Raw genomic sequence first — 52,261 nt, 5'->3', positions numbered from 1 at the left:
TGGTGTGCCCCTCTGGCACGGTGTCCTTTCCTTCCTTGCCTTGGCCCACCCGCCCACCCGACTCGGTCGGTCGAGAGGCGAGACTCACCCCGGGGGGTGGGCCCCGACCCCCGTGGGGGGGGGGGGGGCCCCTCCCCCCCCCCCCCGCCCCGCCCCGCCGCTCCCTGTGTCGCCGTAACGTCGCCGCTCAGCGGTCGGCGAAGTCGCCCGCCAGTGCGGAGGCGATGCGCAGCTGCGCGTCGGCCTCCTCCTGGCGCCCCTGCCGTTCGAGGGTGCGTCCCAGCATCAGCCGGGCGTACCGCTCGACGGGATCGCGCTCGACGACGATCCGCAGCTCGTCCTCCGCGCGCCGCAGTTGGGCCGAGTGGTAGTAGGCGCGCGCCAGCAGCAGCCGCGGTCCGGTCTGCTCGGGCACCTCCCCGACCAGCCCGCTCAGGACGCGTGCCGCGGCGGCGTAGTCCTTGGCGTCGAAGAACATCCGCGCGCGCTCCCAGCGCTCCGCCGGCGTTCCGTGGTCGTAGTACGTCGTGTCCACTCGAGACCTCCTTCGGTGTTCCGCAACCACGCCACCTGGTTGAACATTCCACCATCGCTGGGAGTGGCGTATCCGACCCGTCACGGTGACGGCCGGAGTACGGTCTGACGCGGAGGCCCGTCCGGCGCTAGTTTGGGCGGCATGAGCAATCTTGATCGCGAGGCGGTTCCCAGCCTGTGCGGCGGCCGCGGCTTCGTGGTGGCGGAGCCCGTGCGGGAACTCCTCAGCCCTCGCCAAGTCAAGCTCGGCGAGTCCACCGAGGTCCGCCGACTCCTGCCCAACCTGGGCCGGCGCATGGTCGGCGCCTGGTGTTTCGTCGATCACTACGGCCCCGACGACATCGCCGACGAGCCCGGCATGCAGGTGCCGCCGCATCCGCACATGGGCCTGCAGACGGTGAGCTGGCTGCACGAGGGCGAGGTACTGCACCGCGACTCCACCGGCGGCCTGCAGACCATCCGCCCGCGCCAGCTGGGCCTGATGACCTCGGGCCGCGCGATCAGCCACTCCGAGGAGAGCCCGCGCTCGCACGCCCGCTTCCTGCACGGCGCGCAGCTGTGGGTCGCCCTTCCGGACGCCCACCGCCACACCGACCCGCGCTTCGAGTTCCACGCCGACCTGCCCGTCGTCACCGCCCCCGGCCTGACGGCCACCCTGCTCCTCGGCACCCTCGACGGCACCACCTCGCCGGGAACGACGTACACCCCCATCGTCGGCGCCGACCTGACCCTCACCGGCGGCACGGACGTACGTCTCCCGCTGGAACGGGACTTCGAGTACGCCGTCCTGTCCATGACCGGCGAGGCCCACGTCGACGGCGTGCCGCTGGTGCCGGGCTCGATGCTCTACCTCGGCTGCGGCCGCGACGAACTGCCCCTGCGCGCCGACTCGGACGCGGGCCTGATGCTCCTGGGCGGCGAGCCGTTCGAGGAGGAGCTGATCATGTTCTGGAACTGGATCGGCCGGTCGCAGGACGAGATCGTGCAGGCGCGGCAGGACTGGACGGAAGGGACGCGCTTCGGAGAGGTCAAGGGCTACGACGGGGATCCGCTGCCGGCCCCCGCATTGCCGGCGACACCGCTGAAGCCGCGGGGAAGGCATCGTTGACCTGCGACGATGGCTGATCGTCCGATGACGGGTGGGCCGATGCGAGAGGCTTCGCCCCTCCTCGGCCCACCCACTCCGTGATAGCAGTTTGGTCGGCCTGGAGAAGGCCCAGGGCAACCCGAACTTCGCCACCCTGGTCCGCCTCGCGGACGCGCTCGGCAGCTCGGTGTCCGCGCTGAACGAGGGCGGGGGTGCGGCGACAGTGGAGAATGAGGTCATGGCGACGTGCAAGAAGTGCGGTGCGCGAAAGCGAAGTTGGCCCCGTTCCTGTTCCCGGTGCCGTTCCGAGTCGGACCGGACGGACGCTGCCGAGACCGCCGCTGAAATCGCTGTGGAGGCGGGACTGCTCGGTTGGATCTGGCGAGGAGTCATGGGAGTCGTGCGGCTGGTGCTGCGTGCGTTCAACTGACCCGACCCGGCGGACGGACTACCGACCTCGGATCCCATCGAGGAGGTAGGCGGTCCGGCGGTCGTAGTCGTCCCGGTCGGGGCGGGTTCCGTACTTGAGGGCGAGCGCGTTGTCGTGCACCAGCGCGTGGAGGTCGTCCGCGGTGAACTCGGGGCGCAGCGCACCGCAGGCTCGGCCGGCCGCGATGAGTTCGTCGTTGACCTCGCCTGCGGCCCGGCAGATCGCCATGAGGCTCTGTGCGTCGGGGTAGGTCTGCAGCAGGGTGTCGTTGGCGGCCGGCTGACGGTACTGGAGGTCGCGGATCGCGGTGATGTAGTACGCGAGCCGTTCGCCGGCGTCGCCGATGGCGCGGGTGCGGCCGATGATGGCGTGCAGTTCGACTGCGACGACCTCTTCGATGACGGCGTCGATGAGTCCGATCCGGCCGCCGAACCGGTTGAAGATCGTGGCCTTGCTCACCCCTGCCGCCTTGGCGACCTCTTCCAGCGGCACGGTCAGGCCCCTGCCCTGGAAGGCGTCGATCGCGGCACGGCGGATCTGGTCGGCATTGCGCTTGGCGTCGGCGCGTAGCCGTGGTTTCGAGGGCGCCCCACCGCTCATGCCCACACCGTCCCTTGCTGTGGCAGTCGTAACTTGACCAGTCCGGTCAGCTTACCTAAAGTCGTGGCCACAGACGAATCTGACCACCCTGGTCAGTTTATGATCGGAAGGGGACGACCATGATCGTTGTCACCGGTGCCACCGGCGGGCTCGGCGGCGCCACCGTCGAGCACCTCCTCAAGCGCATACCCGCCGACCGGATCGGCGTCAGCGTCCGCGACGTCGGCAAAGCGCGCCACTTCGCCGACCGCGGCGTACGCGTGCGGCAGGGCTCGTACGAGGATCCAGCCACGCTGCGCCATTCGTTCCAGGGTGCCGAGCAGGTGCTGCTGGTGTCCGGCAACGACCCGGCGGCCGACATCGTCGGCCTGCACCGCAACGCGATCGAGGCCGCCGTCGCAGCCGGTGTCCAGCGGATCCTCTACACCAGCCAGCAGGCCGCCGTCCCCGGAAACCCGTACCCGCCGTCGCGGAACCACATCGCCACCGAGGCGATCCTCGCCGGCTCCGGAGTCTCCTGGACGGCACTGCGCAACGGCGCCTACGGCCCTCTCGACCAGGTGCTCGGCCCGTGGCTGCGGACCGGCAGGATCACCCAACCGGCAGACGGTCCCGTCCCGTACACCGACCGTGCCGACATAGCCGAGGCCACCGCGGTCATCCTCTCAGGTGACCGTCCCTTCGACGGCCCCGTCACCCTCACCGCACCCGCCGCCGTCACCTTCGACGATCTCGCCGGCATCGCCTCCGGCCTCGCCGGCCGCACCGTCGAGCGCATCGTCGTGGAAGACGAGCAGTGGGTCGCCGACCAGACCGCGAGCGGCGTACCGGAGGAGATGGCCCTGCTCATGCTCACCTGGTACCAGGCCGCCCGCGCGGGCTTCTTCGCCGAAGCCGACCCGCTCCTGTCCGAACTTCTCGGACGCGAACCCCGCAGCGCAGCGGAGCGGCTCGCGCAGCCAGGAGCTGCCGACGGCCCGGTCTGAGATGTGCCACGCTGAAACGGTGAGTGAGACGGCCCGCGGCATACGGCTGATGACCATGAACGTGCTGGCTCCGTCGTATGCCGACGGCTCGAGTCGGCGAGTGGTCCTGGCCGAGGAACTTCAGCGCCTGGGCCCGGACGTGCTCGCGCTTCAGGAGGTGACGCGCGAGGACGCGGAAGTCCTCGAGAGCAGTGGCTGGCATGTGCTTCCACACCCACGGTGGTCCGCCGAGGGCGTGGGCGCCGTACTGGCGGCCCGCCGCCCCTTCGGGCGCACGGTGTCGGACACGCTGGAGGTGACCGAGCGGACGGTGCACACCGAGGCGGAGTCCTCGCCGCCGAGCTTCCGCTCCCGGAACCCATGGGCACCGTCCTGCTGGTGCACCACAAACCGAGCTGGCCCCATGGCTGGGAGCACGAGCGGGAACTGCAGGCACTGGCCGTGGCTCGCCTCGCGGAGCGGACCACAGCCGAAGGTGCGTCGCAGCACACCGTGCTGCTGGGGGACTTCGATGCGACTCCGCAGGCAAGCAGCCTGCGATTCCTCCAAGGGCTGCAGTCGTTGGAAGGCGTGGGCGTCTGCTGTCAAGACGCCTGGTCGGCCGTGCATCCCTGCGAGCAAGGCCCGACTTTCAGCTCCGGCAACCCCCTCGTCCGGCAAGGTGACATGCCCGAAGCGGCGGACCGCCGCATCGACTACATCATGCTCCGCTGCGGCGCCCGATCACCCGCCAGGTCGGTGGAGCGGCACGGGACAGTAGTAGTGCCTTGGTCAACTACCGGCCGAGGACGGCTGCTTTCCCGACTCCACGCTACTGGACGGACTGGGCGGGGCGTCGGGCACCGCGACGGGACGGAGTACCGTCAAAGACTCTTCTCGGCGAGCCGTCATCGCGAAGGGGAACCTGTCGATTTCCAAGCAGAGATCGACATCGTCCGGGTGGTATCCGCTCCGCAGCCCACCGGCAAGATCGGCCGCGGCACGAGAAGTCCTCGCGCGGTGGAGATACGGGGCCGCCCCGACGTCGCCCCCGGCCATGGAGCGGCCAATGTACTCGGCGCAGGCCAGGTCCTCGTCGGCCCGGCCCCCCTCACCGGTGACAACGAACGTCACCGGGCCGGAATCCCTGGTCCGCAGGAAACGCGCGGTCGGGCCGGCCACCACGAAACTCGCGCACAGGATCAGCGGCGCGTCCGCGACGGCCAGCGCGCCCACGGTTCCCGCCGTCGTCTTCTGCACCAGCGTACGGCCGGTGAAATCGCGTGCCCTGAGCAAGCCAGGTGAGTTCACCGCGTCGAAGCCCGCTGCGGGAGCTCCGTCCTTCAAAGCCAGCCAGCCCGGGTGGCTCTCCTTCAAGGCGAGTGCCTCACTTTCCGTCGAGGCCAGGACGATCCTCTCGACGCCACGTGAGAAGGCCCAGGCAGCCACGGTGAAGGCGCGCATGACGTCGATGACGACAGCGACACGGGGAACGCCGGTCAACTCCGGGATGCCGACGAAGTGATGGTCCATCGCGCCATTCTGACGCCCTTGGACCATCCGAAGGGCACGATTGTTCCGGGTCCAACGGTCGACGCCCGCTCCCACGGCTCCCACGGCACACGGGCCGGTTTCCCACACCGACCCCGGGAAGCGAGCGTCCGCGGGATCATGAGGCATGCGTCCGGATGCTTGGCACCTCACCGAAGACCTCGACGACTTTCTCACCCGGGCAGGAGACTTCCTCCGCTCGCGCCCCGTCCTGCACAACACCCCGCTCACCGTGATGGAGAAGTGGCGGACCCGCCCGGGCGCGTTCGACCCCGGTACCGTCCTCTTCGGTCGGCTGGAGTCGGAGGGCGAGACCCAGGCGATCTTCTTCCGCCCGCCCACCCGCCGGCTGACCCTCACCCCGCTCACCCCCGAACGGGCCGACGCCCTCGCCGCCCGTCTGCACGGCCTCGGCCACACGCTCTCCGGCGTCACCGCGGACCACGACACCGCCACCGCGTTCGCCGATGCCTGGCAGCGGCACACCGGCGCGACGCCGACACTCCGCGTCCGAATGCACCTGTACCGCCTCGGCACGCTCACCCCGCCCGAGCCGCACCCGGAGGGCCGCGGCCGGATGCTGGGCGACCAGGATCACGAAGACCTGATGCGCTGGTGCCGCGAACTCGCCGCGGACCTCGGGGAGAACGTCACCATCGACGCCGGCTCCTGGGCCGGCACGCGCTTCGCCGAGAAGCGCTACACCTTCTGGGAGACCCCGGACGGCACCCCCGTCTCCATAGCGGGCGTGAACCCGTTGGTCGCCGGGATGGTCCGGGTGGACCCCGTCTACACCCCGGCCCACCTCCGCGGGCGCGGCTACGCGGCCGCCGTGACGGCCGAGGTGAGCCGGGCCGCGCTCACCTCGGGCGCCACGGAGGTCGTGCTGTACACGAACGCGGCCAACCCCACCAGTAACGCCCTCTACCAGCGCCTCGGGTACCGCCGGGTCACCGACTGGGCCCCGTACGACTTCGCGTACGCCGGGAGGCGGTGAATCGACTCCGGTCCAGGGCGGACATCAGCCCTGGGTCTGACTCACCGGCCACACCGTTTCGCGATAATGGCCAGGTGAACATGGACGTCGCGCCACGGCTCGGGTGGTGGCAGCAGACCTGGCGGCTGGCGGCGGCCGCGGCAGTGGGCGTACCGGCCTGGCTCTCCACCGGTGTGCTGCTGGCGCGGGAACAGGCGGCCGGACCGGGCCCCTGGTTCTTCATCGGTGATCCGCTGGTGGCACTCGGCTGCCTGACGGCGCTCTGGTGGCGGCGGCGGTTCCCGCTCGCCGTCGCCCTGACGGTGGCGATCGCCTCGACCGTGTCGGCACTCGCCACCGGCGCCGCGCTCGTGGCGCTGGGATCGATCTCCGCCCGTCGTCGCCCGGTGGAGATCGGGGTCGTCGTGCTCGCCTACGTGACCGCCTCGCAGTTCGCCGTCGGCTTCTACCCGGTCCAGAGTCCGCCCGGCTCGTGGTGGCTCCAACTCGCCTTCCCGGCACTGACCGCGGGCATCGCGGTGGCCGTGGGCATGGCCGTCGGCGCTCGGCGTGTGGAAGTGCGGTCCTTGCGAGACCGGGCGGAGAGCGCGGAACGGGAACAGGCCGCACGGGCGGCGCAGGCACGGGCACTGGAACGCAACCGGATCGCCCGCGAGATGCACGACGTGCTCGCGCACCGGATCTCCCTGGTCGCCATGCAGGCCGGAGTGCTTGATCACCGCGGCGACCTCGGAGCCGAGGAAAGCCGCGTGCTGGTCCGCGGCATCGCGGAGGGCTCGCACCAAGCCCTGGAGGAACTACGGGATGTCCTGGGCGTGCTCCGTGCCGACCCGGGACACCCGGAAGCGCCGCAGCCCTCCCTGGAGGCGATCCCCGGCCTGGTGGCCGACGCCCGCACATCCGGACTGGACGTGACGCTCAGCACCACCGTGACGGGAACACCGTCGGACGCCGTCGGACGAACCTGCTACCGGGTCGTCCAGGAGGGACTGACCAACGCCGCCAAACACGCTCCAGGCGCACACGTACACATCACCCTCGAAGGATCGGCGGGCGGCGGACTCGACGTCAGCGTCCGCAACTCCCCGGCCACCACCAGGTCCGCGCAACCACCGGCATCGGGGTTCGGCCTTCTCGGCCTCACCGAACGAGTCGACCTCGCCGGCGGAGAAATCGGCCACCACCCCACACCCGACAACGGTTACCTCCTCACCGCACAACTACCCTGGCCGAACCCCACCCACGAAAAGAGAGCATGAGTGGACAGCGAGCGGGAGCCGGTGCGTGTCGTCATCGTCGACGACGAACAGCTGGTGCGAATGGCCCTGCGGCTCGTCGTCGACGGCGAACCGGACCTGACCGTCGTCGCGGAGGCGGCCGACGGGGACGCCGCGATCACCGTGGTGGACGAGCAGCGGCCGGACGTCGTGCTGATGGATGTCCGGATGCCCGGCCGCGACGGTCTCAGCACGACGCGGGAACTCGTCACCCGACCGGCGCCGCCCCGGGTGCTCATGCTGACCACGTTCGACTCCGACGACCTGGTGCTCGGCGCACTGCGCGCCGGAGCACTCGGGTTCGTCCTCAAGGACACCGCACCGCAGCAGATCCTCGACGCGGTGCGGGCCGTCGCGGACGGCAACCCCGTGCTCTCCCCGGCGGCCACGGCACGGGTGATCGCCGCGGCCACCGGTCCGCAGTCCTCGCACGCCCGCAACTCGTCCCGCGAAGCCGCACGGCAACAGCTGGCCATACTGACCGAACGGGAACGCGAAACCGCTCGGGCCATCGCGGACGGACTGGGCAACCCGGAGATCGCCCAGCGGCTGCGCATCAGCGTCGCGACCGTCAAGGCACACACGGGCAACCTGTTCGCCAAGCTGGCGGTCGAGAACCGGGTACAGATCGCGCTCCTGGTCCGCGACGCGGAGGAATGACCGGCCCGGCGCAGAGGGGGCGACTTACCCGTCCGGCCGGCGGCTCACCATCTCGGTGATCCAGGTGGGCGCGAACGGAGACGTGCAGCCCGGGGAAGTCGGGTAGTCCTTGAGCACCTCCAGGCGCTCACCGATGCCGATCGCACGGGTGCGGTGCTCGGCATGCTCGATACCGATCTGAGCCAGGCAGTGGTTCATCGCCCACTGCAGACGCTCCGGGGCGTCCTTCAGCTCCGCCTCGATGGTGTCGAGGAGCCCCGCGAGGTCGAGGCCGTCGGGCTTCTTCGCCACGCGTTCGGTGGTCAGCGCCCAGCCGGCGCTCGCGACCACTGGATCCGGGTCGGCGGACCAGGCCAGGCGCAGCTCTTCGGAGTGCGGGTTCTTCTTCACCACGTAGTTCACGAGCCAGTCGTGCGCCTTGGGTGTACGCGCCTCGCGCAGCATGACGTCCAACTCGTCGCGCTCGAACGCCTTCGGGCGGCAGATCAGGATCGCCAGCAGTCTCGCCGCGGTGTCGCCCGTCTCCCAGAGCCGGCACGCGAGGTCCTGCTGCGTTTTGAGCCGCTTGGCGAGCGCGCGCAGCTTGCCGAGGTGCACACCGTGATCGTCACCGTGTCTCTCGTTCACCTCGCGCGTCTTCGGATCCTCGAGGTCGGCCAGCTCGGCCATCACCTCGGCCACCGTCGTCTCGACCACCTCGGCCTCCCACCGATCCGGATGCGAGGTTCAGCCCAACGTCGCCGACCGGAGGAGGCTTCGGGCGGACCCGACCCGGTCAGCGGCCGTGGAGCCGGAGCCACTGCGGCCGGTGGGTGGACGGGCGACGGTGCCCTGCCGTCTCGCCCGCCGTGTCGCCGCCGCCGTCGCCTTCCACGCGGCCGGCCAGTTCGTCGCGCTCCGCGGCGGTCCGCCGGGCGGTGTCGCGGTCCCTGCGGCGCTTCTTGCTGCGGTGGCGCGCCAGCACCGTTCCGGCCAGCAGCATCCACATGCCCAGACCGAAGATCAGGGTCAGCGCGATACCGCCGAGGAACGCCCCGAGCGTGCTGATCGTGAATGGATCGCTCCCCAGCAGGGACACCGTGTAGTCCGGACCGCCGGACAGATTGTCCGCGATCAGCAGCCCCGCGAAGGCGGCGGCGCCCGCCATGAGCAGGAGACCCAGCACCAGCATGGTTCTCACCTCGTCGCACGTGGGTGTACCCCAAACGGGTTGCCAGGAGGAACGAGACAAAACGCGCCCATGTGAGGCGACCGTCCTCCGCGGCCGGTGATCTCGGCGGAGACGCCGGGCCCGGACGAGCTGGAGGGTACGGCCACGTCCCCGCCGTCCCCGAGGGCGCCGTAGCGCGGGACAGGTGAACGGCGTGCTGACCGGGGCCGCACACCGGCGCCCAAGTTCCGGACGAGCGCCGGTGGTTCGGCTCGACGGGCGTCAGGCGCCGAGGTCGTACAGGACGAACTCCTCCCAGGAGCCGGTGATGTCGGTGGAGCGGGCGCGCAGCGCGTACTGGAGCGATCCGGTGTAGCTGTTCTCCATGGTGACGAACAGGCCGTTCAGCGTGGACTGGAGCGCCCAGCGTTGCAGGTCCTGGTTGTAATACACGAAGAACCGCTCCCAGCCGCCCACGCTCGTGGAGCGGGCACGCAGCACGTTCTGCGCGCTGCCGGTGAAGTTCTTCTCCACCGCCACGTAGCGGTTGTTCGCCAGGGACTTCAGGGCGTACGTCTCGGTGGCCTCGTCCCACTCGAAGGCGAAGCTCTCCCAGGAGCCGCCGATCTCGGCCGAACGAGCCCGCAGAGCACCGGTGTTCGGGGCGGTGTAGTTCACCTCGGTGGCCACGAACCGGCCGTTGCGGGCCGACTGCATGGCCAGCGGCTCCGGCTCCGCGTCCGCGGCGAGGGTGCCGTCCCCGGCGGCGAGCGGGGCCTTCCGGGCGCCCGCCTCCTCGGTGATCCGCGCCAGATCGCTCGCGTCCACCGCCTCCCATCCGGCGGGCACGGCGGCCGGCCGGTCGGTCCCCGGGGCGGCTACGGCCGCGGGAGCGGCCAGGGCGGAGGTCGCCAGCAGGGCGCTCAGGGACAGCAGTGCGGAGGTCATGCGTCTCACGGGAATTCCTCAGCTTTCGTCGAACGAATTCCGGGGGTGGCGAGACAATGGCCCGCGAAGAATTCTGGTCGACCTCTCGAGATAATCGAGGCAGGAACAGCATCTGCCGTTCCCTCGATTTTTCCCCGAACCCCCGACAACTGCGGTCGGTGCCCCTCCCCGGGCACGTCGGCAGCGGCCGCGCCAACTCGGCGAAGCGGTTTCAGCATAGTGATGTGACGTGCGTTTCTGCAGTGATCCGGCGTTTATTCGGCGAAATTTGAACGGAAACACATTGCATTACGGATTCCGTGGTTTGCCGTTAATGCCGATGATGCTTCTCGTTACCGTAGCGGCCTCTTGGCGGGCGTTGTGCCGTCACCGGCCCCGGCGCGTGAGTCCGTCGACGACGAATCCGACCCCGATGCCGAGCATCCAGGTGTCCTTCGCCAGGGCCGTGCCCTCCTGGGTCGGGCGCAGGCTTCCCTCCTCGCGCATGCCGGGCGTGCGCAGGTACAGACCCACCAGCCCGGCGGAGAACGCGGTCAGGCCGATGCCTGCCACTGCCGTCGGTACGACCGGCAGGAGCAGCGCGGCGCCGAGCGCCGTCTCACCGGCGGAGAGCAGCCGGGCGAAGGTCGCGGGCCGCATCCTGCCGAGGAACGGGTAGCTGTTCTTCGCCATTCCGTGCAGCATGGCGGCGGTCTGCTCATCGGCCCCGCGCTTCGACAGCCCGGAGTTGAGGATGAAGGCCCCGGTTGCCAGCCGTGGGGCGACATGCCTGAGTTCGATGGGCAGACGCATGAGAACTCCTAGCGGCGTTTCCTTCGGACGCGTGTCAGCCTAGGGCGCACGACGGCGCCCGGCAGGGCGGGAGACCGACGGCTGCGCCGTTCGGGGCACGGCGACGTCTCTCGAGTACGCCCGGGTCAGTACACGGGGTTACTCCCGTCGCCGGACGCCTGCACGGCCGTCGCCCGGCAGCGTGGGTGGGGTGAAACTCAGCCGCCCCGCCCGCCGGGCCTCCCTCGTCGTCCATGTCGTCGCCTCCGCCGGCTGGCTCGGGCTCTCGCTCGGGCTGCTGGCGCTCGGCGCCACCGCCGCCACCACCGCTTCCGCCGTGACCGTGGAGGCCAGCGTCCGTGGCATGAAGCTCTTCGCCGACTGGCTCCTGCTCCCCCTCGCGTTCCTCACCCTGTCGAGCGGTGTGCTGCTGGCCCTGGGCACTCCGTGGGGGCTGGCCCGGCACCGGTGGGTGTACACGAAGTTCTGGCTGACGCTGGCCACGACGACCGCCACGGTCTTCGCGCTGCGCCCCGGCGTGAACTCGGCCGTTGCCGCGGTCGCCGCGGGCGAGTCGCTGCCCGACGCGGGCGAGGTGCTGTTCGGGCCGGTCGTCTCCCTCTCCGCCTACGTCTTCATGACGGTGATCTCGCTCCTCAAGCCCTGGGGACCGACGCGGCGTGGCCGACGGCTGCGAGCGCAGGCCGGGTCCGGCGGGCGCGGCCACCGGGCCCGCACCGCCGGAGTGTGAACGGGCCGGCCGCAGCCGGTGTCCGCCCCGGCTCTTCCCGCTCCGTACAAGGGTGAAATCCTTTTCAGCCGCAGGGTAGGGTGGGCGGGTGAGTATCACGCACGGTGACACGCTCGGTGAGAGGACGCGGACGCAGGTGGTGACGATCCAGGACGTGGCACGAGCCGCCGGAGTGTCCCCGGCGACCGTCTCACGGGTCTTCAACGGCGGCAACGTCACACCGGCACGCGTCCTCTCCGTCCGAAAGGCTGCGGCGGAACTCGGCTTCGCGCCCAACAGGGTGGCGCGGTCGCTGCGCAAACAGCGTTCGAGCGTGATCGCCCTGATCATCCCGGACATCGAGAACCCGTTCTTCACCTCGCTCGCCCGCGGGGTCGAGGACGCCGCGCAGCGCACCAGCCTCTCGGTGGTGCTGTGCAACTCCGACGAGGACACCGACAAGGAGCGCCGCTACCTCGAGGTCGCCCTTGGCGAGCAGATGGCAGGCGTGATCGTGGCGGCGGCCTCCCAGGACGAGACGGACCTCGGACCGCTGATCGCCCGTGGCGTGCCCGTGGTCGCCGTCGACCGACGGCCCCGGGACGCGGAGGTGGACGCGGTCGGGCTCGACGACCGCCACGGCGGCGAGGTGGCCACCCGGCACCTGCTGCGGGCCGGTTACCGCAGGATCGCCTGCATCACCGGGCCCCGGGGCGCCTCGACTTCGGAGGAACGCCTGGCCGGCCACCGGGCGGCGCTGAACGCCGCACGAGGCGCCGAGGCCGCGGACGACACGTACGTACGGCACGCCGACTTCCGGGTCGAGGGCGGCCGCGCGGCGATGCGTGACCTGCTGTCCCTGCCCGAGCCGCCCGACGCGGTGTTCGTCGCCAACAACCTCATGACCATCGGTGTTCTCGACGCGCTGGGCGAGGCCGGCCGCACCCCGCCGGACGTCGGTGTCCTCTCCTTCGGCGACGTCCCCTGGGCGTCGCTGGTGCGACCGTCGTTGTCGGCCGTGGAGCTGCCCTCGTACGAACTGGGGCGTGCCGCGGCGGACCTGCTGCTCCAGCGCATGGAGGGCGGTGCCTCGCCGCTGCAGACCGTGGTGCTGCGCACGAAGCTCCAGGTCCGCGAGAGCACCGGCGGGCCGGTCGGGGGCTGACCGCCGGCCCCCTCGACCGGTGCGGTGGCGCCCGTGCGGTGGGGCGCACGGACTCATTTGATGCCGGACGTCTTGACAGACTCCACGATCTGCCGCTGGAAGGCGAAGAACAGGATCAGCATGGGCAGCGCGGCCACCGTCGCCGCCGCCAGGATGTAGTTCCAGTTCGAGGTGTACTGCGTCTGGAACGAGGCGATGCCGAGCTGGACCACCGTCAGGTCCTGGTCGTTCGTGGCGACGAGCGGCCAGACGAAGGCGTTCCAGTTGGCGAGGAAGAAGAAGATCGCCAGCGCCGAGAGGATCGGCCGGGACATCGGCAGCACGATGTTCCAGTAGACCCGCCAGTGGCCGCAGCCGTCGATGACCGCCGCCTCCTCCAGCTCCTTCGGCAGGCCGAGATAGAACTGGCGCAGCAGGAAGATGCCGAAGGCGTTGAAGATCGCCGGGATGATCAGGCCGGCGTAGCTGTCGAGCAGGTTCAGCTCGCGGGCGACCAGGAACAGCGGGATCAGCACGACGGGCGCGGTGACCAGGAGGGTCGCGAAGATCGCCCCGAAGAGCTTGTCGCGGCCCGGGAAACGCAGCCGGGCCAGGGCGTAGGCGGCCATCGAGTGGAAGAACAGCGCCGCGATGGTGATCATCGCGGAGATGAAGAAGCTGTTCCACAGGTAGCGCGCGAACGGCACCTCCGTGAAGACGTACACGAAGTTGTCGAAGGTGAAGTCGGTGGGGATCAGCTTGCCGTCGGTGACGGTCTCACGCGTCTTGAAGGACGACGTGACCATCCACAGGACGGGCGCGACGCTGATCACCGACAGGACGACGGCCAGAATGGTCAGCCCGGCGCGGGAGGAGGGCGGCCGGCGACGGCCTGCCCGGGTGTCTGCCTGGGTCGCCATGGCGTCACTGGCCATCGTCGAACCTCCCGCCTCTCGTGAACTTGAAGATCACCACGGAGACGGCGACCATGATCAGTACCAGGAACGAGCCCATGGCCGACGCGTAGCCGTACTCCCCGAATCCGAAGGCCTGCTGGTAGATGTAGAAGATCGCCAGCGAAGTGCCGTTGGCGGGGCCGCCGTTGGTGAGGACGAAGATCAGGTCCAGACCGCCGGTGATGGCGGCGACCGTGGACATCATCAGGACGAAGAAGCTCGTCGGGCGCAGCAGTGGCCAGGTGATGCTGCGGAAGGCGGTCCACGGACCCGCGCCGTCGAGCCGCGCGGCCTCGTAGTACTCCTTCGGGATCTCCTGCAGACCGGACAAGAAGATGATCATGTAGTAGCCCATCATCACCCACACCATGACGGCGATGACGCAGCCCAGCGCCAGTGACGGACTGCCGAGCCATGACTCGCCGTCGAAGCCGGCCGCCCGCATGGCCCGGTTGACCGCGCCGGTCTGCTCGTCGAGCAGGAACTTCCACAGCACGCCGACCACCACGAGGCTGATGACGTACGGCAGGAAGAGCGCCGTGCGGTAGACGCCCATGCCGGGCAGCGTCTGCTTGACCAGCAGGCCCAGACCGAGACTCACGCAGAACAGCACGGGGACGAGGACCACGACGTACAGGCCCGTGATCTTCATGGAGTCCCAGAAGAGCGGGTCGTTCATCATCCGCTCGTAGTTGCCGAGCCCGATCCACTCGTAGCTGCCGAAGCCGCTGACCTGGAAGAAGCTCAGGGCGATGGAGAGCACCATCGGAACGGCGACGAAGACCAGCAGCCCCAGTACGTCGGGGGCGAGGAAAAGCGCGGCGGCCAGCCACTCGCGGTGCTTGCGACTGAACCCCGGGCCTCCGGACGGGGCCTGCGCCGAGGCCGTGGTGGCCCGGCGCTCCTTCGCGGCGACGCTGCTCATACCAGGCTCGCCCCCTTGTAGCTCTTGGTGTAGGCGGTGATGGACCGGGCGGCCCGCTCCGTCTCGCCGTCCACGCCGCGGCCGGCGAGCATGGTGCCCTGGATGGCGTCGGAGATCGCCTTGTAGATCACGGGGGGATAGCGCGGTTCGGCGCGGCCGCCCGGGAAGACCTCGTCCTTGAACCTGCGCATCACCTCGGAGTCGTAGCCGCCCTTGGCGGCGCCGCGCTCCAGGGCGCTTGCGCGTGGTGCCACGTCGGACTTGGCGCCGACGCACCAGTCGACCATCCGGTCGATGGAGTCGTCCTTCATGGACCCCAGCGCCCAGACGCAGAACTCGGCCGCGGCCTCGGGGTCGCGGCCCTGGGCGTTGGCGCAGAAGGACCAGCCGCCCAGCGCGGTGACGTACTCGCCGCCCGGGGGTACCGGGAGCTTGAAGACGCCGTACGGGTAGTCGGGCGCGAACGCCTTGAAGCTGGAGACGTTCCAGATGCCCTGCTGCCACATGCCGACGTTGCCGCCCTTGAAGCCGCCGATCACGTCGCCCGCGGCGGGCATGGTGCGCGGAGCGATGCCGTGGCGCACCGCGTCCTGCCACAGCCCGAGGGCCTGACGGGTGGCCTTGGAGCCGAAGGCCACGTCGCCCCGCTCGTCGAGGACGTCGCCGCCGCCCTGCCACATCCACGGGTACCAGGTGAAGTTCTGGTAGTAGCCCGGGTTGGTCTCGAAGACGAGACCGGCCGTGGTGCGGCCGCGCAGTTTGTCGCCGACGTCGAGCATCTGGTCCCAGGTGGCGGGGATGTCGGCCTCGGAGAGGCCGGCCTTCTCCCAGAGGCCCTGGGAGTAGAACATGGCCAGCGGCTCGATCTCCATGGGAAGGGCGTAGACCCTGCCGTCGACCATGCGGCTGTCCAGAGTGGAACCGAAGTCGTCGACGGCCGCCTGCTCCATGTGCGGCGTGAGGTCCTCCAGGACGCCGCCGTTGTAGTAGCGCAGGAAGTCGCCGGGGGAGAGCAGGAAGATGTCCGGGCCCTCACCGGTGGCGAAGGCGGACGGCAGCTTGAACCCGTTGAGGTACGTGGGTTGCGGCAGGTGGACGAGGTCGATCCGCGCCTTGTGGGTGGCGTTCCACTTCGCCACCATGTCGGTGAACCACTTGGACTGCGCGTTGATGGCCGGGTCGGGCGAGCGCTGGGGTCCGTAGAAGTTCCAGAACTGGAGGTTGCCCCCCTTCGCCCGCGCCGAGCCGCAACCGGTGAGCAGGGCCGGGGCCGCGACGGCCGCGCCGGTGCCCGCCGTGGCGGTGAGGAAGCGGCGGCGCGAGGTGCCGGACGGGGAGAGGGCCGTGTGCCCGGCTTCGTTGCCGTGCTGGAGCATGCGTGCGCTCCTGTCGGAGTGGGATGGGCCTGGGACGTACGGATCCTGGGGGCGGGCCCGGGGCGAAGAGGCTTCAGGAGGGCCTCCGCACCCGGCGGACGGATCCTGGGAAGCGGCGTGCTGGACGAGGCGGGGTCCCTCGGGTCGACCGGCCGGGTGCCGGTCAGTCGACCTCGAGCGCGAGCAGGTCCGGGGTGGTCGGACGGGACGCGGAGCTCGGGGCGTCCAGATAGAAGAGCGACGTACTGGCGATGTCGTCGCCGGTGTGGCGGTAGCGGTGCGGCAGGCCGTTGCCCTGGCCCGGCCCGATGCCGAGGCTCTGCACGGTGACACGGAGGTCCTCGGCGAAACGGATGGGGTCCAGGACGTGCCAGCGGTACATCCCGAACCGCTGCTGGCTGCGGTACAGCCCGTCCGGGCGCAGGATCTGGTTCAGACCGAGGTACGGAGTGGTGTAGGCGGTGTACCCCTGCCCGGGGACGTCGAAGTTCCAGGCGCCGCCGAAGTAGTCCTCGGTGCCGGTGCCGCAGATCGTCGGGTACTCGTCGTCGCCGTCGAGGTAGAACTTCAACTCTCCCTCGCCCCACCAGCCGGGGCTGTTGACGCCCCAAGCCAGGTACGTGCCCACGTAGTTGCCGGCGCCGGTGACGCCGTCGAGCAGGGTGTGCACCTCGCCGACCGGTACGGGGTTGCTGCGGCGCCACTGGGCGTGGAACCAGGAGGCGTCCTCGCCGACCTCGTCCAGCTCGTAGTCCACCTGGTAGTAGAGGGTGACCTTCTCGGCGGTCAGGTTCTCCAGGGTGATGCGCGCCTTGCGGCGGAACGGCATCGGCCAGTACGCGTTGAAGCCGCCGTTGGGGTTCGCCGCGACGGGCACGGAGGAGACCTGGCTGAAGGTGTTCCAGCCGTTGCAGAAGAAGTCGCCGAGCGGGACCTCGACCGCCGGGGTCTCCTCGCCCTCCCAGTACATCCGCAGCAGGGTGCCACGCCAGGCTTGGTGCGGGTCGGTGGTGCACCACAGGTGGCGGACGGTGCCGGGGCCCTCGATGTCGGCGAGCACCGCCGTCTCTCCGGCGGGGATGTCGATGCTGGGGGAGATCTTCCAGCCCGGTCCCAGCCGGCTCGCCGCCACCGCTCCGGTGCCCTCCGTGGCGCGGCCGCCGCCGGACTTGGCGCCGGTGAAGTTCTCGGCGCTGATGGAACGGCTCACGGCTCGTGTCCTGCGGGAGATGCCGTCGAGTCCAAAGGTCGTCATCGTGTTGTGCCCTCATGGGTGGAGTACGCGGAACGGCTCTGAAATCCATTTCACCGAAAAGTAGAGCGGCCTCCAAGGGGTGTCAAGAGGTGAGACGGGCGCACGCTTCGACGGCTTGCGCCCCCTGTTTGACGGGGGCTTCTTTGCGTAATCGCCGGTTTGTGTGTGCTCTCTTGACGCTGAAATCGATTTCTGCAAGCGTGCTCGCCATGCCTCGCAACGCAGTCATCGGTGTGGACATCGGCACCTCGAGCAGCAAGGGCGTTCTCGTAGGTCTCGACGGCACCCTGATCCGCTCGGCCGTACGGGAGCACACCCCCTCCAGGCCGGGCCCCGGCCGCTTCGAGATGGACGCCGCCGTGTGGTGGCGGGAGTTCACCGGACTCGCCCGGGAACTGACCGCCGCCGGTGACGTCACCGTGGCCGCCGTCGGGGTCAGCGGCATGGGGCCCTGCGTCCTGCTGACCGACGAGCACGACACGCCGCTGCGCCCCGCCATCCTCTACGGGGTGGACACCCGTTCGGTCCGCCAGATCGAGCGGATCGAGAAGCGGCTCGGCGCCGAGGCGGTCATCCGCCGCGGCGGATCCGCCCTGACCACCCAGGCCGCGGGGCCCAAGATCGCCTGGATCGCCGACGAGGAACCCGAGCTCTACGCCCGGGCCCGCCGCCTGTACATGCCGAGTTCGTGGCTGGTCCGAAGGCTCACCGGTGCCTACGTCCTGGACCACCACTCGGCCAGCCAGTGCACTCCGCTCTACGACACGCACGCCTGCCGGTGGTACGCCCCCTGGGCCGCCGAGGTCGCCCCCGGCATCGAGCTGCCGCCGCTGCGCTGGTCCGGCGAGGCGGCCGGCACCCTCACCGCCGAGGCCGCCCGGCAGACCGGCCTGCCCGCGGGCATCCCCGTCGCCACCGGCACCATCGACGCCTGGGCGGAGGCCCTGAGCGTGGGCGCCCAGCGCAACGGCGACCTGATGCTGATGTACGGCACCACCATGTTCCTCGTCCACACCGTGCCCGAGCCCCTCATCAGCCCGTCCCTGTGGGGCACGGTCGGCGCGCTGCCCGGCACCCGCAACCTGGCCGGCGGCATGGCCACCTCCGGCGCGGTCACCAACTGGCTGAAGGACCTGTTCGCCGCCGGAGACCACGCCGAACTCACCCGCCTGGCCGCCGAGTCGGGCCCCGGTGCCAACGGCCTGCTGATACTGCCGTACTTCTCCGGGGAACGCACCCCGGTGATGGACCCGGACGCCCGTGGCGTGATCGCCGGACTGACCCTGTCGCACACCCGCGGCGACCTCTACCGGGCGGCCCTGGAGGCCACCGGTTTCGGCGTCCGCCACAACATCGAGGTCATCGAGGCGGCCGGCGGCGACATCCGCCGCGTGGTCGCCGTCGGCGGCGGCACCCAGGGCCCGCTGTGGACGCAGATCGTCTCCGACATCACCGGGCGCCCGCAGGAGTTGCGCTCCATCACCATCGGCGCGAGTTACGGCGGCGCGCTGCTGGCCGCGCAACTCGTCCAGGACGCCTCCGTCGACGACTGGAACCCGGTGCGCGCGACGGTGACGCCGAGCACCGGGCACACCGGGCGCTACGACGACCTCTACGCCCTGTACCGGCAGCTCTACCCGGCCACCTCGGCCGTCGTGCACGACCTGGCGGCCTTGCAGGACCGCTGACCGACGCCCACTGCCCGACGCCCACTGCCCGACGCCCACTGCCCGACGCCCGCTGCCCGGACGCCCGTCACCGACCCGCCTGCCGCCACCGGCCGGGCCCTCACGCCGGCCGGGCCCACGCGCGCCGGACGGACGGTCCGGCCGCGAGGGACACGAGTGACCGCCCGTCCCGCTCGACCCGCCGGCCCACCGCGGGCGGGACGCACAACAGGACGCACAACAGGACGCACAACCAACGGAGACCGCATGACCGCGTACACCCTGCCCGAGCCCCACCGGCCGCCCGCCGCCGAGCCGGCCACCGTCTACACCGTGACCAGCGGCGATCTCCGCCCCGCCGCCAACACCACCTGCTGGCCCACCCAGAAGAAGCTGGAGAGCGACCTCGCGGCCGCCGTCACCGGCCTCGGCTGGAAGGTGCGCCGCGGGCACCCGGTCGACGAGGTCAAGGGCCACGGATTCATCGACAGCCAGCGCGCCGGCATCGAGGTCTTCAAGAACCTGCCGGAGGACGCCCCGCTGATCGTCGTCGAGGCCGTGTGGCAGTACAGCCACCACGTCCTCGCCGGACTGCGCGACCACCGGGGGCCGATCCTGATCGTGGCCAACTGGAGCGGCGAGTTCCCGGGCCTGGTCGGCCTGCTGGGCCTCGCCGGCAGCCTCACCAAGGCGGGTCGCGACTACTCGGTCCTGTGGAGCCCCGACTTCACCGACGACTGGGCGCGGGGCGGCCTGCGCACCTGGCTGGAGACGGGCACCCTCAGCCACGACACCAGCCATGTCCGGCCCCTGCCGCCGCTGCCGAAGGACGCCGAGACCGAACTCGGTACGGCCCTGGCCCGGCAGTTGCGCGCGGAGAAGGCGATCATCGGCGTCTTCGACGAGGGTTGCATGGGCATGTACAACGCCATCATCGACGACGAACTCCTCAACGTGCTCGGCATCTACAAGGAACGCCTCTCGCAGAGCGCCCTGGTCGCCGAGATGGGCAAGGTCTCCGACGAGGAGGCCGAGGCCGTCCGCGCCTGGCTGGACGAGGCCGGCATGACCTTCCACACCGGCACCGACGAGGCCACCGAACTCACCGACGCCCAGCTGCTCAGCCAGTTCAGGATGTACATCGCCGCGGTGCGCATCTCCGACGACTTCGGTCTCGACGCCGTCGGCATCCAGTACCAGCAGGGGCTCAAGGACACCGTCCCGGCGAGCGACCTCGCCGAGGGCCTGCTCAACAACGTCCACCGGCCGCCGGTGCTCAGCCGCGACGGCGCCCGCGAGCTCTACGCCGGCGCGCCGCTGCCGCACTTCAACGAGGTCGACGAGGGCGTCGCCGTGGACTCCCTCGTCACCAACCGCATCTGGACGGCCATGGGCCTGGACCCGGCCACCACGCTGCACGACATCCGCTGGGGCGAGGAGTACGACGGCCGGTTCGTCTGGGTCTTCGAGATCTCCGGCTCGGTCCCCGCCTCCCACCACGGCGGCTACGGCAAGTCGTACAGCATGCGTCAGCCGCCGATGTACTTCCCGCTCGGCGGCGGCACCCTCAGCGGTGTCTCCAAGCCGGGGGAGATCGTCTGGTCACGCGTGTTCCTCATGGACGGCCGGCTCCACGTCGACCTCGGCCGCGCGAGCGCCGTCGAGCTGCCGGAGGAGGAGACGCGGCGCCGGCTCGACGCCACCAACCACCAGTGGCCGATCATGCACGCGGTGCTGCACGGCGTCAGCCGCGACCAGTTCATGGCCCGCCACCGCGCCAACCACCTCAACGTGGCCTACGCGCCGGACGCGGACACCGCCGACAAGGCACTGCGCGCGAAGGCGGCGCTCTTCGCCGAGCTGGGTGTCGAGGTGCACCTGTGCGGGGACGTGACGCTGTAGCTCCCCGCTGTAGCTCCCCGATGTAGCCCCACGCTTTAGTCCCCTCGCACCGTCGGCCGGCGCTGCGCCGTGACCGGCCCGTTCGTAGCATGAGGTCATGACCGGCACAGTCCCCGACATGATGCGGGCGGCGTACATCGACTCCGTCGGCCCGGCCGACCACATCCGCTACGGGCGGCTCCCCGTCCCGTCGATCGGGCCCACGGACGTGCTCGTGCGGGTCGGGGCCGTGGCCGTCAACCCCGTCGACACCTTCGTACGGTCGGGGGCGTACGCCACACCGGTGCCGTTCCCCTTCGTCGTCGGACGTGACCTGGTGGGCGAGGTGGCCCTGGCCGGCCCCGGCGCGGCGGGCTTCACCCCGGGGCAGCGGGTGTGGTGCAACAGCCTGGGCCACGCGGGCCGGCAGGGATCCTGCGCCCAGTACGCGACGGTCGCCGCCGAACGCCTCTACGCGGCACCGCGCGACATCGACGAGGAACATCTCGTGGCGGCCGCCCACCCGGCGGCGTCGGCCTGGCTGGCGCTGTTCCGGCACGGGCGGCTGAGGCCGGGGGAGACCGTGTACATCGGGGGCGGCGCCGGAAACGTGGGCGGCGCCGCCGTGGCCCTCGCCTCCCGGGCCGGGGCACGGGTGGTCGCCACGGCGCGTGCCGAGGACGCCGCGGCCGTCCAAGATCTGGGCGCCGCCGAGGTCCTCGACCACCGGGCGCCGGATCTCGTCGAGCGGTCGCGCCGGGCCGCACCTCACGGCTACGACGTGCACCTGGACACGTCCGGACACGGGACGCCGGCCGACGCCGTGGACCTGCTGGCGCGGGGCGGGCGCCTGGTGGCGATGGTCGGACTGGGCTCGGGGCCCGCCGGACTGCCGGTGAGCCGGCTCTACACCAGGGACGCGAGCATCGTGGGCTTCGCCATCAGCAACGCCACGACCGCCGACCTCGCCGAGGCGGCGGAGGGCGTCGTACGCGTCCTGAGGGACACGCCGTGGCGCCCGCGCATCGCCGACCGGCTGCCGATGTCGATGACGGCGGAGGCGCACCGCAGGCTGGAAGCGGGCGAGGTACGAGGGCGGCTGGTCCTCACCCCCTCTTGATCGTCTTTCCGGCCGGGCGAGCGCGGTCCATGATGGAGGGAACCCGTCACAAGAAGCGTGGGGGACCCAACCATGCGCCGCGAAGACCTGCCCGCACCGGAGTCGGGACTGCTGCTCACCCACTTCCTCACCGTGGCCGACGTGCCGCGCTCGCGCGCCTTCTACTCCGACGTGCTCGGCGGCGAGGTCGTGCTCGCGGAGAACCCGTGCATCGTCAAGCTCGCGAACAGCTGGCTCATCATGAACCCGGGCGGCGGTCCGACCCCGGACAAACCCGATGTCACGCTCCGCCCGCCGGCCGATCCCGGGACGGCCACGAGCTTCCTGAACATCCGGGTGGCCGACATCGAGCGCTGCTATCGCGAGTGGAGTGCGCTCGGCGCGGAGTTCCTCACCGAGCCGATCGACCGGAAGGCCGAACTCCGGTGCTATCTGCGTGACCCGGACGGCTATCTGATCGAAGTCGGCCAGGCCACCGGACTGCTCAACGGCGTTCTCGCCGACCCGCCCGCCGGCCAGGGCTGACGCGTCGGGCGCGGGGGTGCCGCCGGCCGCTCACGGCTGCGGCCGGACGGTGAGCATCTGCTGGGCGTGTCCGACGGGGCCGTCCACGTCGTGCAGCACGGTACTGGTGATGCCCTGACCGGTGGGGCCGAAGACGACGGTGGTGTCCAGGCCGGTCCAGCGGCCGCGCGGCGCGCGGTGCAGGTGCAGCGTCAGGTCGACGTTCGGGAACATCCACTCCGCCGGCGACTCCCGTACCGCTATGCCGTTGGCCGTGTCGACCAGCGCGACGTAGGACGCCAGCGGGCTCGCGGCCTCCCCGGCGACCAGGTCGAGCCCGGTGGCGACCCAGGCGGTGGTGCGGCCCGGCCGGGGCGGGGCGAGCGGGCGTACGTCCAGGGAGGCGATGTAGCCGCCGGGCCACTCGGAGGCCATGGGCCAGGGTTCGAGCGTCTCCGGCGCGGTGAGCCGGTCGGCGGCGCCACCGGCGACGGCGCCGGTGTCCACGTCGGCCAGCAGCCAGGCCCTGGCCCGCGCCACGGACCGGCCCGCGATGAGTACGGTCGCCTCGACCAGTTCGATGGTGCGCCCGGGCCGGACGGTCTCCACCCGTATCTCGCACTCGTCCAGAGCGGGTCGACCGAGGATGTCGAAGGAGATCCGGCTCAGTGACATGCCCGCACCGGCACGCCCGGCCAGGTGGCGGTCGACGGCGTGGACGATCAGGCCGCCGAGCGGACTGAAGTGCTGCTCGTCCGCGCTCCACGCCCCGCCGGCGTGGACGGTGGGCTTGTAGCGGTGCTCGTCGATGCGCTCGTAGTAGCTGTCCGGGGTCGCTGTGCTGGTGTTCAACGGGCTGCTCCTGGAACGACGGCGGTGACGAGTGCGGCGGTGGACGGCGGCGCCGCGGCCAGGATAGTTCGGTGGCGGACGGCGGGGTCGGGGCCCCCGGAGGGGGCCGTGCGCCCGCCGCCCCGGCCGACGCGCGGCGACCGGCGGGGCCCCGTCCGAGTGGTGTGACCTCCGCGCGGGGCTCAGGCTGATGGGGAGCCGGAGGGAGCACGCATGGTGAGCACCGGACACGGCCGGGAACCGGACGTCATCGTGGTCGGGGGCGGCCTCGCCGGGCTGGCCTGCGCCTTCGACCTCACCCGGGCCGGCCTGCGCGTCACGCTCCACGAGGCCTCCGACGGGGTCGGCGGGCGCATGCGCACGGACCGCCGGGACGGCTTCCTCCTGGACCGCGGCTTCCAGGTCTTCAACACCGCCTATCCGCAGGTCCGGCGGTTGCTGCCGCTGCGAAGGCTGGGCCTGCGGCCGTTCACCCCCGGGGTGCTGGCCCACACGCCGTCCGGCGTCACGCGTCTCACCGACCCGACCCGGCGCCCGCGCGAGGCCGGCGGTCTGCTGCCGGGCCGGTCCCTGGGAGCCCGGGACCTCACCGCTCTGGCCGGCCTCACCGCCCGCGACGCACTGGCTCCCACCGCCCTCCTCAAACGCGGCCGGGACCGGACCACCGCCCAGGCCCTGGCGCGCGGCGGACTGTCCCGCGACGCGGTGGACAACCTGCTGCGCCCCTTCCTGGCCGGCGTGTTCCTGGAGCCGGAACTGGAGACGTCGGCCCGCTTCTTCCACCTCGTGTGGCGCAGCATGGCCCGCGGCACCCTCTGCCTCCCGGCCCGGGGGATCGGCAGCGTGCCGCGCCTCCTGGCCGCCCGGCTCCCCGAGGGCACCGTCCGGCTGGACTCACCCGTCCGCGGCCTCACCGACCGGGGTGTGCTGCTCCACGACGGCACCGAGCGACCGGCCGGCACCGTGGTCGTGGCCACCGACGCCGCCACCGCGGCACGTCTGCTGCCGGGGCTCGACGTGCCGCCCGGCCGGACCGTCACCACCTACTACCACGCGACCGACCGCTCACCGCTGCCCGAGCCGACCCTCATGGTCGACAGCACGCTCGCCGTCCTCAACACCTGCGTGCTCACCGAGGTCAGCCCCACCTACGCGCCGCCGGGCACCGCGCTGGTCTCCACGTCGGTCCTGGGCGCGGGCGCACCGGACGGCGAGAGCTTGGTCCGCCGGCGGGCGGCGCGGCTGTACGGCACCGACACGGCCGACTGGCAACCGGTCGCCACGTACACCGTCGAGGCCGCGCTCCCGGCGATGTGTCCCCCGTGGCCGTTGAACCGCGCCACACGCTGGGCCGAGGGCCGTTACGTGTGCGGGGATCACCGCGCCACCGGATCGGTCCAGGGGGCTCTGGCCTCCGGCAGCCGGGCCGCCCGGGACGTACTGGCGGACCTGCGGACCGGACCGCATCCGAAGGACGCACGTCCCGGGAACCACCGGAGAGACGGCTTTCCGCCGTGACCCGTCCTCCGGTCTCCGCGAGCGATGCTCGCAACCGGCAAGCGAAGGAGTACCGAGATGGCGAAGAACCGCGACGAGGGCAAGAACCTCAAGAAGGGCGACAAGGTCGAATGGAGCACCCACGGCACCCGGACCGGGGGCGAGGTGGAGAAGAAGATCACCGAGCGGACCGAAGCGGCGGGCCGCACAGTGGACGCGTCCTCCGACGACCCGCAGTACCAGGTTCGCAGTGAGAAGTCGGGCAAGTCCGCGGTGCACAAGCCGTCGGCGCTGAAGAAGAGGAAGTGAGGTGGCGTGGACGGCGAGGAGCAGAAGGAGACCTGGGACGAGTTCCGTGAGCTGGTGAACATGACACCGGCCGAACTGGAGAAGTGGCTGGCCTCCGACCGGTCGCAGGACGCCGGACAGCACAACGGCGGGGGAGAGTCCACCGGGCACGCGTCCGGACGCCGGATCGTGCACATCCTGCGGACGAAGAAGGGCGACCTCTCGGACGACGACTACCAGCACATGCGCAAGGTCGTCGGCTACATCCGCCGGCACCTGGCCCAGCGTCCCTCGGGCGACATCCAGGACACCCGCTGGCGGTACTCGCTCATGAACTGGGGCCACGATCCGCTTGCGTGACGCCGTGTTCACGAGCACCGCTACGTGCATCGCCCCGCATCGACCCGCATACCGTCCCTTGTACGGAAAGGAACCACCACGGTATGGAAGACCCGCACCGGCGCCCCGAGAACGTCAGCGACGAGACCGTGGAAGCACTCGGATCCCTGTCGAAGGCGCTGGAGACGACCGAGCGTGCCCGTGGGCACCTGTTCTCCTTCCACCAGCTCACCGGCACGGCGGACCTGGAACTGGACCGTGCGGTGGCACTGCTGCGCAAGGCGGGCCACGTGGAGTGGGCGGAGCGGGTCGAGCGGGAGATCCTCGGGCGCAACGTCATCCCCGGCCACTGGACGTTCCAGATCGTGGAGGCCTACGACCGGACGTACTACCAGGCGTTCACGGAGCTGGAGCGTGCGGCGGTGGAGCGGCTCGCCGAGGGCCGCGACCATCTGTACGAGGCGGAGATGAAGGAAGCCCGCCGGACCCGGAACCACCCGGACCACACGGCCCGCCCCGACAGCCCCGGCACTCGTACGCCGAACAGCCCCTTCACCTGACGGCCGCCCGGCCCCGTAGGCGCGTACCCCGCCCGGTCAGTCGCGTCCGCGGGCCCGGCGGAAGCGGTCCAGGCCCTCCGCGAGGTCCACGATCGGGTCGGGACAGGCGTCGTACGCGGCACGCTCCGGGCCGGACAGGCGCCACGGCTCGTGCACGGCCCGTCCCTCCAGGCCCGCCAGTTCGGGCACCCAGCGCCGGACGTACGCTCCGTCGGGGTCGAAGCGCCGTGCCTGGGTCGTGGGGTTGAGGACGCGGTGCGGGCGGGTGTCCGTCCCGGTGCCCGCCGCCCACTGCCAGTTGAGCTGGTTGTTGGCGATGTCGCCGTCCACGAGCAGGTCGAGGAAGTGTCGCGCGCCGACGCGCCAGTCCACGTAGAGCGTCTTGGTGAGGAAGCTCGCGGTCAGCAGACGGCCCCGGTTGTGCATCCAGCCCTCGTGCCGCAGTTGGCGCATCGCGGCGTCGACGATCGGGTAACCCGTGCGCCCGTCCTTCCACGCGGCGACGTCCTCCTCGGCCGCCGGCCCGGTACGCCAGCGGTCGTGCCGGGTACGGTAGTCGGCCGAGGCGGCGTGCGGACGTGCGGACAGGACCTGGTGGTGGAAGTCCCGCCAGGCCAGCTGCCGTACGAACGCCTCGGCGCCGGGGCCGCCCTTGCGGCGGGCGCGGTGGACCAGCTCGACGGGGGAGAGGGCACCGAAGTGCAGGTACGGCGAGAGACGGGAGGTGGCGTCGCCGACCAGGTCGTCGTGGTGGTCCTCGTAACCGGTGATGCCGCCGCGCAGCCAGGCCGCCAGCCGTTTCCTGGCCTCTCCCTCACCGCCGGCGGGCAGTCCCGGGGACAGTCCCGGCAGGTCACCGCGGGAGGGCAGCGGCTGTGAGCCGACGCCGTCCGGGACGGGAACGCTCCGGGGCGCGGCCAGGACGTTCCGGACCGGCCGCTCGCCCCAGCGCCGGAAGTGCGGCGTGAAGACGGCGAAGTGGTCGGAGGAGGCGGGGGTGACGGACCCCGGGGCCAGCACGGTGGTCACGGCGTCGTGGACGTGCAGCCGGCAGCCCCGATCCTCCAGAGCGGCCCGCAGGAGTTCCTCACGCCGGTGCGCGTGCGCGCTGACGTCGGCCGCCATGTGCACCTCGTCGGCCTCCGCCTCGCCGACCACCGCGCACACCGCCTCGACCAGGTCCCCGGAGCGGACGATCAGCCGCCCGTCCCGCTCTTGGAGCCCCGCGTCCAGGGCCCGCAGACAGTCTGCGAGGAAGGCGAGCCGGTTGGGCGCGGCGTAACCGGCGGCGTCGACGGCCCGGTCGCGGACGAACAGCGGAACGACGGCCCGGGCACCGTCGAGAGCGGCACGCAGCGGCGGATGGTCGTGCAGGCGCAGGTCACGGGTGAACAGGACGACCGACGTGGTCATGGTGCTCCTCGGTGGTACGGGACGCGGGAGGGTCAGCGCCCTCAGCGCGGTGCGGTGCGGTGCGGCGCGAGTGAGTGGGCGGGTGGGCGGGTGTCCCCTGCGTGCCCTGTGCGGCCGCCTGTCTCAGGAGGCGCGGGCATCGTGAACCGGGCCGGACGGCCGGGGGTCCCGTGCGGCGGCGCGGGCGATGTTGCGGGCCATGCCGCCGAACACCACGGAGTGGAAGGCCCACACGCTCCACCAGTAGGCGTGGCCCGCCAGCCCGTGCGGATGGAACAGGGCACGCTGGCGGTACCGCGTCCGGCCCGCGTCGTCCGTCTCGGCGTACATCTCCAGCCAGGCCAGTCCCGGCAGCCGCATCTCCGCGCGCAGGCGCAGCAGCCGGCCGGGGACGATCTCCTCCACCCGCCAGAAGTCGAGCGAGTCACCGGCCCGCAGCCGGGCGGCGTCCCGGCGCCCGCGGCGCAGGCCGACCCCGCCGACCAGCCGGTCCAGCCAGCCCCGTACCGCCCAGGCGAGCGGGAAGGAGTACCAGCCGTTGTCGCCGCCGATCCCCTCGATGACCCGCCACAGCGCGTCGGGCGGCGCGTCTACGGTCAGCGCGCGGTGGTCGGTGTAAAGGCTGCCGCCCGCCCAGTCGGGGTCGGTGGGCAGCGGGTCGCTCGGCGCCCCGGGCACCGACGCGGAGGACCAGCGGGTGGTGACCTGGGCGTCCCGCACGCGTTGCAGGGCCAGCCGGACCGCGTCGTCGAAGCCGAGCGGAAACCCCGGCGGGGCCGGCACGTACCGGACGATGTCGTTCTCGCGGCACACCACCTCGTGCCGCAGCGACTCGGTGAGCGGGCGCGCGATGGACGCGGGCACCGGGGTGACCAGGCCGACCCAGTGGCTGGACAGGCCGGGCGTGAGCACCGGCACGGGGACGATCAGCCGACGCGGCAGCTCCGCGATCTCGGCGTACCGGACCATCATCTCCCGGTAGGTGAGGACGTCCGGGCCACCGATGTCGAAGGCGCGGGAGACGTCGCCCGGCATGCGCGCGCTGCCGACGAGGGCGCGCAGCACGTCCCGGACGGCGACCGGCTGGATACGGGTGTGGACCCAGCTCGGCGTGACCATCACCGGCAGCCGCTCGGTGAGGTAGCGCAGCATCTCGAAGGAGGCCGACCCGGAGCCGATGACGACCGCGGCCCGCAGGACGGTCGTGGGCACACCGGAGGCCGGCAGGACGCGGCCGACCTCCGCGCGGGAGCGCAGGTGCGGCGACAGCTCGCGCTCCGGTACGCCCGGTGGCGTCAGGCCGCCGAGATAGACGATGCGCCGTACACCGGCCGCCTCGGCCCGCTCCGCGAAGGTGCGCGCCGCCCGCCGGTCGGTCTCCTCGAAGTCCCCGCCGCCGCCCAGCGCGTGCACCAGGTAGTAGGCGACGTCGACGCCCTCCATCGCCCCGGCCACCGAGTCCGCGTCCGTGACGTCTCCCCGTACCACCTCGGCCTCCCCGGCCCAGGGGTGGTCGCGCAGTTTGTGCGGGGAGCGGGCCAGGCACCGCACCCGGTGTCCGGCGGCGAGGAGCTCCGGCACGAGCCGGCCGCCGATGTACCCCGTGGCACCGGTGACCAGGCAGCGCAGCCCCGCTTCGGCGCCGTCCCTGTCGCCGTGGCCGTCCCCTTCGCCGTCATCGTTCACGCGGCCGTGTCCTTCGCTCATGGGGCAGGCTCCGTCTCGCACGGGAAGTCGTCGCGGTGATCACTTCCCGCTCGCGGACCGCGGTGGATGCGCGGTGACCCAGGTTGACCCTTCTATACGCTGATCGCGTGGCGACAGCGAACCAGCGTGGACAACACGCGCACGATCGGGGGACCGGATCCGGGTCCGAGGCGAGCGACCTGCACGTCCTCGCCGCGCAGCTCCGGCGGATGAACGGCGAGATCAACCGCCTCGTGCAGAGCTTCGCCGGCGAGCACGGGCTGCACGCCACCGACGTCCAGGCACTCGCGGCGATCCTGGACGCACGGGAGCCCATGACACCGGGGCGGCTGCGTGAACACCTGGGGCTCACCTCGGGCGCGGTGACGGCGTGCGTGGACCGGCTGGAGCGCGCCGGGCACGTGCGCCGGGTCCGGGAGAGCGCCGACCGCCGGGTCGTCCATCTGCACTACGTGCCCGATGCCCGGGCGGCGGCCCGGACGTACTTCCGCCCGCTGGCCGAGGCCGCCGCCACCACCTGCGCGCGCTTCGACGAGAGCGAACTGACGGCCGTGCTCCGCTTTCTGACGGCGATGAACGAGGAGTTGCGGCTCGTGCGGTCGGACGGCCGCTGATTCTCCGGTGGTTCTCCGGCGCGTGGCGCATCCGGGAGACGGGCCCGGGCAGAAGTCGGTGTGTCACGTCGCCCCCGAGTAACTCAATCATTGAGATTGTTTATGATCGAGTCACTTTCCGTGCCGCTGGAGACCTGGAGACCTGAAGACCGATGTCCACCCCCTCCCGACGAGCCCGCTGGCTCATCCCCGTCGTCCTCCTCCTGGTCTGGCTCGGCATCGGCGGAACGCTCGGTCCGTACGCCGGAAAGCTCGGCGAGGTCGCCACCAACGACCAGGCCGCCTTCCTGCCCCGCAGCGCCGAGTCCACCCGGGTCGTCGACGCGCAGAAGGCCTTCCAGCAGGACGAGACCCTCCCGGTGATCGTCGTATGGACCGCGGACGGCGGCGGCGCCGTCACCGAACACCGGGCGGCGGCCACCCGGTCGGTCGCGGGCCTCGAAGGGCAGCCCGGGATCGTCGGCCCCGCGACGCCCGCCCTGCCCTCCGACGACGGCGCGGCCCTCCAAGCCGTCGTCCAGGTCGAGCCCGACCTCGGCGACCGCCTGCCCGACGTCCTGGAGCGCATCCGCGACGCCGCCGGACAGGTGCCGGGCACGCAGGCGCAACTCGCCGGTCCTGCGGCCTCCCAGGCCGATCTCTCCGACGCCTTCGCGGGCATCGACGGGCTGCTGCTCGGCGTCGCACTGGTCACCGTGCTGGTGATCCTGCTGCTCGTCTACCGCAGCGTCCTGCTGCCCCTGGTCATCATCCTCGGCGCCGTCTTCGCGCTGGGCCTGGCCTGCGCGATCGTCTACGCGCTCGCCGACCGCGACGTCGTACGCGTCGACGGACAGGTCCAGGGCATCCTCTCCATCCTGGTCATCGGCGCCGCCACCGACTACGCGCTCCTGCTCACCGCCCGCTACCGCGAGGAACTGGCCAGGCACCCGGACCGTTTCAGCGCCGTCCGCGCAGCCCTGCGCGCCTCCTGGGGAGCGGTCGTCGCCAGCGCGGCGACCGTCGCCCTGGGCCTGCTGGCGCTGCTGCTCAGCGACCTGACCAACAACCGCGCGCTCGGACCCGTCGGCGCCATCGGCATCGTCTGCGCCGTACTGAGCACGCTCACCTTCCTGCCCGCCGTCCTGGTCCTGCTCGGCCGGGCCGCCTACTGGCCGGCCAAGCCCGTCCGGACCGGCGATCCGGACGCCGGGCACCGCCTGTGGCACCGCATCGCCGAACTCGTGGACCGGGCCCCGCGCCGCATCTGGGCGATCTCCCTCGCCGCGCTGCTCGCCTGCGCCGCCTTCGCGCCGACCCTGACCTCCAAGGGCGTACCGCTGGACGAGATCTTCGTGAACGACGCGCCCTCCGTCGCCGCCCAGCAGACCCTGGCGCGGCACTTCCCGGGCGGCTCCGGCAACCCCGCCGTGATCATCGCGGACGCCGACCGGCTCGACCCCGTCCTCGCGGCGACCCGTGACACACGCGGCGTCGCCTCCGCCACCGCGGTCACCGCCTCCGGCCGACCGGGCGGCGGTGAACCGAAGGTGGTCGACGGGCGGGTGCGGATCGACGCGACGCTGCGGGCGCCCGCGGACAGCGACGCCGCCAAGAGCACGGTGGCCCGGCTGAGGTCGGCCGTACACGACGTGCCCGGCGCGGACGCCCTCGTCGGCGGCTACACCGCCCAGCAGTACGACACCCAGCGCACCGCCGAACACGACCGCACGCTCATCGTGCCCGTGGTCCTCGCCATCATCCTGGTCATCCTGATCGTCCTGCTGCGCTCCCTGCTGATGCCCGTGCTGCTCGTGGCGACGGTGGCGCTGAACTTCCTGGCCACGCTGGGCGTCTCGGCCCTCGTCTTCACCCACGTGTTCGGCTTCAGCGGCACGGACGCCTCCGTCCCGCTGTACGGGTTCGTGTTCCTGGTCGCCCTCGGCGTGGACTACAACATCTTCCTCATGTCCCGGGTACGGCAGGAATCGCTGGACCACGGGGTGCGGGAGGGCATCCTGCGGGGTCTGACCGCCACCGGCGGCGTGATCACCTCGGCCGGCGTCGTCCTGGCCGCCACGTTCGCCGCCCTCGGGGTGATCCCGCTGGCCTTCCTGGTGCAGATCGCCTTCATCGTGGCCTTCGGCGTCCTGCTGGACACGCTCGTGGTGCGCTCGCTGCTCGTCCCGGCGCTCGCCCGCGACATCGGCGCCGTCGCGTGGTGGCCCGGTCGCCTCGGCCGCCGGACTCAGGCCGGGGCGGCCGAGGCGCCCGCCTCCCGCTCCGGGAGCGGCGACTGACCCCGGTCGGTGGCCAAGGGTGAGCCCCCGGCCGGTGGCCGGGCGGGGCTCACCCTTCGGGGGCGTCGGTCCCGGAGGGTGCGAGGGGGCGCACCGTGCCGAGGAAGCGCCGGACGGCGATCTCGATGACGACCCGCTCCGGGTTCGCCCGGGGCTGCCGGTAGCGGGCCGCGTAGCGCGCCTCCGCGTCGCGGACCGCCTCGGCGTCGTCCCGTACGGTGGCGACGCCCTCCAGGGTGGACCAGCGCCGGCCGTCCACCTGACCCACGGCGACGACGGGATGCTCCGCCCGCTCGACGTTGCGCACCTTCGCGGTACCCCGGCTCGTGATGACGCGTGCCGTACGGGTGTCGGGGTCGTACGTCACCCCGATCGGGACCAGGTGCGGGGTCCCGTCGGCACGCTGGGTCGACAGGAAACACACCCGGCGCTCCTGCCAGAACCTCACGAACTCCGTGTCCGCGTCCGTGGCGTGCCGTTCCTCAGTGTTCATCGGATCTCCTCGCGTGTGCCGCGCTCGTTCCCGTCCGGGACAGCATCGTCAGTGCCTCGCCCAGTTCGCGCGGCCGCGGCAGCCCCGGCAGCGCTCGGTGTCCCCACCCCGGGCCGGCGACCAGGACGGCGGGGCCGCGCCGGGCGCCCCTGACGCCCCACCGCGTGTCGGCGAGGCGGCGGGCGAGGGGAGAGTCGGCCGTGGACCGCGTCTGGGACCACAGCACGACGGCACGCGGCCCCGTGCGGCGTACGGCGGCGGTCAGCGCCTGGGCCGGTACGGCGCCGCCCAGCATGCGCGTCGCCGTGCCCCGCTCGCGCAGCGCCGCGTCGAGCGCTTCGATCGGCAGCGTGTGCTGTTCGTCGGGGAGGCAGGCGAGCAGCACGGGTGCCGCCTCCGGCGGCGGCTGGGGGCAGGACCGGAGCAACGGCGCGCTGCGCAGGGCGGTGGAGACGTGCCAGGACAGCAGGTGCTCGACCTCCACGTAACGGTCGCCGCTGGACTGCCACTTACGGCCCACCGCGTGCAGCGTCGGCATCATCACGTCCTCCCACGCGGCTACGACGCCGTGCTCCCGGACGAAGGCGTTCAGCAGGTGCTGCACCGTCGGCGAGTCAAGCCGCACCGAGGCACGGGCAAGCCCACGCGCCTCACGGCGCACATCACCGAGCCGCAGCCCGCCGCCACCGGCCCGCACGCGCGTGCCGGGCGGGGCGCCCGAGGGCGGGGGAGGAGCACCCGGTGTGGGCGGCGGGGTGCCGGGCGTGGAGGGTGGAGGGACCGGCGCCTGGGGTGGAGCGTCCCGTGCCGGTAGTGCGGCGGTGTCCGTGGAGGGCGGGTGGGCCGGGGCCGAGGGCAGAACACCCGGTCTCGGCGGCGGGGCACCGAGCCCGGAGCGGACGCGCCCCGGCCCCGGGGACGAAGCGTCCGGTGCCGGTGATGCGGCACCCGACCTCGGTGGCGTGGTGCCCGGCGCCGGGGGTGTGGGGTCCGGCGCGGGGGGTGTGGTGCCCGGCGCCGGGGGTGTGGCGTCCGGCGCGGGGGGTGTGGCGTCCGGCGCGGGGGGTGTGGCGTCCGGCGTGAGGGGTGTGGCGTCCGGCGCGGGGGGTGTGGCGTCCGGCGTGAGGGGTGTGGCGTCCGGCGCGGGGGGTGTGGCGTCCGGCGCGGGGGGTGTGGCGCCCTGCGTGAGGGACATCGCGCCCGGCGTCGGGGGCCGAAGGTCCGGCGTCGAGGGTGTGGCCCGGGCCGCGTGTGTCCCGGCGTGGTCCCGCCGTTCGGCGGTCTTCGCCGCGCGTGCGGCCTCGGCGGGCGGGATCCCGGTGGCGGTCAGCCGGCACATCTCCTCCAGCACCGCGATGTCCGCCACCCGCCAGCGCCGGTGCCGGCCGCCTTCCCGGTCGGCCGGACCCAGTCCGTAGCGCCGGTCCCACGATCTGACCGTCGTCGGCGACACGCCGAGCCGTCGGGCCAGGGCGCCGGTCGTGACACCGACGTCATCCGCCGGGCCCGGCCCCGCACCGTCGTCGCCGCTCACACCTTCCACCCCGGACACCCCCACACCATACGACGCACATTCGCTGCGAGTTGCCCGCCCGCGGCCGTCCTTTCCAGGCTGGACCGGCCGGAGCCCGGCCGACTCGTGAAGGAGCAGCAGCCATCATGACCGCACAGTGGCCCACCGGGGGGCGGAGCTGGCCGAAGGGTTCGTGCGCGGCGAGGAGGCGTGCCTGGTGGCCGCCTACCACCGATGGAGCGGCCTCGTGTTCACGCTGGCGCAGCGGGCGCTGGGCGACGCCCGGGAGGCGGAGGACGTCACCCAGGTCGTGTTCCTGGCCGCGTGGCGGGGCCGTCACACCTTCGTGCCCGCGCGGGGCGTACTGGCCGGCTGGCTGGTCGGCATCGCCCGGCGCAAGATCGCCGACGCGCTGTCGGCCCGCACCCGGCGCGCGGACCTCGTCGCGGCGGCCGGCGCCCGGCTCGCGCGGACCGCGCACGACTCGGCCGACCGGCCGGAAGCCGTACTCGACCGGGTGGTCGTCGGCCAGGAGCTGGCCAAGCTGCCCGCACCGCAGCGCCGTGTCCTCGGCCTCGCCTTCTACGACGACCTGACGCACACGCAGATCGCCCGGCTGACCGGATGGCCCCTCGGCACGGTGAAGAGCCACGCCCGCCGCGGCCTGCGCCGACTCGGCCATCGGCTGCGGGAGGCCGACGGGCCGGAGGCCCCCTCGTAGCTCCGCCGCAAGAGTGATGCGAGCCATCGAGGAGGCTGACGCGAAACGGCGGAACGATCCCGCCAGTGGGTGACACCTGCCCGCCGAACGGGAAACCGTGTCCCGTAGGTCCGCACGCACCGCCGACGGGACGGAGTACAGGCGATGGCCACCACGACAGGTGAGACCCGAGCGGCCACGACGGCACCGAACAGCATCCGGCTGCCCGGCATCGTCCTCGGGGTCGGGCTCGGCGGCTTCGTCGACGGCATCCTGCTCCACCAACTCCTCCAGTGGCACCACATGCTCACCAGCACCAACGACGACCGCATCGGTGTGAAGTACTACAACCCGAACACCGTCTCCGGGCTGGAGATGAACACCGTGTGGGACGGCATCTTCCACACCGTGTGCTGGATCGCCGTGCTGCTCGGCCTGGCCCTTCTGTACTCCCGGGTCACCCACAACCGGCGGGCGGTGTGGGCCTCGCGGGTGCTGTGGGGCTGGATCCTGGCCGGGTGGGGCCTGTTCAACCTGGTCGAAGGCGTCCTCGACCACCACATCCTGGGCATTCATCATGTCTACGCCGGCCCGCACCAGGCATGGTGGGACGCCGGTTTCCTCGTCCTCGGAGCCCTGTTCCTGGTCGGCGGTTACCTGCTCCAGCGCGGCGGACAGCCCTTCGACCCCGACGCCCACCGCGGCGCCGCACGGCCCCGGAGCCAGGCCTGATGGACGGCACACACGGCGGCGTACACGATGGCACCCACCCCGCGCACCAGGACGGCTCCGGCGGCGGTGAAGGCGTACTCGACGCGGTACCCATCGTGCTGGTCCCGGTGATTCTCCTCGCCGCGGCCGGGGGCTACCTGCTCGCCGTGCGCCGGGCTCGTCGCCGCAACCCCGTGCAGGGCTGGAGCGGTTGGCGGTCGGCGGCGTTTCTCGGCGGGCTGACGCTGCTGGCCGTAGCGCTGCTGCCACCGCTGGAGTCGGCCGCGCACGACGACTTCCGGGGGCACATGGCCCAGCACATGCTGATCGGCATGTACGCCCCGTTGGCACTGGTGCTGGCCGCGCCGGTCACCCTGGCGCTCCGCACCCTGCCACCGGCCGGCGCCCGCCGGGTGACCTCCCTGCTGCACGGCCGCCCCGCGCGCCTGCTCACCCACCCCGCGGTGGCGCTCGCGCTGAGCACCGGCACCCTGGGGCTGCTGTACTTCACCCCGCTGTACGACACGGCGATGAGCCACCCCGCGGGGCACTGGCTGATGAACGCCCACTTCCTGGCCGCCGGATGCCTCTTCGCACATGCCGTCGCCGGCCCCGACCCCGCTCCCGGGCGGCCCGGCGTCCCGGGCCGGCTGGTGTACCTGGGCCTCGCGATCGCCGCCCACGCCCTGATCGCCCAGGCGATGTACGGCGGATTCCTGGTCCACATCCACGCGCCCGTCGACCAGGTCCAGCAGGGCGCGGAGATCATGTACTACGCCGGAGACGTCGCCGAACTCCTGCTCGCCGCGGCACTGGTGGCCACCTGGCGCCCCGAGCGCCGGAGCCGACGCCCGCGGTCCGGCCAGGGAACCGTGCCGGCGGGACCGGCCTCAGGCGGCGTCCCGGTCGGGTGACCGGTGCTCGGCCGGTTCCGGGTTCCGGGCCGGCGAGGCCTCCTCGGCTCTGCCGCCCGGAACGAGACGCAGATGCCGGCGCCGGGCGTGCCGGGCGGCCGGGCCCGGATCGCCGAACAGCCGGTCCTCCAGGTACGTCATGGTGAACAACAGCAGCCCCAGTCCGGGCAGCAGTAGGACGGCAACGGTAACCACGCCGCAGGTCCCCCTCCGCTGTGGATGACTCCCTTCCGGGTGCCCGGGCCGGCGCCGACGATGGGCCGGTGACGAGTGAAGATGACGCAACCTCCGGGCATAAGGGGCAAGTGGGGGAAAAGGTCGTGTGCGCGCCGAAGTGCGCCGGGCGTCATGTTCGAGCCGTCCCTGGGTAGGCGGGCCCGACGGCAGACGTAGTCCCCCAGGAACGGAGCACTTGAGCCGATGTCGCACACCTCCCCGCCCACCGGCCCGGCCCACGGCCCGCAGTTGGCGGCCTCGTGGTCGGACTGGATCGGCGACCACACCACGGCACTGATCGGGATACCGCTGCGCATCGCGCTCATCGTCGTGATCCTGCTGGTGGTGCGCGTGGTGGCCAAGCGGGCCATCACCCGGGTCGTCCAGCGGGTCCTGGAACCCTCGGCGGGCGAGACCGACCGGAGCCGGCCCCGCAGGCCCACCCGCGGCGCCGCCGTACTGCACCGCGACCGGTCCCGGGCGCGGCAGCGCCGCGAACAGCGGGCCCGCACGATCGGCTCGGTGCTCAGCAGCGCCGTGACCATCGTGCTGTTCATGGTCGGCGTCGCCATGGTGCTGGACCAGGTCGGCATCGCGCTCGGCCCGCTACTGGCCAGTGCCGGAGTGGTCGGCCTGGCGATCGGTTTCGGCGCGCAGAGCCTGGTCGCCGACTACCTGTCCGGCCTGCTCATCATGGTGGAGGACCAGTACGGCGTCGGTGACTCGGTCGACCTCGGCGAGGCCGTCGGCGAGGTGGAGCACGTCGGCCTGCGGCTGACCCACGTACGTGACCTCAACGGCGGCCTGTGGCACATCCGCAACGGCGAGATCCTGCGGGTCCGCAACGACAGCCAGGAATGGGCGCGTGCCGTCCTGGACGTCGCCGTGGCCTACGACGCGAACCTCGACACCGTCTACCGCGTGCTGGAGGACACCGGCCGCGCCCTGCGCCAGGACCCGGACTTCGAGGACCTCCTGCTGGAGGACCCCGCGGTGTGGGGCGTGCAGTCCCTGGACGCCGACGGTGTGCTCGTGCGCCTCGCGGTCAAGACCGTGCCGCTCCAGCAGTGGGGCGTCACCCGTGAGCTGCGGCGCCGGGTCAAGGACGCCCTGGACGAGGCCGGCATCGACATCCCGTTCCCGCAGCGGACGGTCTGGGTGCGCACCGACGCCCCTGCTTCCGAGTCCGGCGCTCTTACGCGCTGACGCGCTGACTCGCGGGGCGAGCGGGGCGAGCGGGTCAGCGGGGCGCGCGGGTCAGCGGGGCGCGCGGGGCGCGCGGGTCAGCGGGGCGCGGGACGAGCGAGACGAGCGGGACCGGTGGGGCCGGCGGGACTGGCGGTGTGATTTGCCGGACCGGCAAAGAACTTTGTCGGTCCGGTGCCCACCGGTGCAGCCTGCACATGGGCAGGGCGCGTGGCCGTCACGCGCCCCGCCGTGCAGACGATCCCGCCCGTCCCCAGGAGGCACCATGACCGACACGCCCGCCCCGGCCCCCGCCGCGGAGTTCTGGGAAGCCCGTTACCGCGACACCGACCGCGTCTGGAGCGGCCGCCCCAACGCCTTGCTGGTCCGGGAGGCGAGCGACCTCGCCCCCGGCACCGCGCTGGACCTGGGTTGCGGCGAGGGGGCGGACGCCGTGTGGCTGGCCTCGCGCGGCTGGCGGGTCACCGGCGTGGACATCTCCGGCACCGCGCTCGACCGCGCCGCCGGGCACGCCGCCGACGCGGGAGTCGGTGACCGGGTCGCCTGGGAACGCCACGAGCTCGGCCGGTCCTTCCCCGGGGGCTCGTTCGACCTGGTGAGCGCCCACTTTCTGCAGTCTCCGGTCGCGCTCGACCAGCAGGCCGTCCTGCGCGACGCCGCGCGGGCCGTGGCGGACGGCGGCACCCTGCTGATCGTCATGCACGCCGGGTGGCCGTCCTGGCAGGCCGAGCCGCCCTTCGACGCCGTCTTCCCCACCTTGGACGGGGTCCTCGACGAACTCGCCCTGCCCGACGGCGAGTGGACCGTCGACACCAAGGAGACGGTCCGGCGGCCGAGCGCCTCGCCCGAGGGGGTCGACGGCTTCCGCGAGGACAACGTGTGGCGTCTGCGGCGAATCGAGTAGATGGGTGGATGTCCCATTTGTTGAAAGAGTTACCTTCTGAGAATTTTGAGAAGAGAGGCATGCTTTGTGACTTCCCGGACACCTGTGGTGTGAAGGCCTTTGGCTACCAGAGGGAGATGGTGAAATGCCTTCCAACGACAAGGTGCTCGAGGAAGTCCAGACCGAGAACATCGACATCGAAGCGGCACTCGACCCCGCCGAGCCCGACGGAGTCTTCCGCGACAGCCGCGAGTGCGCAGCGCTCGCCCTCCAGTCCGGAGGTACCCACCTGCTGCTCTCGCCGCCGACTCCGCGCCCGAAGAAGGGCTGACGGACCGACGGGAGCAGTGAGATGGAGCAGTCGAGCACGTCAGCCCTTCTCCAGGGAACGGTGCTGGACCTCGCTTCCGACGTGGTCTCCGCTCTTAGGAGCGGAGACCACGTGCGAGCGGGGGGCACCCTCACCGGAGGCGGAGCGGGCGAAGGCGTCGCACGTGCGGCGGTACGCGTTCTGGGCGCCGACACGCTGTTGCCCACCGCCCTTCTGCGCGTTCCACCCGACCCCGGACAACTCGCCGTGTTCAAGGACGCCGTGGCGGCCCACCCGCCGCGCGCCGACGCGGCCCCCGCCGTCGTATGGAGCCACTGGGCCATGGCCCGTGCCCTGCGCCGGCTCGACCAACCCCTGACCGACCCGCTCGCCGACGACCCGGGCGCGGAACCCGGCGCCGACTGGCTCGACGACGCGGGCTGGCAGTCCCTGACCCACCAGCTCGCCGTACTCGCGCCGCTGGCGCTGCCCGGCGAGGAGTGCGCGGTGACCCGCGCGGCCCGGCGCCGTCCGGTGGACGTCGCCCGCGGCTTCGTACGGGCGGTACGCCGCCGTGACTGGCGGCAGGCCGCCGGAGCCGGGCGCTGGCTCACCCTCCTGGACGGGGTGCCCGACACCCTCGGTCTCGAGGCGGGCCTCGACTTCGTACGGCTCATGGGCGGCAGCGACCCGCGGGTGGCCCTGCAACTGGAGGCGGCACGGCTGATGCCGGCCGGAGTCCTCCTGTGAGCGTCCGGGAGGTCGAGGAGACCGCCCTGGACTGGGTGTGGGCCCACCGCGACCGCTTCGCCCTCGGCGACGACGCGCTGGCCGCCGACGGCCAGGTGAACCGCACCTGGAAGCCACTGGGTGAACTGGCCCAGGTCTGCGCGTCCGTGTCCGCCCGCACCCCGCCGTCGGACCCGGTCCACACCCGCGTGTCCGACCTGCTGGACTTCGCCTGGCAGCAGACCCGCCGGGGCGAACTGTTCCTGCTGATGCAGTCGCTTGAGCCCTTCGCCACCTACCCGCTGGAGGTGTACGCGGCCTTCGCCTCGGCCGGTCACCGGCACACCGGCTACGAGGCGTCCGCCGCCGTGGTGGCCCGGACCCGCGGCTGGCGGCTCACCGAGCAGTACCCCACCCGGCGGCTCGGTGTCATCGAGGCCGAGCGGCGCAGCGGCCTGAACCCGCACGGCCGGGTCCCGCAGGCGCTGGGCCGCACCTGGCTGGGCGGCCTGCCGGAACCCTGGACCTTCGAACGCGCGGCCGGTTACGCGCTCACCCACGTCGTCTTCCACCTCACCGAATGGGGACGCACCGCCCAAGGCGTGCCACCGGAACTGGCGGACTATCTGCGGCACTGGCTGCCGCCCTGGCTCGACACCTGCCTCGAGGCCCGGATGTGGGACCTGAGCTGCGAGTTGCTGGCGGTGGCGGCGAGCCTGCCGCGTCCGCCGGACCCGGCCGTCCTGGAGGACGCCTGGCAGCGCGTCGCGGCGGCACAACACGCCTCCGGCGCTATCCCCGAGGAGGGCGCCATCCAGGACGCCGCCGGGTCCGACGCCGCCGGGTCCGCCGACGCCACCGGGTCCGACGACGGCGCGGCCCCCTACGCCTTCACCGACTGCTACCACTCCACCCTGATGGCGGCGTTCGCGGCGGCCCTCACCACGGCACGGCCGAGGGACGTGGACCACGCCGGACAAGGAGTGCCGGGATGACGGACACCCGCCTGATCCACCGTGTCGGAGTCGGTGCCCTGGAGTGGCTGTGGGCCCACCGCGACGGCTTCCGGCTGGAGCCGGACGTGGACCCCGAGATCGGCTTCCTGGAACGCTTCAAGCCGATCGGGGAACTCGCCCTGATCTGCAAGGTGCTCTTCCGCGAGGGCGTCGCCGGCTCCCGGCAGGCGCAACTCGCCCGCCAACTGCTCGACCACACCTGGCGCGAAACCCTGGACGGCGGCCGCATGCTGGTGCGCGGACAGCGCATCGAGCCGTTCTCGCCGGTCCCCTTCGAGGTTTACCTGCCGTTCAAGGAGCTGGGTTACAGCCAGCCCGAGGTGGAGCGGGCCACGGTCCTCAACCACCGGCTGGACAGCTGGACGCGGTTCCCGGTGACACCGACCCGGCGCCTGGGCCTGTCCGCCTTCCAGCGCCGCTTCGGCCTCACGGCCCGGCCGCCCGAGGCCGACCTGGTGGCCACCACCTGGCTGGCCGGCACCCCCGAACCGTGGACGGTCGAGGGCCACACCGCCTACGACGTCACCCACACCGTCTTCCACCTCACCGACTGGGGCGAGAACCCCGACGGCCTGCCGCCCGCCATCGCCGACTACCTCGCCACCTGGCTCCCGGTCTGGATCGACGACTGGCTGGACCTCGAACGCTGGGACCTGCTCGGCGAACTCCTCGTCGTCGACGCCTGCCTGCCCCGGCCCACCCTCGACGAGCCCGCCTGGCAGGGCTTCGCCGCCGCGCAGCAGCCCGACGGCGCCATGCCCGCCGTACGGACGATGCCCGAGGGCGACCCCGAGACGCTGTTCGACTTGATCTACCACCCGACGCTGGTCGCCGCCTTCGCCTCCCTGCTGGCCACCTCACGCGCCCTCACCGAGCTGACACACACCGGCTCATGACGGACCGCCCCACGCCCTGGCCGGGCGACCCCGCCGACCCCGAGGGCGCCCCACCGGAGCGCGCCCGCCTCGGGCCCGCCGACGAGGCGACCCTGCGTGAACGGCTCGCCGACGCCGTCGAGGCCTCCGACGCACCCGACGTCGTCTTCGCCGTCTCCCGGCACGGCCGGCGCACCCTGCACACCGGCGGCACCGCCCCGCCGCCCGCCGTCCCCCGCGAGGACCTGCGCTACGAGACCGGGTCGGCCTCCAAGACGTTCACCGGACTGCTGCTGACCCGGCTGATCCGGAGCGGCGTGCTCACCGGGGGCGAACCGGCCGCCGCCTGTCTGGACCCCGCCCGGCCGGTCGGACCCGACCCCGTGACGCTCGCCCACCTCATCACCCACACGTCGGGACTGCCCGCCCTGCCGGCCGACTTCGTCCCCCGCGCCCTGCCCGCCTGGCGCACCAACCCCTACGCCCGCTACCCGGCCGAGCGGCTGACCGGCGCCTTCCTGCGGCACCGCCCCAGGCACCGCCCCGGCACCCGCTGGCACTACTCCAACTACGGCGTCTCCGTGCTCGGACACGCCGTCGCCGCGGCCACCGGCACGGCATGGGAGGACCTGCTCACCGAGTACGTCCTGCGCCCGCTCGGCCTGAGCGGTACGGCCCTGCGCGCGGAGGACCCCAAGACCGACGCCACGGGTCACCGCAAGGACGGCCGCACGCCCGTCCCGGCCTTCGACGCGGGCGGCTTCCAGGCGGCCGGGGCCGTCCGGTCCACCCCGCACGACCTGCTCACCTTCCTGGAGGACCACGTCGACCCGGCCGGCTCACCGCTCGCCGGCGCGCTGCGCGCGGTGCGGGTGCCGGTGCTGAGGCGCGGGCTGGGGCACCGGCACGTGCACACGGTCGCGTGGTTCCGGCACCCCACCGACGGCGGGCCGATGTACTTCCACAGCGGCGCCACCCTCGGCCAACAGGCGTTCCTCGGCTTCAGGCCCGACACCGGCACGGCCCTGGCCGCGGTGTGCACCCGGCGGTTCCGCGCCCACGACCCGTTCATCGCCACCGCCTACGCGCTCCTCGCCGAGGAATGACGAAGGCGCGGGGCCGCGTCCAGCGGCGACCCCGCGCCCGCCGCCGTACGGCGGCTCACCGTCCGTCAGACACGCTGCCACAGGGCCGGCGCGCTCTCCGGCGACCAGACACCCTGCGCCTGGTGGTTCTGCAGGCACCGGTACCGCAGGCCCGCGTGGGACACCGTCGTCCCCGCCTCGTAGACCCGGCCCGCCGCCCACGCGTCCGCCGCCGCGTTGTCCTGCGGCGCGGGTGTTCCGGCCGAGGCGGAGGTGGTCTTCAGGGTGAGGCCGAAGTCGCTGAGCAGCGGGTTGATCGGCTGGTAGAAGGTGGTCCCGCCGTTCGTGCAGTCACCGGAACCACCGGACGTGGTGCCCTGCGCCTGGGCGCCCGCGACGAAGGGCCCGCCGGAGTCGCCGGGTTCGGCGCACACCGTCGTCCCGGTCAGCCCGTCGACGGTGCCCTCCGGGTAGCTGACACTCGTGTCGTGCTGCTCGACCGTGCCGCAGTGCCATCCGGTGGTGGAGCCGGAACGGCACACCGACGCGCCCACGAGCGCCTCCACCGAGCCGGCGACCTGCACCTTCGTGCCGTCCTGTGCCTTGACGTCCGGTGTGGCGGTCCAGTCGGCGTTGACGCCCACCCAGGCCATGTCCTTGCCGGGGAAGGTGGAGGCCTGGAAGGTGCCCTGGTCGGCCTCGTTGAACCCGGTGGTGGTGGCGCCCGGGTCGCCGCAGTGACCGGCCGTGGCGAAGCCCTGCTGGTCGTCCTTGGTGACGGAGAACCCGATCGAGCAGCGGGCCTGACCGTCGATGTAGTAGGCGTCGCCGCCGACGAGGTCCTCCAGCACCCGCGGCCGGTCCGGGGAGATGCGGACGCCCACGTCCTGGCCCTCGATCCCGGCGGCCTCGACGAAGGCCGCCGCGGCCGACTCGCCGGTGGCCTGGACCATGACCCGGTTGGTCTTGACGTCGACGTACCAGACCGGCGTCTCGGGGGTCCGGGTACGGACGGCGGCGGCGTCCAGCTTCTCCTTGACCGCGCGGAGCTCGGCCAGCCCCTTCTCGACGACCGCGGCCTTGGCGCCCTGAGCCTCGATGGCGGCGGTGTCCGCCGCGTCGGTCGTGGCGACGGTCAGCTCGGCCGAGGTCGCGCCGCTCACCCAGGCCCCGGCGAAGCGGTCGCCCAGCGTGTTGCGCAGCATGCCCGCCCGGGTGCCCGCCTCCGCCTCGTTGACCAGCCGCGCCGCCGCCTGCTCCGGCGTCAGCCTCAGGTCGCGCCGCATCGCGCGCAGCACCTGCGGCGAGGCTTTGCCGGCGTCGAGCATCCGGGCGGCGCCGGGCTGCGCTCCCGGGGCGGGCGGGGGCGCGGCCGAGGCGGCCGCGGGGAGTGTGGTCAGGACCAGGGCGCCGAGCGCGGTCAGGGCTGCGCGGCGGCTGCGCGCGGCATGTCTGCCGACCATGCGATGTGCCTCCTTCGAGGGCTGTGCGAGACAGCCGGGATCGGTGAGTGACCGTGGGTTACGGTGCGACTGCGGCGAAGTCACAGTCCTTGCCGGAAAGATCCGCGGCGATGTCGGGTCCGCGCGTCTTTCGCGCTATGGGGGACGCGGTGGGTGGCAAGTGCAGTACGCGGGCGCGCCCGCCGGGCCGGGTTCAGGCGGGGTTCAGCCCCGGGGCGCCCGCCTCGGTGACGAAGGACGCGGCCGTGCTGATGGGAGCGCCGGGCGTGCTGATCGCGGAGACCGTCCTGAAGTCGAGGCGGGCGGCCTGGCGGTCGAGTTCGACCCGGACGTAGCCGCGCCTGCCGTCGTAGTACTTCATGTGCGGGTTGGCCTGCATGTAAAGGTCCCAGTTGGCGGGCTGCTCCACGCCGTCCCGGCCGCTGGCCACCGAGGTGCAGGTGACCTCCGTGCCGACGGTGGCGGACGCCGGGTCGTCGAAGTCCTCCTTGACGTCGAGGGCGTAGCCCACATGCACGTCGCCGGTGAGGATCAGCCAGTTCTCGACCCCGGCGGCCTTCGCCCCGGCGACGACCCGGTCGCGCGAGGCGCGGTAGCCGTCCCAGGCGTCCATCGAGAGCGCGGCGTCGGCGGTCACGTCGAACTTGCGCTGGGAGAAGCAGACCTGCTGGGGCATCACGTTCCACAGCGCGGCAGAGCTCTGCCAGCCGCCGAGCAGCCACTGCTCCTGCGCGGCGCCGGTGATGGTGCGTGCCGGATCGTCCGACTCGGGCCCGGGGGCGTGCGGCCGGTCGTCGTAGGCCTGGTCGGAGCGGTACTGCCGGGTGTCGAGGATGTCGAACTGGGCGAGCGTGCCCCAGTGCAGCCGGCGGTACAGCTGGGCGTCCGGTCCCTGCGGCAGCTGGGCGGCGCGCAGCGGCTGGTTCTCCCAGTACGCGCGGTAGGCGGCCGCCCGCCGCAGCAGGAACTCCTCCGGCGGGATGGCGTTCTCCGGGATGCTGTCGGCGTAGTTGTTCTCGGTCTCGTGGTCGTCCCAGGTGACCACGAAGGGGTGCGCGGCGTGGGCCGCCCTGAGGTCGTCGTCGTTCTTGTAGAGCGAGTAGCGCAGCCGGTAGTCGGCGAGGGTCATGGTCTCGCGGTTGAACACGTCGGGCAGCACCCGGTCGGTGTAGCGGCGCTCCCCACCCTCCGAGTTCACCGCGTACTCGTACAGGTAGTCCCCGAGGTGGAAAACCACGTCGACGTCGTCCTGGGCGAGGTGCCGGAGCACCGTGTAGTAGCCGTCCTGGTAGGCCTGGCAGGCGACGGCCGCCAGTTTCAGGGACGACGTGGCGCTGCCCGCCGGCGGCGCGGTGCGGGTGCGGCCCGCCGGACTGAGCCAGACACCAGTCCGGAAGCGGTAGTAGTACTCCGTGCCGGGCGTCAGGCCCTTCACGTCGACGTGCACGCTGTGGTTGTACTCGGCGTGGGCGTCGGCGGTGCCCCGGAACAGGACGGCCGCGAAGTACTCGTCGAGCGCCACCTCCCAGTCGACCGTGACCCGCTCCGTGCCCATCCCGCCGTCCTCCAGGAACGGCTCCGGGGCCAGCCGGGTCCACAGCAGCACCGAGTCCGGCAGGGGGTCGCCGGAGGCGACGCCGAGGGTGAACGGGTCGCTGGTGATCCGGGCGGTCCGCAGGGGCGCGGCGACGGCGCCGTGGGCGGGCAGGTTGGTGGAGAAGGCGAGCGCGGCGGCCGCCGCGGTGACGGTGAGGAAACGCCGGCGGCCCAGGTGCCGGGCGGCGGCGCCCATCACGGCGTCGTGCGGGGAGAAGGCGTGCTCGGCCAGTCGGCTGTGACGGCCCGTGGGCGCCATCTGGTGTCCTCTCGTACGGGGCGGGGCGGTCCATGGGCGAGCGGCACGGGGAATCGGGTGGGGCCCCGGGCGGTCGCCCCACGCACGCCGGCACGGGGTACTCGCGTCGGGGCGAGCCGGTGTGCGCCGTCCGTGCCCGGGCCCCGTCGCGCGGTGGCGCCGACCCGCGATGCGCGGACCCCGCATGCTAAGCAGACAAAACACCCGAAATCGGCAGGACTTGCGGAGTGATCACACAGGAGGAGGTACGCGCGTGTGGGTGTCGACCGTCCGGGGCACCCGGTACGGACGGAAAGCGGGTAGCCGGGTGAGGAAGGCGGCGGGCCGAGCCGATGGCGAGGACACGGCGCTACGACGTGGCGGCCTCCGGCCGCTGGTGGGACCAGGAGGACGGCCGCTGGCTGCCGTCCGGCGAGGTGCACGCGTGGGAGCAGGGCATGAACCAGACCGTGTGCGGTCTCTCCCTCAACCGTTCGCAGCTGTCCAGGTTCCCGGCCGTCACCTGGACCGACGTGCTGCCCGAGTCCGGCGGTGCGGCCGACGAGGTCCGCCGGGTCTGCCCCCGCTGCGCCGCCGCGGCCGGGCGCCGGGGCGCGGACGCCCGGCCCGGCTGGCGACGCACCAACCCGCGGCCCTGACCCACGCCGACAGGGGCCGGACGGACGGTCCGGCCCCCGGGATGTCGCTGTCCGCCGCCTACGACGGCAGCGGCGAGCGGCTGACGCGGATCTTGGACTGGCCGTGCGGCCGCTTCTCCCAGTCCTCCATGAACCGCGCGTGCAGACCGTGCCTGCGGGCCAGCGCGAGCAGGGTGTCCGTGCGGTAGTAGAAGTCCTCGCGGAGCACCTGGTGTTCGGTGCCCTCGGTGCGGTCGAAGGTGAAGTCGAAGAACCCGGTGTCGGTCAGGACGCGGCCGACGTGGGAGAGGCACTCCTCGATCACGGTCAGCGGAGAGTGCGAGAAGACGCTGTGCGCGTGGATGACGTCGAAGTGGTTGTCCGGCAGGAAGTCCAGGGTGAGGTTCCCGGTGATGGTCAGGTGGGGCAGTTTGGCCTGGAGTCCGCGCTCGGTCAGGGTCTTCTTGGCGGCGATCAGAATGTCCGGCGAGATGTCGATGCCGTAGTAGTGCCCCGCGTCCAGGTGGTCGATGAAGCGCCAGCCGCCGCGCAGGTTGCCGCAGCCGATGTCGAGCATGTGGTGCTCGGGACGCAGCCCGTGCTCGATCAGGTACTCGAACTGCATCTGCCCGAGCGCCAGCCATCGGTCGTGGGTCTGGCTGCCGACCGCGGCCTCCGGGTTGCGGCGGGCGTCGGAGGCCATCACGGCCCGGTAGTAGCCGACGTGGTCCGGGTGCTTGATCCGCAGCCACGCGTCCCGGCCGGCCCGGCGGACGTAGGGGCCGACGCGCTCGGGGTGGCGCAGCGCGTACCCGACCTTGTGCGTGAGCGCGGCACGGTTGCTGCGCAGTTTCTTCGGGGACTTGGCGTCCTTGGGCATGGGATCGGTTCTCCGTGTGTGGGGTGGGGACGGTGTCGCAGAGGGTGTCAGACCCGGCGGCGCAGCAACAGGACCGTGAGGACGGTGAGTCCGAGGGCGAGGCCGCCGAGGAGGGCCGTGTCGATCCACTGGAACGTCCAGTAGTCGCCGGCCGGGTTCGCCTCGTAGAAGCGGGCGACATAGCCGTGCTGGGCCATGCACTCCTTCAGCTCGCGTCCGGACGGGTCGGGGCAGTTCAGGACGGACTCGCGGCGGCCGGACGCCGTGATCAGGCCGTAGTTCCCGGTGGACCACTTGTCGCCCATCGGCGGCTTGGCCTGCCACCCGTCGCTGACGTAGGCGCGGGGCGGGACCAGCAGGCGGGCCCGGTGCGTCCACTGCACCAGGACCGCCACCGCCGCCGTGACCAGCAGCGTCCAGGCCATCGCGGACAGCACCCGGCGCGTCAGCAGCCCGGCGAGGGTGCCCACGGCCAGGCCGAACAGCGCGGCGGCGACGGTGGCGGGGCCGGAGCCGGCCAGTGCGGAGGCCTCGTACCAGAAGACGCCGTAGCTGCGGCTGACGGCGGGTTCCCACCACCACCGGAACAGCAGGGTCAGGGTCCCCGAGAGCGCCACCGTGCCCACCGCCGCGAGGGCGAAGCGGGAGGTGAACCACTGGGCCCGGCTGACGCCCTGGGCGAGGATCATCCGGTGGGTGCCCAGTTCCCGGTCGCGGCCCAGCAGCGGCGCGCCCCAGAACATGCCGATGAGGACGGGCAGGGCGATGTTGAGCCCGCCGAGCAGCTTGAGCGGCTCGATGTCCAGGAACTGGGGCAGCCCGTCCTCGGGCCGGGCGCAGTACAGCGGTCCGGGGTCGCAGTGGTCGAACAGCCCGCTGTGCAGGTCGTCGAGCATGCCCGAGCGGAAGTACGCGGCGAGCGCCGCGGCGGCCACGAGGACCACGGCGCCGCAGACCACCAGTACCCGTTGCTGGCGCCAGGCCAGCCACAGGGTGCCCTTCACGCCGCCTCCTTCGTACTCTCGGCAGCGGACCGGAGGTGGCCGAGCAGGATCTCCTCCAGGCCGGGCCGCTCGACGTGCCAGACGCCGCCGAGCGGGCCGCGCGGCCGCACCAGGGCGGTCAGCTGCCGTCCGTGGGTACGGCGGTGCACCACGGTGTGCTCCCGCAGCGAGGGTGCCTGGTCGGCATGTCCGGTGACCAGCGTGTGGCCCTCGCGGAGCGCGTCGGTGTCCTCGCTCAGCTCCACCCGGCCGGCCCGCAGCAGCATCACCCGGTCACAGGTCTGCTCCAGGTCGGGCAGGACATGTGAGGAGAGCACGACGCTCAGCTCGCGCTCCGCCGCCTCGGCCATCAGCGTCGCCATGATCTCGCCGCGCACCACCGGGTCGAGGTCGGCGAGCGGCTCGTCCAACAGCAGCAACTCCGGTCGCTTGCCGAGGGCCAGGGCGAGCGCCACCCGGGTGCGCCGACCCGGGGACAGTTCACCTACGCGGGCGGTCAGGGATATGCCGCCCTCGCGCACGACCCGCTCGGCGACCGGGTGGTCCCACGCGGAGTTCAGCTTCCCGCCCATGCGCAGGGTGTCGGCCACGGTGAAGCGGGGATAGAGCGGCCTGTCCTGGGTGAGCAGGGCGACCCGGGTGCGTGCCGCGGCCGTGTCCGGTGTGGTATCCAGTGCCCGGATCTCCCCGTGCGTGGGGCGCAGCAGCCCGCCGGCCAGGTGCAGCAGCGTGCTCTTGCCGGCGCCGTTGCGGCCGACCAGGGCGGTGATACGGCCGCGGGGCACCGTGAACCCGCAGTCCCGCAGGGCCCAGTCGCCGCGTGCCCGGTAGCGGAACCCGAGGTCCGTGGCGTGCAGCGCGGCGGGCTCGTCAGGCCCGGTCATGCGTCCTCCTGTTTCCGTTCCCGGTCATCCGGGTCGTGCTCGTGTCTCTTGTGCGGCTCGTGCTCGTCGAGGGCCGCCGTGACCAGGGCGAGCACGTCGTCCCGCTCCAGTCCGGCCGACCGGGCCCGGGCGACCCACTCGGTGAGGTCCGCGCGCAGGGGCGAGTCGTCCTCCGCGCCGGGCCGCGCCAGCGACCGCGTCACGAAGGTGCCGAGCCCGCGCCGCGACTGGACCAGGCCCGCCTGCTCCAGGTCGCGGTAGGCCCTGAACACGGTGTTGGGGTTGATGGCGGTGGCAGCGACGACCTCCCTGGCCGTCGGGAGCTTGTCCCCGACCCGCAGCACACCCATCCGGAGTGCCTGTTCGGTCTGCCGCACGATCTGTACGTAGGCGGGGATGCCGCTCTGCCGATCGATCCGGTACTCGACCACGTCACCTTCCATGCTTTCATTAATTCATTAGTAGAAGCATGATCAGGTGGGATACGGATGTCAAACGCGGAAGCTGATCTGGACTGTCAGTCCAGCGGTTGGACGTGTAGTCTCAGAGTCCCCGTGCAGCCGAAGAGGGAGGCCCCTGGTGAGTGAACCGGCCCTGGATACCGAACGGGACGCCGTCCTCGCCGCCCTGCGCCCCGTCGTGGACGGCATCGCGGCGACGTTCGGCCCGGTCTGCGAGGTGGTCCTGCACGACTACCGGCTCCCCGAGCGGTCGGTCGTGGCCGTCGCCGGCTCGGTGACCGGGCGGACCGTGGGCGGGGCGATGAGCGAGATCGGCATGCGCGTACTGGCCCGCGGCGACGAGGCGCGGGACGAGCTGAACTACGTCACGCGGACGGACGACGGCATCCTGCTCAAGTCCTCCACCATGGTGCTGCGCGACTCCACGGGGGCCGTGTTCGGCGCCCTGTGCGTCAACCTGGACGTCACCGCCGTGGACCGGGCCCAGTCCCTGCTCGGCGCCCTGGCCGGGGCCGCGGGCGCACCCGCCGACCCACCGGCGACCACCTTCGCCGACGACATCGACGCGGTGGTCGACGCCATCGTGGACGCCCACCCGCTGCGCCGGGACAGGAGCTGGGCGGCGCTGGAGCGCGCACAGCGACTCGAACTGTTCCGCGACCTGGACGGGCGCGGCGTGTTCGCCGTACGCCGCTCGGTCGAGCAGGTCGCGGCCCGGCTCGGCATCTCCCGGGCCTCCGCCTACAACTACCTCTCCCAGGCCCGCGCCACGGCCGACCCGGCCGCCGACCCCGCTGGAGGACACGCGTGACGACCACCACCCCGCCAGTCACCCTCGACGACGTCCGCTCCGCCGCGGCCCGCCTCCGGGGCGTCGCGCACCGCACCCCGGTGCTGCGCTCGCGCACCCTGGACGCCCTGGCGGGCGCCGAGATCCTCCTCAAGTGCGAGAACCTCCAGCGGGTGGGCGCCTTCAAGTTCCGCGGCGCCTACAACGCGGCCTCCCGCCTCACGCCGGAGCAGCTGTCCCGCGGCATCGCCGCCTACTCCTCCGGGAACCACGCCCAGGCGGTCGCCCTCGCCGCGCGCGAGCTGGGCACCACCGCCGTGATCGTCATGCCCGAGGACGCGCCGCCCTCCAAGCGGGCGGCCACCGCCGGCTACGGCGCCGAGATCGTCACCTACGACCGTTACACCGGCGACCGCGTCGCCGTCGCCGAGGCCCTGGCCGCCGAACGCGGGCTGAGCCTGATCCCGCCCTACGAGCACCCGCACGTCATCGCCGGACAAGGCACCGCCGCCCTCGAACTGGTCGAGGAGACGGGCCCACTGGACGCCCTGATCGCACCGGTCGGCGGCGGCGGACTGATCGCCGGGAGCGCCACCGCCGTCAAGGGTCTGCACGCCGGCACCCGGGTCGTCGGCGTCGAACCGGAGGCCGGCGACGACACCAAACGGTCCCTGGAGGCGGGCCGGCGCGTCACCGTCCCCATCCCGCGCACCATCGCCGACGGGCAGGCCCTGCACACCCCCGGCGAGCTGACCTTCTCCCTCAACCGGCGGCTGCTCGACGGGATCGTGCTGGTCAGCGACGACGAGATCCGGGACGCGATGCGCTTCGCCTTCGAACGGCTGAAGACCGTACTCGAACCGAGCGGCGCCACCCCGCTGGCCGCCCTCCTCACCGGCCGCGTCGGCCCGCTGCGCGGCCGCGTGGGCGTGATCCTCTCCGGCGGCAACGTGGACGCCGAACGCTTCGCCCGCCTGTGCGGCACCCCGCGCTGACCCCGCGCTGACCCCGCGCGTCCCCCGGATGGCGGCCCCGAGTTGACAGGCGGACGATGGAGTGGTGGGGCCAGGGAAAGGAGGAGCGTCATGTTCGAGGCAAAGACGCTCGACAAGCCGGACGAGCGGCGCGATTTCCCCCGCGGGCACATCGAGGCCGTGCACATGGAAGGACTCGACTTCGCCGTCGCCACCTTCGAGCCGGGCTGGCGCTGGTCGGAGTCCGTCGCACCCATCGCGGGCACCGACAGCTGCATGATCCACCACAACTGCTACGTGGTCGAGGGACGCATGTGCGTCCGCATGGACGACGGCGCCGAGAGCGAGGTGGGCCCCGGCGACGTCTTCGTCTGCTCGCCCGGCCACGACGCCTGGGTCGTGGGCGACGGACAGTGCGTCGTGTACGACTTCGCCGGAGGCATGGCCAAGGAGTACGCCAAGGCCGACTAGGAAGAGACCGGCACGTCTCACGAGGAACCGCGAACAGCGGGAGGAGCGGGAGAAGCGGGAGGAGGGGGGGGGGGTGCGGGAGGCAACCCCCCCCCCCCCCCCCCTGGCGCCCCGAGGACGTACTCCCCCCCCCC

General features: G+C 72.3%; 55 protein-coding genes and 1 pseudogene. 33 read left to right on the top strand and 23 right to left on the bottom strand.

From position 1 onward, the window contains the following. Positions 1–187: 187 nt before the first annotated feature. Positions 188–535 carry a tetratricopeptide repeat protein gene (locus ACFCZF_RS02980; RefSeq protein WP_375921554.1) on the bottom strand — a complete coding sequence of 116 codons (348 nt, stop codon included), beginning with the start codon at positions 533–535 and terminating at the stop codon, positions 188–190. A 141-nt stretch (positions 536–676) separates the two neighbouring features. Here ACFCZF_RS02980 and ACFCZF_RS02975 point away from each other — a divergent pair, with 141 nt between their 5' ends. Beyond that, on the top strand, positions 677–1,642 hold the full coding sequence (locus ACFCZF_RS02975; RefSeq protein ID WP_376670126.1) for a pirin family protein: 966 nt from the start codon (positions 677–679) through the stop codon (positions 1,640–1,642). A gap of 85 nt (positions 1,643–1,727) precedes the next feature. Continuing rightward, positions 1,728–1,829 (top strand): annotated as a pseudogene (locus tag ACFCZF_RS02970) (XRE family transcriptional regulator); the annotation flags it as partial. A 240-nt stretch (positions 1,830–2,069) separates the two neighbouring features. Here ACFCZF_RS02970 and ACFCZF_RS02965 read toward each other — a convergent pair. Then, entirely contained in the window at positions 2,070–2,651 is a 582-nt protein-coding gene (locus tag ACFCZF_RS02965) for a TetR/AcrR family transcriptional regulator (protein WP_375921550.1), read from the bottom strand. A gap of 119 nt (positions 2,652–2,770) precedes the next feature. On the opposite strand from ACFCZF_RS02965, the gene ACFCZF_RS02960 reads away from it, so the two are divergent. Both ACFCZF_RS02960 and ACFCZF_RS02955 read left to right on the top strand, forming a co-directional pair. Then, a complete protein-coding gene (locus ACFCZF_RS02960; protein WP_376670125.1) occupies positions 2,771–3,637 on the top strand; it encodes an NAD(P)H-binding protein in 867 nt (288 codons plus the stop codon). Between the two features lies 1 nt (position 3,638). Further along, on the top strand, positions 3,639–4,397 hold the full coding sequence (locus tag ACFCZF_RS02955) for an endonuclease/exonuclease/phosphatase family protein (RefSeq protein ID WP_376670124.1): 759 nt from the start codon (positions 3,639–3,641) through the stop codon (positions 4,395–4,397). Positions 4,398–4,408: 11 nt separating this feature from the next. Here ACFCZF_RS02955 and ACFCZF_RS02950 read toward each other — a convergent pair whose 3' ends face one another. Further along, a complete protein-coding gene (locus ACFCZF_RS02950; RefSeq protein WP_376670123.1) occupies positions 4,409–5,149 on the bottom strand; it encodes a 2-phosphosulfolactate phosphatase in 741 nt (246 codons plus the stop codon). A 145-nt stretch (positions 5,150–5,294) separates the two neighbouring features. Between ACFCZF_RS02950 and ACFCZF_RS02945 the strand changes: the two genes are divergently transcribed. From ACFCZF_RS02945 to ACFCZF_RS02935, 3 genes are all read left to right on the top strand, one after another. Continuing rightward, positions 5,295–6,164 carry a GNAT family N-acetyltransferase gene (locus ACFCZF_RS02945; protein ID WP_376670122.1) on the top strand — a complete coding sequence of 290 codons (870 nt, stop codon included), beginning with the start codon at positions 5,295–5,297 and terminating at the stop codon, positions 6,162–6,164. Between the two features lie 80 nt (positions 6,165–6,244). Next, on the top strand, positions 6,245–7,423 hold the full coding sequence (locus ACFCZF_RS02940; RefSeq protein WP_376670134.1) for a sensor histidine kinase: 1,179 nt from the start codon (positions 6,245–6,247) through the stop codon (positions 7,421–7,423). After that, positions 7,424–8,101: a response regulator gene (locus ACFCZF_RS02935; RefSeq protein WP_376670121.1), complete on the top strand. Its 678-nt coding sequence runs from the start codon at positions 7,424–7,426 to the stop codon at positions 8,099–8,101. 24 nt (positions 8,102–8,125) lie between these two features. Here ACFCZF_RS02935 and ACFCZF_RS02930 read toward each other — a convergent pair whose 3' ends face one another. The 4 genes from ACFCZF_RS02930 to ACFCZF_RS02915 form a co-directional block, all read right to left on the bottom strand. Then, positions 8,126–8,770, bottom strand: coding sequence for a DNA alkylation repair protein (locus ACFCZF_RS02930; protein ID WP_376670133.1), 645 nt, complete (start codon positions 8,768–8,770; stop codon positions 8,126–8,128). Between the two features lie 106 nt (positions 8,771–8,876). After that, the gene (locus ACFCZF_RS02925; protein WP_376670120.1) at positions 8,877–9,272 is read right to left on the bottom strand and encodes a hypothetical protein; all 396 of its coding nucleotides are present in this window, start codon (positions 9,270–9,272) and stop codon (positions 8,877–8,879) included. Positions 9,273–9,533: 261 nt separating this feature from the next. Beyond that, positions 9,534–10,199: a hypothetical protein gene (locus tag ACFCZF_RS02920; RefSeq protein ID WP_376670132.1), complete on the bottom strand. Its 666-nt coding sequence runs from the start codon at positions 10,197–10,199 to the stop codon at positions 9,534–9,536. Between the two features lie 366 nt (positions 10,200–10,565). Further along, complete coding sequence (locus tag ACFCZF_RS02915; protein ID WP_376670119.1) at positions 10,566–10,991, bottom strand: hypothetical protein; 426 nt, start codon at positions 10,989–10,991, stop codon at positions 10,566–10,568. 190 nt (positions 10,992–11,181) lie between these two features. Between ACFCZF_RS02915 and ACFCZF_RS02910 the strand changes: the two genes are divergently transcribed. Further along, positions 11,182–11,721, top strand: a complete 540-nt coding sequence (locus tag ACFCZF_RS02910; RefSeq protein WP_376670118.1) for a DUF2269 domain-containing protein — start codon at positions 11,182–11,184, stop codon at positions 11,719–11,721. Positions 11,722–11,857: 136 nt separating this feature from the next. Beyond that, positions 11,858–12,865, top strand: coding sequence for a LacI family DNA-binding transcriptional regulator (locus tag ACFCZF_RS02905; RefSeq protein ID WP_376670131.1), 1,008 nt, complete (start codon positions 11,858–11,860; stop codon positions 12,863–12,865). A 53-nt stretch (positions 12,866–12,918) separates the two neighbouring features. On the opposite strand, the gene ACFCZF_RS02900 is transcribed toward ACFCZF_RS02905, so the two are convergent. From ACFCZF_RS02900 to ACFCZF_RS02885, 4 genes are all read right to left on the bottom strand, one after another. Further along, the gene (locus tag ACFCZF_RS02900; RefSeq protein WP_376670117.1) at positions 12,919–13,779 is read right to left on the bottom strand and encodes a carbohydrate ABC transporter permease; all 861 of its coding nucleotides are present in this window, start codon (positions 13,777–13,779) and stop codon (positions 12,919–12,921) included. Further along, positions 13,769–14,725, bottom strand: a complete 957-nt coding sequence (locus ACFCZF_RS02895) for a carbohydrate ABC transporter permease (RefSeq protein WP_376670116.1) — start codon at positions 14,723–14,725, stop codon at positions 13,769–13,771. Before ACFCZF_RS02895 ends, ACFCZF_RS02900 begins: the two co-directional genes overlap by 11 nt. Then, entirely contained in the window at positions 14,722–16,101 is a 1,380-nt protein-coding gene (locus ACFCZF_RS02890; protein WP_376670115.1) for an ABC transporter substrate-binding protein, read from the bottom strand. Before ACFCZF_RS02890 ends, ACFCZF_RS02895 begins: the two co-directional genes overlap by 4 nt. A gap of 163 nt (positions 16,102–16,264) precedes the next feature. After that, entirely contained in the window at positions 16,265–17,356 is a 1,092-nt protein-coding gene (locus tag ACFCZF_RS02885) for a glycoside hydrolase family 172 protein (protein WP_376670114.1), read from the bottom strand. A gap of 209 nt (positions 17,357–17,565) precedes the next feature. Between ACFCZF_RS02885 and ACFCZF_RS02880 the strand changes: the two genes are divergently transcribed. From ACFCZF_RS02880 to ACFCZF_RS02865, 4 genes are all read left to right on the top strand, one after another. Further along, positions 17,566–19,044, top strand: coding sequence for an FGGY-family carbohydrate kinase (locus ACFCZF_RS02880; RefSeq protein ID WP_376670113.1), 1,479 nt, complete (start codon positions 17,566–17,568; stop codon positions 19,042–19,044). Between the two features lie 246 nt (positions 19,045–19,290). Next, on the top strand, positions 19,291–20,925 hold the full coding sequence (locus ACFCZF_RS02875; RefSeq protein ID WP_376670112.1) for a fucose isomerase: 1,635 nt from the start codon (positions 19,291–19,293) through the stop codon (positions 20,923–20,925). A gap of 97 nt (positions 20,926–21,022) precedes the next feature. Continuing rightward, complete coding sequence (locus ACFCZF_RS02870; RefSeq protein ID WP_376670111.1) at positions 21,023–22,024, top strand: NADPH:quinone reductase; 1,002 nt, start codon at positions 21,023–21,025, stop codon at positions 22,022–22,024. 72 nt (positions 22,025–22,096) lie between these two features. Continuing rightward, positions 22,097–22,549: a VOC family protein gene (locus ACFCZF_RS02865; protein ID WP_376670110.1), complete on the top strand. Its 453-nt coding sequence runs from the start codon at positions 22,097–22,099 to the stop codon at positions 22,547–22,549. A 30-nt stretch (positions 22,550–22,579) separates the two neighbouring features. Here ACFCZF_RS02865 and ACFCZF_RS02860 read toward each other — a convergent pair whose 3' ends face one another. Then, positions 22,580–23,380: a thioesterase family protein gene (locus ACFCZF_RS02860; protein WP_376670109.1), complete on the bottom strand. Its 801-nt coding sequence runs from the start codon at positions 23,378–23,380 to the stop codon at positions 22,580–22,582. A 213-nt stretch (positions 23,381–23,593) separates the two neighbouring features. On the opposite strand from ACFCZF_RS02860, the gene ACFCZF_RS02855 reads away from it, so the two are divergent. The 4 genes from ACFCZF_RS02855 (at position 23,594) to ACFCZF_RS02840 (ending at position 26,064) form a co-directional block, all read left to right on the top strand. Beyond that, positions 23,594–24,898: an NAD(P)/FAD-dependent oxidoreductase gene (locus tag ACFCZF_RS02855; protein ID WP_376670108.1), complete on the top strand. Its 1,305-nt coding sequence runs from the start codon at positions 23,594–23,596 to the stop codon at positions 24,896–24,898. Between the two features lie 57 nt (positions 24,899–24,955). Beyond that, the gene (locus tag ACFCZF_RS02850) at positions 24,956–25,186 is read left to right on the top strand and encodes a DUF2945 domain-containing protein (RefSeq protein ID WP_375921501.1); all 231 of its coding nucleotides are present in this window, start codon (positions 24,956–24,958) and stop codon (positions 25,184–25,186) included. Between the two features lie 6 nt (positions 25,187–25,192). Continuing rightward, positions 25,193–25,525 carry a DUF3140 domain-containing protein gene (locus ACFCZF_RS02845; RefSeq protein ID WP_376670107.1) on the top strand — a complete coding sequence of 111 codons (333 nt, stop codon included), beginning with the start codon at positions 25,193–25,195 and terminating at the stop codon, positions 25,523–25,525. An 83-nt stretch (positions 25,526–25,608) separates the two neighbouring features. Beyond that, entirely contained in the window at positions 25,609–26,064 is a 456-nt protein-coding gene (locus tag ACFCZF_RS02840) for a hypothetical protein (RefSeq protein ID WP_375921495.1), read from the top strand. Positions 26,065–26,100: 36 nt separating this feature from the next. On the opposite strand, the gene ACFCZF_RS02835 is transcribed toward ACFCZF_RS02840, so the two are convergent. Then, positions 26,101–27,477 carry a cryptochrome/photolyase family protein gene (locus tag ACFCZF_RS02835; RefSeq protein WP_376670106.1) on the bottom strand — a complete coding sequence of 459 codons (1,377 nt, stop codon included), beginning with the start codon at positions 27,475–27,477 and terminating at the stop codon, positions 26,101–26,103. A 123-nt stretch (positions 27,478–27,600) separates the two neighbouring features. Next, entirely contained in the window at positions 27,601–29,184 is a 1,584-nt protein-coding gene (locus ACFCZF_RS02830; RefSeq protein WP_376670105.1) for an SDR family oxidoreductase, read from the bottom strand. A gap of 107 nt (positions 29,185–29,291) precedes the next feature. On the opposite strand from ACFCZF_RS02830, the gene ACFCZF_RS02825 reads away from it, so the two are divergent. Then, complete coding sequence (locus ACFCZF_RS02825) at positions 29,292–29,798, top strand: MarR family winged helix-turn-helix transcriptional regulator (RefSeq protein ID WP_376670104.1); 507 nt, start codon at positions 29,292–29,294, stop codon at positions 29,796–29,798. Between the two features lie 152 nt (positions 29,799–29,950). Beyond that, a complete protein-coding gene (locus ACFCZF_RS02820; protein ID WP_376670103.1) occupies positions 29,951–32,077 on the top strand; it encodes an MMPL family transporter in 2,127 nt (708 codons plus the stop codon). A gap of 49 nt (positions 32,078–32,126) precedes the next feature. On the opposite strand, the gene ACFCZF_RS02815 is transcribed toward ACFCZF_RS02820, so the two are convergent. Together ACFCZF_RS02815 and ACFCZF_RS02810 are read right to left on the bottom strand one after the other, a co-directional pair. Next, positions 32,127–32,570: a TIGR03618 family F420-dependent PPOX class oxidoreductase gene (locus tag ACFCZF_RS02815; protein ID WP_376670102.1), complete on the bottom strand. Its 444-nt coding sequence runs from the start codon at positions 32,568–32,570 to the stop codon at positions 32,127–32,129. Next, positions 32,560–34,122 (bottom strand): MerR family transcriptional regulator, encoded by a 1,563-nt coding sequence (locus ACFCZF_RS02810; protein ID WP_376670101.1) that lies wholly within the window; start codon positions 34,120–34,122, stop codon positions 32,560–32,562. The genes ACFCZF_RS02815 and ACFCZF_RS02810 overlap by 11 nt, the downstream gene beginning before the upstream one ends. Positions 34,123–34,240: 118 nt before the next feature. On the opposite strand from ACFCZF_RS02810, the gene ACFCZF_RS02805 reads away from it, so the two are divergent. The 3 genes from ACFCZF_RS02805 (at position 34,241) to ACFCZF_RS02795 (ending at position 36,408) form a co-directional block, all read left to right on the top strand. Beyond that, complete coding sequence (locus tag ACFCZF_RS02805; protein WP_376670100.1) at positions 34,241–34,804, top strand: RNA polymerase sigma factor; 564 nt, start codon at positions 34,241–34,243, stop codon at positions 34,802–34,804. 144 nt (positions 34,805–34,948) lie between these two features. Next, on the top strand, positions 34,949–35,515 hold the full coding sequence (locus tag ACFCZF_RS02800) for a DUF2243 domain-containing protein (protein ID WP_375923756.1): 567 nt from the start codon (positions 34,949–34,951) through the stop codon (positions 35,513–35,515). Next, a complete protein-coding gene (locus tag ACFCZF_RS02795; protein WP_376670099.1) occupies positions 35,515–36,408 on the top strand; it encodes a cytochrome c oxidase assembly protein in 894 nt (297 codons plus the stop codon). Before ACFCZF_RS02800 ends, ACFCZF_RS02795 begins: the two co-directional genes overlap by 1 nt. On the opposite strand, the gene ACFCZF_RS02790 is transcribed toward ACFCZF_RS02795, so the two are convergent. Beyond that, on the bottom strand, positions 36,385–36,603 hold the full coding sequence (locus ACFCZF_RS02790) for a hypothetical protein (RefSeq protein ID WP_376670098.1): 219 nt from the start codon (positions 36,601–36,603) through the stop codon (positions 36,385–36,387). The genes ACFCZF_RS02795 and ACFCZF_RS02790 overlap by 24 nt on opposite strands. A 225-nt stretch (positions 36,604–36,828) precedes the next feature. Between ACFCZF_RS02790 and ACFCZF_RS02785 the strand changes: the two genes are divergently transcribed. From ACFCZF_RS02785 to ACFCZF_RS02755, 7 genes are all read left to right on the top strand, one after another. Beyond that, the gene (locus ACFCZF_RS02785; protein WP_376670097.1) at positions 36,829–37,830 is read left to right on the top strand and encodes a mechanosensitive ion channel family protein; all 1,002 of its coding nucleotides are present in this window, start codon (positions 36,829–36,831) and stop codon (positions 37,828–37,830) included. Positions 37,831–38,095: 265 nt separating this feature from the next. Continuing rightward, entirely contained in the window at positions 38,096–38,734 is a 639-nt protein-coding gene (locus tag ACFCZF_RS02780) for a class I SAM-dependent methyltransferase (protein ID WP_376670096.1), read from the top strand. Positions 38,735–38,858: 124 nt separating this feature from the next. Beyond that, positions 38,859–39,044, top strand: a complete 186-nt coding sequence (locus ACFCZF_RS02775; protein WP_376670095.1) for a hypothetical protein — start codon at positions 38,859–38,861, stop codon at positions 39,042–39,044. A gap of 21 nt (positions 39,045–39,065) precedes the next feature. Further along, positions 39,066–39,773, top strand: a complete 708-nt coding sequence (locus tag ACFCZF_RS02770) for a hypothetical protein (protein WP_376670094.1) — start codon at positions 39,066–39,068, stop codon at positions 39,771–39,773. Beyond that, complete coding sequence (locus ACFCZF_RS02765; protein WP_376670093.1) at positions 39,770–40,747, top strand: DUF6895 family protein; 978 nt, start codon at positions 39,770–39,772, stop codon at positions 40,745–40,747. The genes ACFCZF_RS02770 and ACFCZF_RS02765 overlap by 4 nt, the downstream gene beginning before the upstream one ends. Further along, positions 40,744–41,664 carry a DUF6895 family protein gene (locus ACFCZF_RS02760; protein ID WP_376670092.1) on the top strand — a complete coding sequence of 307 codons (921 nt, stop codon included), beginning with the start codon at positions 40,744–40,746 and terminating at the stop codon, positions 41,662–41,664. Before ACFCZF_RS02765 ends, ACFCZF_RS02760 begins: the two co-directional genes overlap by 4 nt. Continuing rightward, the gene (locus ACFCZF_RS02755) at positions 41,661–42,749 is read left to right on the top strand and encodes a serine hydrolase domain-containing protein (protein ID WP_376670091.1); all 1,089 of its coding nucleotides are present in this window, start codon (positions 41,661–41,663) and stop codon (positions 42,747–42,749) included. The genes ACFCZF_RS02760 and ACFCZF_RS02755 overlap by 4 nt, the downstream gene beginning before the upstream one ends. A 65-nt stretch (positions 42,750–42,814) precedes the next feature. Here the strand turns inward: ACFCZF_RS02755 and ACFCZF_RS02750 are convergent, their stop codons facing one another. Beyond that, positions 42,815–44,191 (bottom strand): alpha-lytic protease prodomain-containing protein, encoded by a 1,377-nt coding sequence (locus tag ACFCZF_RS02750; protein ID WP_376670090.1) that lies wholly within the window; start codon positions 44,189–44,191, stop codon positions 42,815–42,817. Positions 44,192–44,384: 193 nt separating this feature from the next. Continuing rightward, entirely contained in the window at positions 44,385–46,046 is a 1,662-nt protein-coding gene (locus tag ACFCZF_RS02745; RefSeq protein WP_376670089.1) for an alkaline phosphatase D family protein, read from the bottom strand. Between the two features lie 332 nt (positions 46,047–46,378). On the opposite strand from ACFCZF_RS02745, the gene ACFCZF_RS02740 reads away from it, so the two are divergent. Next, positions 46,379–46,684, top strand: coding sequence for a hypothetical protein (locus tag ACFCZF_RS02740; RefSeq protein ID WP_375923790.1), 306 nt, complete (start codon positions 46,379–46,381; stop codon positions 46,682–46,684). 58 nt (positions 46,685–46,742) lie between these two features. Here the strand turns inward: ACFCZF_RS02740 and ACFCZF_RS02735 are convergent, their stop codons facing one another. The 4 genes from ACFCZF_RS02735 to ACFCZF_RS02720 are packed head-to-tail and all read right to left on the bottom strand — an operon-like array spanning position 46,743 to position 49,874. Continuing rightward, a complete protein-coding gene (locus tag ACFCZF_RS02735) occupies positions 46,743–47,543 on the bottom strand; it encodes a class I SAM-dependent DNA methyltransferase (protein ID WP_376670088.1) in 801 nt (266 codons plus the stop codon). Between the two features lie 47 nt (positions 47,544–47,590). Next, entirely contained in the window at positions 47,591–48,547 is a 957-nt protein-coding gene (locus ACFCZF_RS02730; RefSeq protein ID WP_376670087.1) for an ABC transporter permease, read from the bottom strand. Beyond that, complete coding sequence (locus ACFCZF_RS02725; protein WP_376670086.1) at positions 48,544–49,431, bottom strand: ATP-binding cassette domain-containing protein; 888 nt, start codon at positions 49,429–49,431, stop codon at positions 48,544–48,546. The genes ACFCZF_RS02730 and ACFCZF_RS02725 overlap by 4 nt, the downstream gene beginning before the upstream one ends. Next, positions 49,428–49,874 (bottom strand): GntR family transcriptional regulator, encoded by a 447-nt coding sequence (locus ACFCZF_RS02720; RefSeq protein ID WP_375923802.1) that lies wholly within the window; start codon positions 49,872–49,874, stop codon positions 49,428–49,430. The genes ACFCZF_RS02725 and ACFCZF_RS02720 overlap by 4 nt, the downstream gene beginning before the upstream one ends. 136 nt (positions 49,875–50,010) lie before the next feature. On the opposite strand from ACFCZF_RS02720, the gene ACFCZF_RS02715 reads away from it, so the two are divergent. From ACFCZF_RS02715 to ACFCZF_RS02705, 3 genes are all read left to right on the top strand, one after another. Continuing rightward, on the top strand, positions 50,011–50,703 hold the full coding sequence (locus ACFCZF_RS02715) for a transcriptional regulator (RefSeq protein ID WP_376670085.1): 693 nt from the start codon (positions 50,011–50,013) through the stop codon (positions 50,701–50,703). Next, entirely contained in the window at positions 50,700–51,677 is a 978-nt protein-coding gene (locus ACFCZF_RS02710; RefSeq protein WP_376670084.1) for a pyridoxal-phosphate dependent enzyme, read from the top strand. Before ACFCZF_RS02715 ends, ACFCZF_RS02710 begins: the two co-directional genes overlap by 4 nt. A gap of 90 nt (positions 51,678–51,767) precedes the next feature. Continuing rightward, positions 51,768–52,127, top strand: a complete 360-nt coding sequence (locus ACFCZF_RS02705) for a cupin domain-containing protein (protein ID WP_375923811.1) — start codon at positions 51,768–51,770, stop codon at positions 52,125–52,127. Positions 52,128–52,261 lie beyond the last annotated feature (134 nt).

The sequence above is a fragment of the Streptomyces sp. NPDC056296 genome, from assembly GCF_042268605.1.
In the GTDB taxonomy this organism is placed as follows: Bacteria; Actinomycetota; Actinomycetes; order Streptomycetales; family Streptomycetaceae; genus Streptomyces.
The sequence above is the reverse complement of the archived record's forward strand: the minus strand, read 5'-3'. Positions and strand labels throughout refer to the sequence as shown.

Bases quoted from the DNA above. Each gene is read 5' to 3' on its own strand.
- ACFCZF_RS02955 (WP_376670124.1), top strand. From the start codon at position 3,639: ATGTGCCACGCTGAAACGGTGAGTGAGACGGCCCGCGGCATACGGCTG.
- ACFCZF_RS02745 (WP_376670089.1), bottom strand. From the start codon at position 46,046: ATGGCGCCCACGGGCCGTCACAGCCGACTGGCCGAGCACGCCTTCTCC.
- ACFCZF_RS02895 (WP_376670116.1), bottom strand. From the start codon at position 14,725: ATGAGCAGCGTCGCCGCGAAGGAGCGCCGGGCCACCACGGCCTCGGCG.
- ACFCZF_RS02915 (WP_376670119.1), bottom strand. From the start codon at position 10,991: ATGCGTCTGCCCATCGAACTCAGGCATGTCGCCCCACGGCTGGCAACC.
- ACFCZF_RS02780 (WP_376670096.1), top strand. From the start codon at position 38,096: ATGACCGACACGCCCGCCCCGGCCCCCGCCGCGGAGTTCTGGGAAGCC.
- ACFCZF_RS02865 (WP_376670110.1), top strand. From the start codon at position 22,097: ATGCGCCGCGAAGACCTGCCCGCACCGGAGTCGGGACTGCTGCTCACC.
- ACFCZF_RS02960 (WP_376670125.1), top strand. From the start codon at position 2,771: ATGATCGTTGTCACCGGTGCCACCGGCGGGCTCGGCGGCGCCACCGTC.
- ACFCZF_RS02835 (WP_376670106.1), bottom strand. From the start codon at position 27,477: ATGACCACGTCGGTCGTCCTGTTCACCCGTGACCTGCGCCTGCACGAC.
- ACFCZF_RS02930 (WP_376670133.1), bottom strand. From the start codon at position 8,770: ATGGCCGAGCTGGCCGACCTCGAGGATCCGAAGACGCGCGAGGTGAAC.
- ACFCZF_RS02750 (WP_376670090.1), bottom strand. From the start codon at position 44,191: ATGGTCGGCAGACATGCCGCGCGCAGCCGCCGCGCAGCCCTGACCGCG.
- ACFCZF_RS02875 (WP_376670112.1), top strand. From the start codon at position 19,291: ATGACCGCGTACACCCTGCCCGAGCCCCACCGGCCGCCCGCCGCCGAG.
- ACFCZF_RS02815 (WP_376670102.1), bottom strand. From the start codon at position 32,570: ATGAACACTGAGGAACGGCACGCCACGGACGCGGACACGGAGTTCGTG.
- ACFCZF_RS02705 (WP_375923811.1), top strand. From the start codon at position 51,768: ATGTTCGAGGCAAAGACGCTCGACAAGCCGGACGAGCGGCGCGATTTC.
- ACFCZF_RS02945 (WP_376670122.1), top strand. From the start codon at position 5,295: ATGCGTCCGGATGCTTGGCACCTCACCGAAGACCTCGACGACTTTCTC.
- ACFCZF_RS02870 (WP_376670111.1), top strand. From the start codon at position 21,023: ATGACCGGCACAGTCCCCGACATGATGCGGGCGGCGTACATCGACTCC.
- ACFCZF_RS02850 (WP_375921501.1), top strand. From the start codon at position 24,956: ATGGCGAAGAACCGCGACGAGGGCAAGAACCTCAAGAAGGGCGACAAG.
- ACFCZF_RS02855 (WP_376670108.1), top strand. From the start codon at position 23,594: ATGGTGAGCACCGGACACGGCCGGGAACCGGACGTCATCGTGGTCGGG.
- ACFCZF_RS02725 (WP_376670086.1), bottom strand. From the start codon at position 49,431: ATGACCGGGCCTGACGAGCCCGCCGCGCTGCACGCCACGGACCTCGGG.
- ACFCZF_RS02965 (WP_375921550.1), bottom strand. From the start codon at position 2,651: ATGAGCGGTGGGGCGCCCTCGAAACCACGGCTACGCGCCGACGCCAAG.
- ACFCZF_RS02880 (WP_376670113.1), top strand. From the start codon at position 17,566: ATGCCTCGCAACGCAGTCATCGGTGTGGACATCGGCACCTCGAGCAGC.
- ACFCZF_RS02755 (WP_376670091.1), top strand. From the start codon at position 41,661: ATGACGGACCGCCCCACGCCCTGGCCGGGCGACCCCGCCGACCCCGAG.
- ACFCZF_RS02735 (WP_376670088.1), bottom strand. From the start codon at position 47,543: ATGCCCAAGGACGCCAAGTCCCCGAAGAAACTGCGCAGCAACCGTGCC.
- ACFCZF_RS02820 (WP_376670103.1), top strand. From the start codon at position 29,951: ATGTCCACCCCCTCCCGACGAGCCCGCTGGCTCATCCCCGTCGTCCTC.
- ACFCZF_RS02950 (WP_376670123.1), bottom strand. From the start codon at position 5,149: ATGGACCATCACTTCGTCGGCATCCCGGAGTTGACCGGCGTTCCCCGT.
- ACFCZF_RS02925 (WP_376670120.1), bottom strand. From the start codon at position 9,272: ATGCTGGTGCTGGGTCTCCTGCTCATGGCGGGCGCCGCCGCCTTCGCG.
- ACFCZF_RS02885 (WP_376670114.1), bottom strand. From the start codon at position 17,356: ATGACGACCTTTGGACTCGACGGCATCTCCCGCAGGACACGAGCCGTG.
- ACFCZF_RS02800 (WP_375923756.1), top strand. From the start codon at position 34,949: ATGGCCACCACGACAGGTGAGACCCGAGCGGCCACGACGGCACCGAAC.
- ACFCZF_RS02720 (WP_375923802.1), bottom strand. From the start codon at position 49,874: ATGGAAGGTGACGTGGTCGAGTACCGGATCGATCGGCAGAGCGGCATC.
- ACFCZF_RS02775 (WP_376670095.1), top strand. From the start codon at position 38,859: ATGCCTTCCAACGACAAGGTGCTCGAGGAAGTCCAGACCGAGAACATC.
- ACFCZF_RS02900 (WP_376670117.1), bottom strand. From the start codon at position 13,779: ATGGCCAGTGACGCCATGGCGACCCAGGCAGACACCCGGGCAGGCCGT.
- ACFCZF_RS02975 (WP_376670126.1), top strand. From the start codon at position 677: ATGAGCAATCTTGATCGCGAGGCGGTTCCCAGCCTGTGCGGCGGCCGC.
- ACFCZF_RS02795 (WP_376670099.1), top strand. From the start codon at position 35,515: ATGGACGGCACACACGGCGGCGTACACGATGGCACCCACCCCGCGCAC.
- ACFCZF_RS02740 (WP_375923790.1), top strand. From the start codon at position 46,379: ATGGCGAGGACACGGCGCTACGACGTGGCGGCCTCCGGCCGCTGGTGG.
- ACFCZF_RS02920 (WP_376670132.1), bottom strand. From the start codon at position 10,199: ATGACCTCCGCACTGCTGTCCCTGAGCGCCCTGCTGGCGACCTCCGCC.
- ACFCZF_RS02785 (WP_376670097.1), top strand. From the start codon at position 36,829: ATGTCGCACACCTCCCCGCCCACCGGCCCGGCCCACGGCCCGCAGTTG.
- ACFCZF_RS02840 (WP_375921495.1), top strand. From the start codon at position 25,609: ATGGAAGACCCGCACCGGCGCCCCGAGAACGTCAGCGACGAGACCGTG.
- ACFCZF_RS02760 (WP_376670092.1), top strand. From the start codon at position 40,744: ATGACGGACACCCGCCTGATCCACCGTGTCGGAGTCGGTGCCCTGGAG.
- ACFCZF_RS02830 (WP_376670105.1), bottom strand. From the start codon at position 29,184: ATGAGCGAAGGACACGGCCGCGTGAACGATGACGGCGAAGGGGACGGC.
- ACFCZF_RS02770 (WP_376670094.1), top strand. From the start codon at position 39,066: ATGGAGCAGTCGAGCACGTCAGCCCTTCTCCAGGGAACGGTGCTGGAC.
- ACFCZF_RS02890 (WP_376670115.1), bottom strand. From the start codon at position 16,101: ATGCTCCAGCACGGCAACGAAGCCGGGCACACGGCCCTCTCCCCGTCC.
- ACFCZF_RS02940 (WP_376670134.1), top strand. From the start codon at position 6,245: ATGGACGTCGCGCCACGGCTCGGGTGGTGGCAGCAGACCTGGCGGCTG.